The sequence below is a fragment of the Stieleria neptunia genome (assembly GCF_007754155.1).
GTDB lineage: Bacteria > Planctomycetota > Planctomycetia > Pirellulales > Pirellulaceae > Stieleria > Stieleria neptunia.
In genome coordinates this window covers 5,208,565-5,266,235 of sequence record NZ_CP037423.1, presented here as the reverse complement: position 1 = coordinate 5,266,235, position 57,671 = coordinate 5,208,565, and the positions used below count along the sequence as shown (strand labels likewise).

The window sequence follows — 57,671 nt, the reverse complement described above, 5'->3', positions numbered from 1 at the left end:
GGATGTACAAGAACCGTCGGTCGCGAATCGCGCGGACGTTGTCACAGCGTTCGTCCATCCGGGTCCGAAAACTGACGTGGTAATCGCGCGACTCCTTGTTCGGCCCCAAGAACACCTTGCCTTGCAAGTAGTCGGGTTTCGCCGCACCGCACAGGTCCAGCCAGGTCTTGGTCATGTCGACGAAACTGACCAGATCGTCGACCTTGGCGCCCGGTTCGGCGGGACGCAGGTGTTTGAATTTTTCGGGGATGCGAATGATCAGCGGACAGTGCGTGCCGCTGTTGAACAGGAAACGTTTGCTGCGGGCAATCACTCCGCCATGGTCCGAGTTGTGGATCACGATGGTGTTCTCTGCCAACCCGGCCTGTTCCAATTGCCGTAGTGCATGACCGATGTCGGCGTCCATCTTTTTCATCTGGTCATGGTAATGGGCGTAATTTTTGCGAATGTCGGGAATGTCTGGATGGTACTTCGCCAGCCGAACGTCATCGGGATCGTGTTCGGTTTGGTTGACATCGCCGAACGCCTTGGACTCATGAGACTTGGTGCTGTTGATGACCATGAAAAACGGTTGCTGCTGCTTGAGCTGGTCCCAATCCGCTTTGTTGGTGTCCCAGGCACTCTTGTCGTCGCGTCCGCCGATGTTGTAGTCCGTCTTCTTTTCGTTGCCGACGAAATAGCCCGCATCCTTCAGCAGGTCGGGGTAGTACCGGATCCGGTCGTGTGGAATCGGATAACGACTCCGCATCGGATGCGTCCCCATGGAAATCGCGTGGACACCGGTGATCCAGGTGCTGCGTGAGGGGGCGCAAACGGGGGCATTGGCATAGCAATGCATGTACTGAAACCCCTCGGCCGCCAGGGCATCGATGTTGGGAGTGTCAGCGTGTGGGTTGCCGTAACACCCGACCCAGTTGACGTTATTGTCTTCACAAGTCAGCCAAAGGATGTTGGGACGCTCGGCTGCCGGCGCGGTTCCGCCGACGAACAGGCCGACGAACAGTCCGACGAAGGTGGCGACGACCAAACCTAGATTCAAGAGAACGCGATGAAGCATGGATGGACCGCTGGAGGGGATGGGGCGGGGGGAAACAATCGGGCCGTTCTTTCGGCGGCCTCCAGTGAATGAACGCATGATTCTAATCCGTCCGCTTCGCCTCGGGGTGCTGCGACACGGCGAGATGGAACCGATTGAAACCGAAAGTTGCGGGACAGCGCACTCCGGATGCAGGTGCGTCAGCAGTACGGCGGGCTCGCGTCGGTCTCGATTCTGTTTCTTTGGGCACGAATTCGACGAAACAACGCCCGTCTTTGACCCGTGTGAACGCCTTTGCCTGCCTCTTGCTTCGTCGGCCGTTTGCCCAAAGGTCTTCGTCGCGTAGCGGCCCAAAATGCTATAGGATACTCGACTTCCTGGCACCGCGGCGCCTGCTCGGAACGCCGCCGGTGGGAACACCCTGCGCAGCCCCACCCATGCAGGTAACGCTGTGAAGCATTTTTCCCAGGTGTTTCTTGAGGTTTTAGCGGAAGGGCGCGAGCCCTCCGGTTCTTCCTCTCTGCCAAAACACCGGAGGGATCGCGCCCTGCCGCTAAAAAATGCTTCACAGCGTAGCCATGCAGGAACGAACCGCTTCGGCAAAAAAAACTGTAAACTGATTCCTGCGACGTTCGCGCGAGTCGGCGCGAGTCAGGCGGTACGTCAGGATCGGAACACGACCGGATCACGAAACGACGGGAGACGGGAGATGCCCAGAGTCGATGAGACTCGCGCTGAACTGCTGGCACAACTCGCGGAGATACAGGCGAAACTCGAGGCTTTGGGCGACCTCGAACCGCCCGAGTGCGAGCAGGATCCGCCGCGGGGGAACACGGATTCCGCGGAATCTTATTTCATCGCGTCGCGCCATTGGCAACATGCCGGCGTCCACCAGGGTGCCGACTGGCGCCGGCATGCCGATGTGGCCTTGATCGAATGGGACGCAGACATTGCCATCCGCCGGTGGACCCCGCAGGCGGAACAGATCTTCGGTTGGAAAGCCGACGAGGTTCTGGGCAAGCGCTGGGACGAATTCCCATTGGTGCATGAACAAGATATCGCCCTGGTTCAACAGGTCGGTCGAGAATTGCTGGCAGGAAACGTCGACTTCAACAGTTGCTTCCACCGAAATTACCGAAAGGACGGAACCGTTCTCAACTGCGAGTGGTTCAACGCCGTCCGTCGCGACGATGAGGGGCGGATCACCGCTGTGATTTCGCTGCCCCACGACGTGACCGAGCGGGTGCGTGTCGAAAGTCACATGCTGCACATTCAAAACGCAATGCGGATGATCACGGTCGGCACCGCGCGTTCGACCGGTCTGGCATTTTTTGAATCGCTCGTCCGATACATCTCCGAATCCCTTGGCTTTCGCTACGTGTTCGTCGCACGCATTGACAAAGACTCGCCACTACGGGCGCGGACCATCGCCTTTTGGGCCGACGGACAACTCGAAGACGATTTCGAATTCGACCTCGCCGGAACGCCGGCAGCGAACGTGGTCAACCATTCCATGGAATTCTGTGCCGAACACCTTCAACAACGCTATCCAAATGACATCACGTTGGCGCGGTTTCAAGCGGAAAGCTACCTCGGCACACCGCTGGTCAGTTCCACGGGAGAGGTCCTGGGCATTCTGGCGGTCTTGGACGACAAGCCGATGGAGGACCGCGCGGACATTCGTGAGATGATCGCATTGTTTGGCGATCGAACGGCGATCGAGATCGAACGTTCCATCGCCGAAGCGGCACAGCACGCCAGCAGAATGCGGTTGCGTATCCTGACCGAACAGATGCCGACGGTCTTATGGACCACCGATCTCCAGCTTCGCTTCACGCACTCCACCGGCGCGGGGCTGAAGAGCATGAACCAGAAGCCCAATCAAGTTGTCGGCCACACACTGTTCGAATATTTCCAGACCGACGATGAGAGCTTTGGGCCCATCGCGATCCATTTTGAGGCACTCCAAGGCGTCTCCGGCTCTTCTGAAATCGAGTGGTCCGGCCGCGTGTTTCAGGTTTACGTGGAACCGTTGCGTGATCCCTGTGGCACCATCATCGGCACGATCGGGCTGGCACAGGACATCAGTGAAATCAAACGCGTCGAACGATCGCTGGTCCAGAGCGAAGAACGATTTCGCCGGATGATTCAACACGCGCCCGAAGCCGTCGTGTTACTGGATACCCAAACCGGACGCTTTGTGATGGTGAATCAGGCGGCGGAAAAACTCTACAAGTACTCCGCCGAGCAGCTTCTCCAAATGGGACCGCTTGATATCAGCCCCGAAATCCAGCCCGATGGTCAGCCCTCTGCGGACAAGAGCCGCGAAGTGATCTCCAGAGCTTGCGCCGGTGAAACGCCGATTTTCGAATGGACACACCGCGATGCCGAAGGATTGGAGGTCCCGTGCGAAATCCGTCTCCTGTCACTCGAAGAAAACGGGCGGACGATCATTCGTGGCAGCGTCACCGATGTGACGGATAAGAAACGGGCCGAAGAATCACTCAAGAGGCTGGAGTCCGATTTAGCACACGTCGCACGCGTTTCGACCATGGGCGAAATGGTTGGCGGTCTGGCACACGAGTTGAATCAACCGCTGTACGCGATTCAAAACTTCGGCAAAGCCTGCGGCAATCTCCTCGCCGCCGAGGGAGACGTCGATCGCGATCGGCTGCATCAATGGCTCGACCGAATCACCTCCACCGCACAATACGCCGGTGAAATCTTGTTGCGATTGCGAAGGTTCGTGTCGCGTGAACCGATCCACAAGACGACGTGTGATCTGGATGAAATCATCAAGACGGCGCTGATGCTGACCAAACACGATGCGCAAGTCGCCGGCATCCGCGTCGAGTACACACCGGCCCCGCAACTGCCGGCGGTCAAAGCCGATTCGGTCCAAATTCAACAAATCCTCGTCAACCTGGTTCGAAATGCCATTGACGCAGTCTTGGAACAATCGCACGGTGACCCGATGGTTCGAGTTTCCGCTGAATCACAAGCGGACAGGGTGGCCGTGACCGTGGCCGATAACGGCCCCGGCCTGCCGGACGGTATCCCGTTTTTCGAAGCATTTTGTTCCACTAAAACCAATGCCCTCGGCTTAGGGCTGGCCATCGGCACCACCATCGCCAAGGCACACGGGGGGATCCTTCAAGCGAAGAACGGGCCCGAGCACGGCGCCGTCTTTTCTTTCACGCTCGACACCGCCGAGCAGCAGAGCGAGTAGAATCTGCGACTCCCATCTGGCACCGGTACAAGGGTTGGTGTGCAAACCGTCCAGCTTTAGGCGACCGCTTTTCGAGTACGACGACCCTTCCGGGCCGTCGTCCGTAGGACTTTCGCCGACGACCTCGAAAGGACCTCGTACAACGATCCGCGGACCGCATGACACTCCATCGACCAGATCGTTGGTCGTTGTCGCGTTCCGCGTCTCACTTAAGCTAGGCACGGAAATTAAGTGGGATAGGCTTCTAGCCTGTCGACGCCGGAATGACAGGCTGGAAGCCTATCCCACTCGCAGGATCCGACACTTATTTTCCGTTCGATCCTAAGCTGCGCGGTCCCGAAAGGCGAAACACTGACGGTTGCTGGAAATGCGGAACAGAAATCAGGTACGATTGGCACCTTAGGTTTAACGTTGACAAAGCAGCAAAGGAGAATCGCATGAGACTATCGGCCGTGTTGAAAATGATCGGTTTAGCGTTGATCGGAGTGTTGTCGTGCTCACCGTTGAGGGCCGACGTGCGCTTGCCGGGCTTCATCGGCGACCACATGGTGCTTCAGCAACAAACGCCGATCCGCCTGTGGGGCTGGGCCGACGTCGGAGAATCCGTGACAGTCACCTTGGCCGGACAGCAAGCCACCGCGACGGCAGACGAAGACGGACGGTGGCGGGTGGAATTGCCCGCCATGAACGCGAACGACCAACCCCAGACGCTTTCTGTCAAGGGAAACAACACGGTCGAGGTGAAGGATCTTCTGATCGGCGAAGTGTGGCTGTGCTCGGGACAATCCAACATGGAATGGTCGGTGGCGGCAAGCGCCAATGCCAAAGCCGAAATCGCGGCGGCGACGTATCCGATGATTCGCCACATCAAGATCCCCCGCAAACCATCGACCACGCCGCTGGATGATGTCAGCGCCCCGTGGCAAGTTTGTTCGCCGGAGACCGTCGGAGCCTTCACCGCCTGTGGGTACTTCATGGCGCGTCGGCTGCACCAAGACCTAGGGGTGCCGATCGGATTGGTCAATTCGTCTTGGGGCGGCACGCGTGTCGAACCCTGGACGCCGCCGGTCGGGTTTCGTCAAGTCGACGCGTTGAGCGACATCTACCAGTCGGTTGTCCAAAAAACGCCGGGATCAGAATCATACCGCGCGACGCTGGAGAACCATGTCAAGGCGACCGAAGCATGGACCACCGCAGCCGCCGAAGCCCTGAATGCGGGAACCGCCGTCCAGCCAAGTCCCGCGTTCCCGGCCGGACTGGTGCCGTTCCAAAGTCACCAAGACCCGACGATGCTCTACAACGGTATGATCCACGCGTTGGTCGGTTTCCCGATCCGCGGTGCGATCTGGTATCAGGGTGAATCCAACCACGCCGAAGGCATGCTGTATTTCGAAAAGAAAAAGGCGTTGATCGGCGGCTGGCGAACGTTGTGGGGTCAAGGTGATTTCCCGTTCTACTATGTCCAAATCGCTCCCTTTCAATACGGCAATGAAGACCCCACGATTCTGCCGCGATTCTGGGAGGCGCAAGCGGCCGTCGAGCAACTTCCCAACACCGGCATGGTCGTCATCAATGACATCGCCACGCTCGGCAACATTCACCCGCCGAACAAACAAGACGTCGGCGACCGATTGGCGCTGCTGGCCTTGAAAAACGATTACGGAAAAGAGGACCTTGTCGCCAGCAGTCCCGAAATGGATTCACTGGAAATCCTGGGCGACCGACTGAAGATCACGTTCCGCCATACCGGCGGCGGGTTGAAAACGCGTGATGGGCAACCACCAAGCCATTTCGAGGTGATCGGCGTCGGTTCCGGCGGTTACCAGCCGGCCGTCGCGACCCTCGACGGAGACGCCGTGATCCTTTCGTCTGACGACGTCGAAAAACCGGTCGCGTTCCGATTCGCCTGGGACAAATTGGCCGAACCCAATCTGACCGGGGGCACCGGATTGCCGGTCGGTGCGTTCCGCGGCGGGGAAGAACCCGATTTCGTCAGCACGCTGGCGATCGATCGCGAGTATCAGCTCGTTTATGACCTCGATTTGAACAAGCTGAAGGAACGGATTGAATACGACGTGGACGACAGCGACAACGTCTCCGGTTTCGATCGAATCGGCTACCTGCTGGAACTCGGCTCGGGGGCCGGTAGTGATCAGGCCGTGTTCGTCACGATGAAGGCGTTTACCGACGATGCAAAGAAGATTGGTATCCCGACGGCTTCTTCGGGGGCCCAGTTTCAACAACCCGTCGAAGCGATGGACGTGTTTTCGTCGGTCGAATCCGTGACCGAAGGCCGTTCGATCGCCACCGGCAATCTGGAATTTTGGCCCAGCAACTACGGCCCGGCCAACAAAGCCGGCGTTAAAAACGCATCGAACACCCAGTATGACTTCGGCGACGAACCGTCGTCCCCGACGGCGGGTTACGGATCGATGCAGGTGCACAACTTTGGTGAACGGCAAACCGTGTTTGCCATCAACCACTGGAGTGCCGCCGCGGGCGCCGATCTGGGCATCGGCAACAGCCCCGGCCAGCATCGCGATTGGACCTTCACCGCCAACGCCTACACCACCAAGCGCCTGCGAGTCTACGTCCGACCGACAAAATAGCTCACCAAGTGGCGTAAGCTTCCAGCTTGCGATCCAAAAGTGGCGTAAGCTTCCAGCTTGCGATTCCAGCCAAGGTTCTGGCTTGCGCCAGGGGGGAAACGCAAGCTGGAAGCTTACGCCACTGGTTCTGGATCCACGTCTCGGTAGGCCTGGATCACCGCGGCTTCGCCTTCGACGCCCTTGCCGGCGTTCTTGTGTTCCATCCCCATGATGCCGGCATAGCCGCGCTCATGGAGATGCGCAAACACGTTGCGGTAATTGATCTCACCCGTGCCCGGTTCGCGTCGTCCCGGGTTATCGCCGCATTGAAAATAGGCGATCTGGTCCCAACAGCGATCGATGTTCGGAATCAAATTGCCTTCGGTGATCTGTTGGTGATAAATGTCGTACAGAATCTTACACGAATCACGGGCCACCGCTTTGCAGATCAAATAGGCTTGCGGTGATTCGTGCAACAACACGCCTGGATGGTTTGTCTTTCGATTCAGGGGTTCCAGCACCATCACCAAGCCATGTGGTTCGACCACGTCGCAGCAGCGCTTCAACAGATCGATGCAATTGGCCATCTGGTAGTCGCGCGGCAGTTTGGGGTCGACCAATCCGGGAACGACGGTCAAGTACGTTGCATTGATGCGTCTTGCCACATCGACGATCCCCCGCATCGTGGTCAAAACCTCGTCGCGGGCGGCTTGGTTGTCGCCGGCAAAATTTACCGTTTTCCAGACGCCCTTGAGGGCCGAGATGACGCCCATCTTCATCTCTAACCGTTCCATTTCTTTTGCGATCGCTGCCTGCTGCTCGACCGGACGATCCTTCATCGGATTGTCTTCCCAGGAACGGAATCCCTGGTCGGCCGCAAAGCGAAGCTGGTCCAGCAAATCATCACCGGCCGAATTGGCAAACATGCCAAAATGCGGCGCGTAGTTGAGCGTGAACGGCCGCAATCGCTCTGCGGCAGCGGCCTGTTGTCCGTGCAGGGTCGCCGCGAGCGTGGCGGCGACGGTCGCTTTCATAAATTTTCGTCGATCCATCACAGCACCTTCGTTTCACCGGGTTTCGCAATCGCATAAGAACCGTCGTCCAGCGGTTGGATCGGCGCGGGCGCGTCCCAGGATTCCGCATCGGTCGTCAACACCTTTTCACTGGCCATCGCGTCGTCCCAGCCAACGGTCTTGCCGGAATAGGTCGCCAGTCGCCCCAGGATCGCCGTCATTGTGCTGCTGGCGCTATAGTCAACTTCGTGATGCGGCGTGTCTTCGACCACCGCTTTCATCAACGCGTTCCATTCGACTTGATACGGGCTTTGGTAATCCTTGCCACGCCTCCGCGGTGATTCCCAAATCGTTTTGTCTCCGCCGCTCAACGCGCAACGGGTCGTACTCAGTTCCGCAACGCCTTTGGTGCCGACGATCTGTTCGGCAACCAACTTGCTGCAGCCCGGGATTTGGCGACAGTAGCTGTGCAGAATCGTTCCATCGGCGTATTCGTAGTTGACGGCATGGTGGTCAAAGATGTTGCCGTACTTTTTATCGGTGCGAACCTGACGCCCTCCCATCCCTTCGGCCCGAACGGGGTGATCACCGAAGGCCCAGTTACAGACGTCCAGATTATGGATGTGCTGTTCGCAAATGTGATCGCCGCTCAACCAGTCAAAGAAGTACCAGTTGCGGACCTGGTATTGCAACTCGGTCATGTCTTCACGCGGCAGCGCGGTTTTGGCGGGAAAGCCGGTGTTCCAAAAACAGCGCATCGAAACGATGCGTCCGATTTCGCCACCGTGAATCCGCTTCATCGCTTCCAGGTAGATGTCTTGATGGTGCCGCTGTAAACCGACGCCGACCTTCAGATTCGCTTGCCGAGCTTTTTCGCCCGAGGCCAGAATCCGTCGCACGCCGTGGGCGTCGCTGGCCAGGGGCTTTTCCATGAACACGTGCTTGCCCGCATTGACCGCGGCTTCGAAATGCAGGGGCCGGTATCCGGGAGGCCCGGTCAAGATGACCAGATCGACGTCGGAATCGATGATCTTTCGGTAGGCATCCAAGCCGACGTACTGACGCTCCGGCGGGACATCGATGGCGTTGCCAAAACCGCTGCCCTGTTCGACATTCGACTTGCCGGCTTTCCCACGCATCAGCGAACTGTGGCTGATCCGCAAGCGGTCGGGGAAGGCGTCCGCCATCGCCCACAGCACCGCGTCGCGACCGGTGGACAGGGAGTGCGCCGCGGCACCGGTGCCGCGGCCCCCACAACCGATCAATCCGATCTTGATGCGATCCGATCCCGCGGCATACGCCCGGGATGCGAGCGCCGAGGGAACCACACCGGCCGCCAGTGTCGACGTGATCGCCCGCCGCCGCGTCAGGCCGGTGGATGAAGACTCTCTGCTGGGTTCATCATTCATTTCCCGAACCGCCTTTCTGTGGGGAAGAATTCGTCGTGGTCGTCCCAGCGTCACTCTCGGTCTGCTGTGGATCGGCTAGTGCTTTGTCAGCTTTCAATTTTCGAGCCTGCGTTTGTCGAGCGGAAAAGGGGTCAGGTACCAAAAACCAAATGGCCCGCAGGGTGCTTCGCATTTTTGGTACCTGACCCCTTTTCCGCGGTACCCTAAGAATAAAAGTTGACGAAGCACTAGTATATCCAATGGCAGTGGCCCCCGCATGATCTCGTGCGCCTGATCTCACACGCTCCGGTCGAAACGATGGACGAACCCTACACTCCGATCAGCTGTACCTTCTACGATCAACTCGAAATCTTGGCGATGCGCAAATCGCCGACCACGATCCGCTACCGAGACGCCGAAGAACACGAGCAACAGACCACGGCGGTGGTGGTCGATGTTTATTCCAAAGACAAACAGGAATGGGTGAAGCTCGACGACGGGACGATCATTCGCCTGGATCGCCTGATCAGCGCCGACGGCCATCCGTTGTCCGGTGAATGTCAGTCCTAGTGCTTTGTCGAGCATGAAAGTGGGATAGGCTTCCAGCCTGTCATCTCGTTTCACTCGTGAAACGCAAGCTGGAAGCTTACGCCACTCACGACGACACACACCGATTTCGTTGGCGTCAGCAGAACTCCAGAACCGCCTTCACGCATCCGTCTTTTCCGCCGGCAAACGTCTGATAGGCTTCTTCGGCATCTTCCACGCCGAACCGATGGGTAAAACACCACGACAGATCCATCGGCTCGTTCAACAGCAATTCCGGCAAGACATCCATGTAGCTCCGTGCGGGACAGCGTCCGGTGCGATAGGTCAGGTTTTTGTCATACGCTTGGGCGGGGCTGAAGGCGAACCCCGGCGTGCAATGACAACCGATCACCGACATGCGACCTCCGGGGCGAATCAACTGGTACGCCAACGCTTGGGCCTTGGGCAAACCGACAAACTCCATCACCCCATCGGCGCCGCGTCCATCGGTCGCCGAGTGGACCGCCGACACGACATCCTCGGCACTTTCAAACACGGTGGCGCCGAGTTGTTCGGCAATTCGCAAACGTGCGGCATTGGGATCGACCGCGAACAGGTTGCGCGCGCCCATCCGGCGTGCGGACTCGATCGCCAGCAACCCGACCGTTCCACATCCGACGATCGCAAAAACATCTTCCTGGACAGACTGCGGATCAATGGCCATCGAGGCACCGAAATACCCGGTACTCAAGTTGTCACCGAGCAACAACGCCGCCTCGCCATGCAACCCCTCGGGGACTTTCATCAGCGTGCCATCGGCCAGCGGCACGCGGACCCGTTCAGCCTGGCCGCCGTGCAGCCCGTCCGCGTTTTGCCGCCACCCGAACAGTTGCCCACTGGGGCATCGCGACGTCAAGCCACGCCGGCAATAGAAGCACGTTCCGCAATTCGTCGTGAACGGACTGCAAACACGGTCTCCGATCGCAATCTCCCGCACCGCTTCGCCCACTTCGACCACGCGGCCGACGAATTCGTGGCCCATCACCGTGCCGCGATCCAAGCCGACTTCGCGGCCGAAATACGGGTGCAGATCGCTGCCGCAAAGTCCCGCCAACTCAACTTCCACCACCGCATCGGTTGACGCATCGAGTTTCGCATCCGGAATGCTTTGCACGGAAACTTCTTGCACGGATTGGAAGCAGACGGCGCGCATCGAGGTGACTTTTATACTTGGGGAATCGTCAGAGAACTGTCGGCCGATTCACGCCGGGCTGTCGGTTTCGTCGATGTTTCGGAATGAACGCCATGATGATAGCCCGAACGCGTAAGCGAGGGGCGCTGCGTGGCCCCTCGCTAACGCGTGCGGGCTAAAACCGACAGCCCGCGCGCCGCCGACGTGACCGCACGACCGCCACGCAGCCTACCGCCAACAGCAGAATACCGGAAGAAGGCTCGGGGATCGCCGACGGGCGGAACGCGAGCCCTACATTAAAGGCATCAAATCCCAGGTCGCCGACGACTTCACCCACACCCGTTGACGTGTTCAGTCGAACGAGTGTGTCGTCGTTGGCGTTGATGCCGTAGAGTCGATTTTCGCCCGAGTGAAACGCCAATCCCGCGACACTGGTTAAACCGGTGCCGCCGATCGCGGTGGCAGCGCCCGTATTCCTGTCCACCGAGTAGAGCGTGTCCTGGACAACGTCGGTCATCAGAAGTTGTTGATTCTGGCTGTCAAATCCCAGCCCATGACCGCCGACCTCCACTCCGTAGCCGCCGACCAACGTGGCCGCTCCGGTGCCACGGTCAATGGTGAACAACGAATTGGTCGCGCCGCTTCCGCCGTAGAGCACTTGTGAATGGGGATCAAACGCCAATCCTGAAATTGCTTGGGAACCGGTATCGCCGACCAAGCTGGCCTGACCGGTCGATTGGTCTAGCCGAAAGAGTTGACTATTGTCACCGTTGCTGCTGGTCATCAACAGGTCGCCGCCGACCGAATCGTAGGCAAGCCCGATCAGGCTGGGCGTCAGCCCCAAGCTTCCGACGCGGGTCGCATTTCCAGTCGTCGTATTGATCGTCCACAGGCTGGACGAATTGCCATCAGCCAAAAACAGCACGGGCTCGGCATACAAGGCGATCGGTGAAAGAACACACAGAGCAACGACACAACTGATCCGACGCATAAAGTATTGATTCATCTCGATGGCTGTCCTGATCCAATAGCGGGCGCGTCCAGTAGCAGGAACGGCAAAGCTTCCCCCCCAAAACGATCTGATCAATCGATGAGGATGATGGTGTGCCTGGGTGCAGATTCCCCGCACCCCTTCGATCTCAGCTTTGCCACTCTAATCCCGATTCGTGCCGGTATCAACAATGTGACGGCACCCAAACGGGTACAATGCAGTACGCCCGACGATCACCAGGGATGACGGAAACCCAGCATGACTCATTCCAATCCAGTCACCTATCACCTCGGCGACGACCCACAGATGCTCCGTGCGTCGAAGGCCGCACGGGAATCGTTTCGTCATTTTTTCAATTGTGTCAGCCAGGACTTCAACCGCATCGTCCCGGCATGCGAACTCTCGTGCGTGAAGGTACCGTTCTGCGATGACTTTTCGGATCCCGACTCGGACCTGGAGCACATGTGGGTGGAGCAGGTTGATTTTGATGGCATCAACGTCACCGGCGTGCTGCTCAACGCTCCGAACAAACTGCGTTCGGTCAGCGAGGGTGACGATGTCGAATTTCCGCTGCCCCAACTGGATGATTGGCTGTGCGTGATCGACGGCGTCGTCTACGGCGGTTTCACCGTGCAAGTGATCCGTTCGCGGATGGACGCCGTTGAGCGTCCGCGTCATGACGAGGCCTGGGAATTGGATTTTCCGCCGCCGGAAACCGTCAACATCCCCGAAACCTGCGATGCTTTCGAAAACATGATCGCTTCGGTGCTCGCCCAACAGATCGCAGCCGACCCCGCCACCGTCGACGAAGTGTTTGACGGCGGCCGAACGCTGCTGCACATGGTATCACTGTTCGGTCGAGGCCCGTCGGTAAAAGTACTGCTGGAAAACAACGCCAACGTCCATGCAACCTGCGATCGCGGTTGGACGGCGCTGGATTACGCCCGATCGCTCGACTGGACAGAAGTGATGCAGCTATTACAACAAGCCGCCAGATGAACCCTGTCGCGATGTGTTCAGCGAACGAGTGCTGGTTCCCCGCGTCACCCTCCCGGCGGGGAGCGGGGCGAGCGAAACGAGGCCGAGCGGGTCGAGCAGGTTGACACCTCAATCGCCGAATCCACCACGAAATCCACGATGACCCGAAGGATCGCAGGACATTGATGTCGAAGGCAAATTGGTGCAAACACTCCGGGCATGCATGCCGCTTGGCCGCGATCCTGGCCGTCGTCGCCATCGGGTTGATCGGGTGCGCGACTCCGGCACCGACTGGGTCGACGCTCCGAGTGCTTCGCTTCGGCGTGCTGCCCGATGAGAGTCGCAGCATGCTGGAAGAGCGGTACTTGCCGTTGGTGGCCTACCTGGAACACAGCACCGGTCTGTCGTGCCAGTTGGTGCTGCATGGATCCTACGAAGAATTGCAGGCCGCCTTCGAACAGGGAGAGGTGGAAGTGGCATGGCTGGGCGGTTACACCTTTGTCAAACTGAACCGTTCGCATCACGCCGTCCCCTTGGTTTCGCGCGACTGTGACTTGCGTTTTACCAGCTACTACCTGACCGGGACGGAGGAAACGGCGACGGAGTTGGAGGAGTTTCGCGGCCGACGATTTGCTTTCGGCTCGCGTCTGTCCACCTCGGGGCATCTGATGCCCCGATATTTCATGCGGGAATCGGGCATCGATCCGGAAACGTTTTTTGAATCGGTCGTCTATACCGGAGCCCATGACGCAACGGCCAACGCGGTTCGAGACGGCGACGTCGATCTGGGGGTGGCGAACGGGCCCATCATTGAATCCATGTTCGCTTCCAACCGGATCGGCCGAGACGAAATCCGCGTCATGCAAGAAACGCCGCCCTATGTGGATTACGTCTGGGCGTGTCAATCCAGGCTTCCGGCGGCGCTGCGAACGCAGCTCCGCGACGCCTTCCTGGACTTGTCCGAGGCCGATCCCGAACACGCCGACATCTTGAATCACCTGCTGGCCAAGTACTTCGTCCCCGTCCACTCCGACGATTTTGATGCGTTGCGGAGCATTGTTGACGAGATCGACCGGTCCGGAGAATCCCGATGAAACTGGTTCACGCTTCACCCCGAGCGTCATCGCGGTCGATTTTTTCCTACATCGTCCTGCTGGTCGTGATCACGATTCTCGTCAGCTGGGCGATCGCCGGTGCCTTGATCCAACGGCGGATTGAGGTCAATCGTCTGAGCCGAAAATCCAACAGCTATCACTCGACCACGCGGATGTCGCTGTCGAGAATTCAGTCGGAATTGAGCCTGATTCGGCAGCATCGCTACCGCGCCTTGCTCGATCCTTCCGACGCCACGCTGGCCGACGAAGCGCGACGGGAAACGGGGCGGTCGGCGTACATGATCAACCAACGTCTGCGTCGGGTCCAGCGTATCCAACGCCAGTTCGACGAGCCGGAATTCGAAGCCAGCACCCGACGTCTCGCCGATGCCGTTGCCGCGCTGAACCAAGCCGTCCAGCGGGCTCCGACGTCACCGCTTTCGCAAACGGACGCCTTGGACAGGATCGGAGTTCGCTGGATTCAACTCGATCGACTCCACGCCCACGCCTTTCGCGACGACGCTCGCGTGATGCAGAGCCTGGAGGATTCGCGGATGTTCCTGGCATCGGTGTTCAGCCTTTCCGGGCTCGGACTTGCGGCGATCGTCGCCGTGCTGGTGGTCGCCAAACGCGCCGTCACCCGTCGCGATGAAATGGAACGAAAACTGGCCCAGCGGGCGATGCAAGCCGAATTGCTCTATCGGGCCGTGATGATGTCCGAGGACACCCAGTCGTACCCCGACGCCTTAGAGAAATGCGTCAAAATTGTTTGCCAAATGACCGATTGGAGCGTCGGACATGCGTATTGGCCGTCCCCGTCTGAGCCGTCACGACTGGTGTCGGCGGACATTTGGCACTTCCCCGATCCGGAACGCTTGGAAAGTTTTCGTCAGGCAGTCGAAAACACGTTCTTTGTCACAGGAGATTGCCTGCCCGGTCGGATCTGGGAAACCGGCCAACCGGCTTGGATCGAAAATATCCAACAGGATCCGAACTTCATCCGAAAAACATTGTGTGAATCCCATGGGCTCCGCAGTGCCCTCGGTTTTCCGCTGGTGATCGACGGCCAGGTCGTGGCGGTTCTGGAATTTTTTAGTGAACGTACGATCCAAGCCGACGAAGTGATGCTGTTGATGGCCCGCAGTGTCGGCGAACAAGTCGGACGCGTTTTAGAACGTATCCAAGTCAAAGAACTGCAGCGCCGCCATCACGAACGTGTCGAAGCGGAACTCAATGAAGCCAAAAAAGAATTGGTCGTCAAAACCCGGTTGGCAGCGATCGGTCAAGTTTCCGCGCAGGTCGCACACGAAATTCGAAACCCCTTGGGAGCCATCAGCAATGCCATCTATTACCTCAAACGCAGCCCCCGAATTGACCAACAGAAAAAAACGCAGTATCTGGATCTGATGAATCACGAGATCGCGACTTGCAACGAATTCATCAACGAATTGCTGGATATCACCCGTCGCAGAAAGCTCGATCGCCAACCGACCCGACTTGCCGACCTGATGGAGAGGGTACTTTCCAGATCGCAGATGCCACAGAATATTGATCTTCAGCTACATTGTATTCCGGACACCTTCGAGTGTTTCGTCGACGAAGACCAATTCGTTCAGGTGCTCCAAAACCTGCTCAATAATTCGCTGGATTCATTGCAGGAGACAGGCGGACAGATTCGGATCACTGCACGGCGGGGCGACGGTCGCGACGTCATCATCGTTCGCGATTCCGGTCCCGGCATTCCGATGCCAGACCGTGGCTCGGTGTTCGACGTGTTGTTCACCACAAAATCCACCGGAACCGGATTAGGGCTTGCCATTTGCAAACAAATCGTCGAACAACACGGCGGCACGATCCGCGTCGCCGACGGCGAATCGGAGGGGACGGAGTTCCAAATCTGCCTCCCCTGCGTGCCGACAACTTCAAACTCAATCCCCTCCCCGACGCACTGAACCAAAGATGCTCCCGTGCCCCAAACAGCCCGTCATGATTACCGATGACGTCCCCGCACGACGCGATGTTTTTGGAAGTGTGTTAACGTGGCAAAGATCCCGCCGTCCAATTGTGATGGAGTCTAGGAAAAGATCGTGAGCAAAGTGGTTACCGCACAATCGAATTTGCTGATCGTCGACGACGAACCCAACCAGCTGTTGACGCTGCGCGACATCTTCGAAAGCGAAGGGTTTCAAGTGATCACGTGCAGCTCCTGCGAAGAAGCACGCCAGCAATGTGACAATCACGCCTTCGCCGTCGCAATCCTTGATTTGCAACTGCACGGACAAGACGGGATCGACCTGTTTCGTCAGATGCAGCAGCTTCAACCCGCGATGCGCGTCATCATCCACACCGGATACGGGTCGTTCCACTCCGCCAAGGACGCCGTCAATTTGGGGGCCTTTGCCTACGTCGAAAAATCGTTTGACCCCGCCGAACTGATTCTCTGGGTGCACCGCGCGGTCAAGGATCTGCTCTCCGAGACGCTCTCGCGCACCGAACAAAAGTTTCGCGAGCTTCTCGATGACGTCAAAGCGATCGTCTGGGAATGTCGCCTGCCCCATCATCGCTTTACCTTCGTCAGCCAACAGGCCGAAACGATCTTGGGATACCCCGTCCGACGCTGGATCGAAGAACCGACGTTTTGGGACGAGCGGATTGTTGCCGAAGACCGAGCACGCTATGAAACGTTTTGCGGCGCCTGCGCCTCAGGGGCCGAGGCCGCCCGCGACGGTGAACTGGAACTGCGAGTCGTCGCGTCCGACGGCAGCATCGTCTGGCTGCACATCGTCACACATCTGGTCCTGGACGCCGGCGGCAATCCCCTGATGCTCCGCGGGGCGATGTTTGATGTGACCCACCAGAAAGTTTCCGAGCAGCAAATTCGGGACATGGAAATCCAGCTCGAACACGTCTCTCGACTGACCACCCTGGGGGAAATGGTCGCCGGCATCGCCCACGAAATCAATCAGCCGCTCGCCGCGATCGCCAATTTTGCCGTGGCGGCCAAAGTCGCGATCGCCAACGACAACTGCGAACACTCCGTGCCCGTCGAATCGTGGCTGGAAACCATCTGTGACCAAACCGAAAACTGCGGACAGATCATTCGCGGACTCCGCAGTTTTGCCAAGCGTGGCCATGCCGACCAACAATGGATCGACCTGAATCAAATCGTTCGCGATTCGGTCAACCTGATCGAGTGCAACCCGCACAACCAATTCGCCGAGTTCATTTGCACCCACCCCGACGCCCCACCGATGGTCTTCGGTAACCCCGTCCAGTTGCGACAAGTTGTGGTCAACCTGCTGCAGAATGCTTGCGATGCGACCCGCCAGCGCGATCAGCCCACGATCGACATCAATGTCGCCGTCGGTGGCGAACACGCCCGTTTGTCGATCCGTGACAACGGCACCGGGATCTCGCCCGAACAACAGGCAAAAGTTTTTGACGCCTTCTACACCACCAAGCAGGAAGGCATCGGAATGGGGTTGGCGATCAGCAAATCGATCGTCGAAGCCCACGGAGGAAATTTGTCGTACGATTCCTCAGCCGCCGGATCCACGTTCTACATCACCCTGCCGCTGTCCACCGACAGCCCCCAAGCCGACGTCCCACAAGAACACTCGTTCTCATGAAACGGTCGCCGACAATCGCAACCGTTGACTCTATACTATCCAGACTCCGCCGGCCCAAGTCGGCCGGCGGAATCGGCGACACGTTGCGTCCCTATGGCGAAACCTGTCAACGAGTCGCGACATGACAGTCATCAATCGACCAACCTCTACCTTGACCGACACGACACGATGAAAACTCTCCCAATCTATCGATTTGCCCTCGCCATCGCTTGCCTCTGCGTGGTGTCCAGCGTGCACGGCGACGAACCGGCGACGGGCCAGGATGGCAAGTCCGAATGGATTCAACTGTTCAACGGCAAAAACCTTGACGGCTGGACCCCCAAGATTCGCCACCACGCCGTCGGCGAAAACTATGGCAACACCTTTCGCGTGGAAGACGGGCTGCTGAAGGTTCGATATGACGAATCGGCCTACCCCACCTTCGACGAACGCTTCGGCCATCTGTTTTACAACAAGCCGTTTTCGCACTACCGGTTGCGCGTCGTCTATCGTTTTGTCGGCGACCAGGTCAAGGGCGGTCCCGGCTGGGCGACCCGCAACAGCGGCCTGATGCTTCACGGCGAAGACCCCAAGATGATGACGATCGATCAAGACTTTCCGACTTCCATCGAAGTCCAACTGCTGGGAGGCAACGGCAAAGACGAACGGACGACCTTGAATCTCTGCACCCCCGGCACCAACGTGGTCATGAACGGAAAACTGTTCCTGCCCCACTGCACCTCGTCAAGCTCCAAAACCTATCACGGCGAACAATGGGTGACCGCCGAAGTCGAAGTCCGCGGCTCCAAGCTGGTCCGGCACCTCATCGATGGCGAGACGGTGCTCGAATACACCCAACCACAACTGGATGATCGAGACGCCCACGCAGCGATGCTGGCCGACAAACAAGGCGGCAACCTGCTCGACCAAGGCACGATTTCATTGCAAAGCGAAAGTCACCCCTGCGACTTCCGCTCGGTCGAACTGATGATCCTGGACGAATGACCCAGGCACCCCGTGGGAACTCGCCGATTTAGATTCTCTCCCTCTGGGAGAGACGGCGTTTGCGCAGCAAGCAAACGCCAGAGAGGGCCGGCGCTGCGAAAGACGTCGCAACGCACCGAAAACAAGTGGGAGAGGCTTCCAGCCTGTCGACTCCGGAATGACAGGCTGGAAGCCTATCCCACTTAAAAAGTCCGCCACTTCTTTTCCGTTCGGTTCTCATCCGCCGCCGAGCGATGCCTTCGGCGACGCGGAACGATTCGCAAACGATCAAACTCTCAGATCCGCACCGATTCGAAGAACGTCGCCTTCTCTCCCTCAAACGCTTCCCTCTTCGCCGTCTCCTCTTCGCTCGGTTCAGGCGGTCGGCCTTCCTCCAAATCCTCTTCGGTCCACTCCACCCGCGGCATGCCGCAACCGATCAAGATGACTTGATCACCGACCAGGTAATACTCGACCGTCATGTCGGTCAGCGTCATCCCACCGCTGCTGCTGCCCTTGGCCCCGGTGTGTCCATCGCGCTCCACGCTCGCGCCCCCATACACATCCGACATGATCATCCGGCCGGCACGCAACGACAATTGCATCTGACTGGGGTTCAAAAATTCGTAGGTATCAATCCCGACAAAAAACGTCGCGCCGGTGGCCGAACTCTCGAAAACCTGGGCCTCGATCGATGTCGGAGGCCTTTCGACGGACTTGCCTTCCGGGACCACGAAGGAGACACCGCTGACCGAGCCGGCTTGGAAACCCGCGGGAACCTGGACCGCTCCCGACGAACTCGCCCCGCTCGACCTGGCCTGCTTCGATCCCTTTGACTGGACCGCCATCACGACCAGGCCGATCACCAGTCCCAAGACGACGACCGCCCCCGAACCGATCCCGATCCACAACAGCTTTTTGTTGATCGGCCGTTTGGGGCCAGCCCCCGACGAACCGGCCGATGGTTTCGTGGCCGACGGAGCGGCCGCAGGCGCCGCAGCAGCGAGTGGCCCAGCGAGTGGTCCCGTGGCTGCCGGAAACGCGTTCCCACCGGCTGCGGGAACACCGGCTGCGGGAAACCCGCCGGCCGCCGGTGCAGCCGCGGGCAGATCCAGGTTGCCGAAATCAAATCCGCCCGACGATGATCCACCCGCCGCCGGGGCTTCGGCGAACGGGTCGGCTGCAAACGGGTCCGCCCCCGCTGTCGCGGCGTCGGCCGTGTCAAAGCCTCCGCTGGGCAGGTTTTCAAAAGGATTGTCGTCGGCAAACGGAGACTCAGCCGGAGCCGGAGTGGTGACCTTTTTCGCGGCCGGCTTCCGCTTCGCCGCCGCTTGGGCGGCAGGTTGCTGGCGGGCAGATTTCTGGCGTGCCGGCTGCTGGCGTGCAGGTTGCTCACGTGCCGGCTGCTTGCGAGCCGGCTGTTTGGCAGTGGGCGTTGCCGCTTGTTCGGACGGCTTCGGCGCCGGTTCTTTCCCGGGCACCTTCAGCACCGTCTGGCACTTGGGGCATTTGACTTTCACGGCGACCGCCTGCTGTTCCAGCTTCATCAGCGTCGCGCACTTGGGGCACTTAATCGTGAGCATGTTGTTTCTCGAGTCGGTCCAGTTGCTCCTGGGCGTATTTCTGCGCCTCTTCCAGCTTTTTCGGGTCGATCAGGTTCTGGACCTTCACTTCGCAAAACCATTCCGACCCGTTGTTCTTGACCTTGACGGTGATGTCGTAGGGCGCGTCGGGGCAGTAGGCCGCCGCGATGTGCGTGTCGTCGTTGGCCAGCGCGTGGCGAAACCCGCGCAGGATCGCGTCGTCGGCGACGTTGTGCCAAGGGTTGGAGGACTCATCGGCGAGTGCCGTTTCCAGGGCCATGCACAAGTCCACTTCGTCGAACGTTTCCGTCGGCGGCTTGATTTGCAGCTGAGCGCTCTTCTTCAGATAGTTCGCCAACCGCCATTCGGCCTTGAACGGTTTGCCGTCCCAGGTGTGGTCGATGTTGTAGATCGCACCGTGGTTGGCGTGCTCTTCGAACAGCAACTCGTTGGCCTCGCGAAACGAGAGCATGCCGTCCAGCGGCGGCGCTTCCGGCAGGCAGCCGCCGGAGCCGGCCAGGACAGTCATCGCGGTCGCCGCCGCCAGCGACCGCTTCACCGCACCCGGTCTCCTACTGCCAAAGCGTCTCGTGCCAGGCCCCGATCTCTGCCGGTGGTGGAATTGCATTGCGTCACCCGATTCCGAATCATTCACAAAAAAAGTGAAGCCGCCATCGAGAGATGATACCCCAACCGGATGCCGCCGTGTTCAAAATGCCATCACCCCGCCTCCTACCCAGCGATTCCTCCCGTGCACCTCCCTGCACGTTATGGTGAAGCCTCCCACCCCCGATCGGCGAACGGGCCCCCGGCGCCGGAGACCGTCCAGCTTAAGGCGATCGCATTTCTGATGTACGATGGCCCTTCCGGGCCATCGCCCGTGGGGCTCTGCGCGACGACCTAAAAAGGACGTCGTACACCCCTCCGCCGACCACCTCTGACCCATTCGGACAGATCATTCAGATTTGTCGCGTTTCGTGCTAGTCTTAAGCTGGACGGTCTCGCCGGCCCAGACCCCGCGTGTCTGCGAGCGGACCGGGGCAAAATCGAAGCCCCAAAAAATCGGGCTGGAGAACCGGAGCTGAACGTCCGAAAAGAAGCATCTGGCCGGGCGCCACGCCCTCCGGGCGCAAGATTCCGAAGCCGCCCGATGAACCTGCCGCGGGCCAAGAAAGTCTAGACAGAGTCGGCCTTGCAAAACATTTTTGGTTCGTTAAACTTCCCCCTCTCAAGCCACCGCACCCCTAGCTCAACTGGATAGAGCATCGGTCTACGGAACCGAAGGTTAGAGGTTCGAATCCTCTGGGGTGTACTCGACTTACGACGATTACAATCTCTCGTGGTACAGAATTCGGTACAGAATTCTGTCGGTTGAATCAGGCTTCATGCGGTCGCACCCGCCTGAAGCTGCTGTCGCCTTTCGGCTCGCTCTTGGGTTTTTCACAACTTTTGAGCTGGAGGGTTTTCTCATGGCACGTCGCCCCAAACCGTGGTACTGGAAGTCACGAAAGGCCTGGTACGTCACCATCGACGGCACCAGACACAAAATTGGCTCGACCAAGACCGAAGCGGACAAGAATTTCAAGCTGCTGATGCAGCAGCCCAAAAAGAAGCGAGTCGCGATCCACAGGCCGCTGGCCGAGATTATCGACTCCTTTCTCGAGTGGAATTCCAAACACCGATCTGAAGCCACCTACGAGTGGTACCGATACCGGCTTCAGCGGTTCATTGATTGCTACCCCGATCTCTCCCTTGAAGAGCTTCGTCCGTACCACGTGCAGCAGTGGGTAGATAGCTACCCTGACTTTAAATGCACAACGCAACGGAACTACGTTCGTTCCATAAAGCGGTGCACAAAGTGGGCGATGAAACAGGGCTACACCGATTCAGACCCGCTGGTGCACTTAGATGTCCCTGGCAGCGACCGAAAAGAGCTCGTCCTGACAGACGAGCAGTATCAGATGCTACTGGACAACTGTACGACGGAGTCGTTTCGCGATTTGCTTGTTGTCACTCGTGAAACCGGTTGTCGTCCGCAAGAGTCGCTTCGATTGGAAGCCCGCCACGTTGATCTAGAGTATTCACGATGGGTGTTCCCCAAAGAGGAGTCAAAGGGGAAGAAGACGCAACGTGTGGTCTACCTCACCGAAAAAGCTCTGGAGATCACCAAGCGGCTGATCTTGACTTATCCGGAGGGCAAGCTGTTTCGCAATTCACGAGGCGACGCCTGGACATCAGACTCTGCCAATTGCGCGATCGACCGCATCCGCGTTCGGCACGGGAAAGCAGAGATGAAACGAGAGGGAATTTCGATTCCAGAAAAGGAGATCAAATTGTTTATCCCATCGCTCAAACCCACCAAGACGGTAAAGGGTTTGGTCAGGGAGAAGACGAACGCCGAACTTCGCTGCGAAGCCAAGCAGAAGCTTACCCTGCGTTACATCAGCAAGAACTACCCGAGATTCTCGCTGTACTGCTTGCGGCACACATTCGCTACTGCGGCGTTAAAGAAAATCGATTCGATGACGGTTTCGATCCTTCTTGGCCACAAAGACCCGAGCATGCTCGGACGTGTCTACCAGCACCTTGGCCAGAACCCTGCTCACCTCGCTGAGCAGCTGAGGCGTGCAGTAGGGTAGGTCATCATGCAATTTACGCCCTGGAGGTTACGTTGACCTCCAGGGCGTCCTGCCTTGCCTGCTTAGCTTAGAATAGCACGCCCTGCCGCAGGCGATTGGCTGCGGCCTCGCAGTAGCGTTCGTCGAGTTCAATCCCAATAGCCCGACAACCGACGTCTTTTGCCGCACGCAACGTAGTACCACTCCCCATAAATGGGTCCAAGATCAAATCGCCAGGTTGCGTGAATTCGGCAGCAAGCTGTTTGATCAATCGAAGAGGCTTCTGGGTTCGGTGGACCACGTTCGACTCCCGAAGTGAGCTCCAAACGGCCCGGTGGCCTCCGCCATTCCACACCATCCTCCCGCCTTGCCGGTGGAGGATTGCAATTGCTTCCCAACCCATCGCTGGGCGGTCGCCGCTGATCTGAGGAGTTCCGTTCGGCTTGTCCCAGATTCCAAATCGAACAAATCGAAGACCAGACGGCGGCGTTGACTCCAAAAGCAGCATATGCCGCCAGTCGACGAAAGAAATTAGCCAGCTTCTAAGTCTCACCGCACAAAGCTCGAACACCGATGCTACCTCTGCTCCGGTCATCGATGCGAACTTGATAAATGGTCGCTGCCGATCACCTTCGCGATTCGTTCTTGCTCCATCGTGTGTCCGCCCTGAATACGGCGGGTCAGTTAGAACTAGGTCAAACTGCTCGACATCGAGACGAGGAATCACATCTCGGCAATCGCCGTGATAGATCCGGATCCCATCCTCACTGTAGTACGGTTCCATCACTCACAGCCCTCCGTTCGCTTTCCGGAAGTTTCCGTCGTCGACCAACCACGGTGCGTCAGCCAGGGCGGGACCAGCTTTTCGCGTGATTCAGCCACCCTTGAACATCGAGGGCAATTGGCACTTTGCTGAATCGAAAAGAACTTCGCTTCGCAACAATCACAGACGAAGTACCAACGAAAATTTTCGTCTACTAATTCGATGTTGTTCATCTCAGTCATTCCAACCTGAATCCTCAATCGCTCCGCCCACAAACGATCACAATTGAAAAGAAACCCTGGAGGTCGCACCCTCCAGGGCTTCTGGCAAACCGAATTCGGCTCGCTCTTGGGTGTTGATGACATCAAACCTTGATGTGCTTCAGCGGCTTCCTGTTCCTTCGAGAAGCTCCGGGAAACACCGCGCGAACTTCAACCTGGGCCGCGCCTTCAAGAAAGGAGCTCAGTTGCTCACCGGAGATTCGAATCACACCGCGACCGCTTCCGACGCGATGACAGCCGAGTTTTCCTGAACTGACTAGCGTATAAACAGTCGCTACCGAGACTTGCAGATAGCTCGCGGCCTGCTTCACCGTATATAGATCAGACTTGCGGTCCTGTTCGTTGCTGTTCATCAGATTGACTCCGTGCTACTGGAAGTCGAATCTGTTCTTTGTCGAGTTTGAAATGCCTGCAAGACGCCACGAAACCGCAATGCTACTCCACTGAGGGAATAGCCCTGTTCGACGAGCTGCTTTTCGACCGCTTGGCGCAACTCTTGTTCGGCTTCAATTGTCATGCCACCCGCCACAAGGTCATTCACGATGCTCTTGACTTGTTCCTTGGTGGCACTTGGCTTTCCATTGCTTCTTCTCTTCTTTCCTTTTCCCGTCGGCGTTCCTTCCAATGCAGCCAAGGCAGCGTTGACCCGTTTCAGTCCATTTTCCTTTTCGCGTGCTGTCGTTTGCACCGCTTCGAGCTCTGAGCTAAGTCTTTGCTTTTCTTGCTTGAGACTTTTGACAACCTCAATCAATGAACCTTCGACAACTTCGGTTTGCGGCATCGTTCAACTCCTCGCGCTTCTCGACTTGGCCTATCTTCGATTTGCAAACAGGTATCAGCTACCTGAATGTTTCAATTGAAACATCCAAGTTGCTGAATAGAAGGCTCTTTTCACCGTCTACGTCGGTATACGGTGTCTACTTCGTATACAGAGCGGCGACGGCAAAAAAGAGTTTGGTTGGCAACGACGATTGTGTGAAACTGCGTGGATGGACCCAATTGACATCCATGCACAGAAAAAAAGGTTGACACTTGAACTTGACCAGGGAATCTATGACTACCTGAACCAGGCGATCGTTCTTTCTCGTCTGAGCGGAACGAGGTCACTCCCCCAACATCTGCCATTTATCATCGAGTCGCAGCTTCATGATGGATCACTTGAGAGTGTCAAACTTGGAATTCAACGTGTTCGCCGTCACGTTCAGTGGCGTCACGAGATTGTTGCAGAACTAATGCAAATCTTGCTCGTTGCACTTACGAATGACGTCGACGCCGAAATCATGGAAATGATCGACACGCACCTTCCCGGTTGCGAATCTCGCATTCCTAGCAGTGCTGAGGTCTTGCCATGTTTTTCACTTGAGCCACGAGGACGCGCTCCGCGTCCAAACGCTTTAGTTCCGGTCCAGGACACAGCGTTTCACGAGGTAACCATCGAAATCGACGGAATCACCTTTGGCCTTCTTTCGATTGAGGCCAGGAAGATGAATTTCTCGGCTGAAGAGCTTGCGTTGCATTTACTCCACAACTTTCGAGACGAGAGTGCGATCCGTGAGCAATGCAAAGAGCTAAGTCGGGTAGAATCTGACCTGCGCAGGCTTCACATGGGCATCAGAAACCTTGTTTTCGCGGTCGTGCTGAAACAGGCTCCGGCGTCCGAGCATCAGGAGTTAGAACAACGTTTTCGCGAACTCATCCGGGAATGGGGACAAAAACGTTGCAAATAGCTACAATACATGAGCCGCGACAATCGCACGCGTGCTCAATAGCTAGTGGCGTTTGACGCCACACGATGCCCTTCGATCTTCAACCCAGGCGATTCCTTGTCTCCTCAAAAAGACCTCTTCGCTTTCGAGGATGAACCAACTGTCATCCACGAGTTCGCAATCGGCGACAACGCGAAGTTTAAACTGCTTGAGAACACACATGTCGACTACGACGATGGATCTGCAACCATCTCCTACAAGATCGAATCGTACCTGCGCGAAAACGCAAAGCTAGATTTTGCGGATACCCCAATTCGCGATACGACGCTCCATGTCGATTTTAAAGAGGTCGCAATCGCAGAAAAGGCCCGAGAGCTCTTCTCGGAAAGAAACGAGGTTACGATTGACGTCGATCAACTGGAAGAGCACCGAGAGATGAAGCGAGATTTTCCAAAAGAGTTCAAGGACGACCTCACTGCCGCGAAGGCTTGGGTTCTCAACAATCGATTTCCTGTTGAAAAACGAATGAGAGAGCTGGAGCAGAAGCTGGAAAAGGAAACTCTCGCCGAACGCCAGCAAGAAAGCGAGGGCATCCGCATCCGGAAGCCAAAGCTGTAATACTGAGAGACTCGCATACTCGACATTTCACGGAACCATGAGCAATCGACTCGTCCATTCGCGAATCACAGCGGATCTTGAAAAACAGTTCTCTGCGCAATGCAGGGCCGAGGGAACCAACAAGAGCCAGAAGATACAGCAGTTGATCAAAGCATCACTTGATGGTGTTCCGGAATCTGGCTCCCCCGAGCCCGCACCGCTCGAAGAAGGGATGTCCCAAGTTCTTGATTCGCTTGATGAGCTCAAACGAGGAATGAGAAACCTCTACAACGAGCAGCTAAAGCTCGAGGAGACTCAGAACTCAATGAGGAGCGACTTTCAGCGCGAAGTGTGGGCGATCTTCAGCTTGCTTTTCCAGAACCATCAGTCGCTTCTTCCAGACCAATCAAAAGATATTGACGTGAGCGAAGTCGCGAAGCTTTTTTGGGAAGCGTTCGAGCAGGCAAAAGGCAAGATGCCTAATGCCGCGCAGTAGGGAATGAGCCACGGAGCGGCGAACTTGAGAGTTGAAAGGGCGTGCCGCAAAATTGTCCCCGGTTGGCACCGGGGGCGGGCTGGCTGCTGCCTATCGTCATGCCTGGTCACCGTGATTTCTGCTGCCTGCATCTTGCCGGTCGCATATCAGCGCGAAGAAGGGCGTCTCCAATGCTGAATACGGAAAACGTTCTTTCTTCCATCTTCTCTTACGATTCGGTTGATAACTTCGAGAACGATATCGACTTCTCCGGACACCCAGACGCATCTTCTTTCCAACTTGAATGGAACAGTTGCTTTCCTCTTCTTCTTTCACTTCTCCAATGCGGTCTCCCCCTGACTTTACGCCCTTCTGTCTGATTTCCTGCACGTGATTTTGGCTCACTCGAGAGCAGGTAAAGGATTTGCCGCTTCGCGTTCCTCCTTGACCGGCTCTCTTTTCCGCTCGCTTTTTCACGCTCCGTAAACAAGACAAGGGCTTCCAAAGTAGGAAGCCCGCTTAACACTGGAGAAATGAAAATGACAAACGAAAAGAAAGCACCCGTCCACACCGTCCGAGTTGGAAATGTCGAAGCGGCGATCTGGGTGAACGACTCAAAGAACGGTTCGTTCTACTCAACCACCTTCAGCAGGAAGTACCGAACAGACGACGGAGTCAAGAACTCAGACTCCTACTCTGGAGACGCCCTTCTTCGCCTCGCCAAAGCCGCTGACCTGGCCCATACCTGGACAGCCGAAAACCCACTTGTCCAAAAACAAGAAGCTGCCTAACAGCCACCTATCCGCCCCCGGTGCCAACCGGGGGCTTTCCTATTTTTTCCGCGTAGCTCGCTGAGCAACGCTCTATTCAACGCGAGAAGCGAGCTTCACGCTCGCGGTGACTACGCGGAAATTCGATCACACCCGACGAAATTTCCGCTTCGTGCCTAAATGTTCCAAAGCCAGCGTGTCTTCGACCTGTGGATAACTCGCGCCTTCCATGACGCCATCCGGCGTCATGGTGCGTACCGGACAGGGGAGTGCGTGCTCGCGGCACGGGTTCTATGCGAACCCTTTCCACCGCTCCCTCGCACTCTTCTGCCGGTACTTGCGAAAACAAGCTTAACGGCCTGATACGGCCTACTTGTTTGTGCTCCGCTTCTTTCTGGGGAAAGAAGCTCCGGAAAACGAAAGAATCCCTACTCGGCCCTCATGGCCTCCCTACGGGATTCTTGATGCCAAAAGCCGTAAGCGGCTTTTGGTTCTCGCTCGTCGCTCGAACTTCGGCTCACCGCCGAAGCCAATAAAGTGTTCCATGGAAATGAAATCAGCCGAACAAGTTCGTCTGTTCCATTTCCACTCCACAACACACCAAATGCACCTGAGGCGTATCCCCGAAAACGTTCTCGTACCGGAAAATACTGGGTTTCCGACGTATACCGGTCTGTATACGGCGTGAGTCCAGTCCCGCTAAGTGCCTTGCCTGGAACTGTTTACAACGATTACGAAGTATACCCCGAAAAGTCCTTGGGTATACGTTCGACACTCCGGAACATGAAAGCGAACCCGGCCCAATTTCTCACATAGAGGCTCGCTCTCCAATGCAATCCCGTCGAAGAACCGAATGCGGAAACTCGCAAGTCGAGGACACGAAAGCGACCAATGAACTCGACTCTCTCACGAAAGAAGAGAGAGCCCAGCTTTCTGATGAATCTATCCAGAAAGCACACCTAGAAGCGTACATGGAACAGATGCGGCGGCGGAACTGCCCAGGTTGCGGCGAAACCGAAACCTTCTAGGAGAACCAAGAATGCTTTCAGCTACGACGATCTACAACGCCAACTATTGGCTGGACCTTGCAAAGACCCAGTACTACACACAAGGCGGCGAGCCACCAGGGTACTACCTTGGTCGCGGTGCAGATGCCCTCGGATACGAAGGGAACGTCGGTAAGGACGAACTCCGAAATCTAATGAAAGGTTTCGGCAAGAACGGCGAGAAGCTTGTCCAGAACGCCGGTAAGACGCGACACCAAGGATACGACTTCTGCTTTTCCGCGCCGAAAAGCGTCTCCGTTTTCTATGCTGCAAGTGATCGCGGAATCCAAAACGTCATTCGCGATTGTCAGAAAGAAGCGGTGAACGCAGCCATTGCCTACGTTGAGGATGCTGCTCTCTTCACTCGAAGAGGAAAGGGTGGACAGGAAATCGAGCGAGCGACTGCGATTGGTGCCGCCTTTGAACACATCACTTCGAGAGCCGGAGACCCGCAGCTCCACACCCATGTCTTACTCGCGAATGCCTGTGTCCGAGAAGACGGAACGACAGGGACCTTCTATGGTCGCGTCAAGAAGGACCAGAATGGAAAGGTGGTACTCGCCGAAAACCCACTCTTTGACCACATCAAGGCGGCTGGCGCGATCTACCGCCTTGAACTGGCGACCAAACTTCAAGAGTCGCTTCGTGTAGAAGTGGTTCGAGACCGCTTTTCCTTTGAACTGAACGCTGTACCGGAATCAGTTATTGAAACCTACTCAAAGCGGAGCCAAGAAATCGACGATTTCATGCAAGAGCACAAGCTTGCTGGTTCCCACAGTTCTCAACTTGCAAACCTGCAAACCAGGACGAAGAAGCAGGAAGTAAACCGGCAAGAATTAGATTCGACTTGGAAACAGGAACTGAACGAATGCGGGCTCAACCCGCTGTGGGCCAAGCTGCAAACAGAACAATACCTTCCGTTTGAGCGAACCAAACCATTACACGCATCAGAAGCAATCCAGGAAGCCTCAACAGCTCTCACCCAAGAGCATGGAGCATTTAGGGAATCCCAGCTCGTTGAGCGCTTGGCGAATGAGTCGATAGGTACGTTGAGAACCTACCAAGAACTCAAGTCCTCGGTCGACACAGCGATTCTCGGTACCGAAATTGAAGGCATTGACGATCCGAGTGAACTGGTCTCACTTGGAATCGAAAAATTCGAACGATTGCTTACCGACAAAACCCACTTTGAGTTGGAGCACCGGATGTGCGGCTTGCTCGAAGAGCACGCCAAAGACCGTTCCCACAAAATTGGTCCCGATCTACGGGAGCAAGCGATTAGGAACACGGAAGACAGGACCGGAGTCAGGTACAACAGGGATTACCTGAGTGCTCTTCTCTACCTCACAATAGGTAACGTACCGGGCCGTGATGTCGGGGCAACTCGGGTACTCATCGGAGACGCTGGAAGCGGGAAGACCACGCTTCTTGCAACCGCCAGAGATGCTTTTGAAAGAGCAGGCTACCGAGTGGTGGGTGCTGCTATTGCGGGGAAGGCTGCTGACGAACTAACCAGCAAAGCAGGAATCCAGAGCACCACCGTCTCGAAGTGGTTTCATGAACTTGCAAAGTCGGACGGAAAGCGAGCGTTGGATGCAGTGCAGCATCTTGGAAGGATGGCTGCTAGAACCGTCAATGGAAAAGACTGGTGGCACTTGGACAACCCGTGTTTTCTTGACGAGAACACAGTCCTTGTAATCGATGAAGCAGGGATGACTGACACTCCCCAGCTTTCCAAGCTTTACGAAAAAGCCGTTGAAGCCGGTTCCCTTGTTATCTGGTCGGGTGATGACAAACAGTGCCAAGCGATTGGGCACGGGGGATTCTTCTCGCTGGCTGCACAAGCGACGGACGCAGCACGTCTGACGGGAAACTATCGGCAGGTCAGCGAGGAGGATAAAGAGCTCGTAAAACTTGCCGCAGCCGGTGACGCGAGGGGCGTCATTGAGAACCTCCATGAACGCGACCGTCTAAGACTCTCAAAAGAGAAGGAAGACTCCCGAACGAAGCTCGTAGAAGAGTGGAAAATGAAAGGGATCCGAAGCCCTAAGGAGCACCAGATTCTTGTTTCGACGAACGAAGACAGGCTCGCCGTTAACGAAGCATGCCAAAAAGAACGCCAAAACATCGTGAAGCGAAAAATCGGTGTCGGCTTTAGGAACCACGAAAACCAAACCATTTTTCGAGGTGACCGGGTGGTCATCCGAGAGAACCTGATCCTTAGCGGGCAGTTTCAATCGGGGTTCAACTACCTCTTTGAAAAAGCAAAGCATTTCGTCACCCAGGAGCGAGAAGCCGTACAGCGAGTTCGAAACGGGCAGACCGGAACCGTTGTCGCGGTGAACCCCTTCACCAAGGAATACTCCCTCAAGATGGATGACGGCCGCTTCATCACGCTCCCAAGCGAAATACGAGACCAAAACCGAAAGAACATCTTCGGAGCCTACCACACGGACATCTTCGGAAGAGACCGAACGAGGAAGGTCAATGTGTCGCTCGGTTACGCTCTCACGACCCACCTTTCGCAGGGTTCGGAGTACAAGCACAGCTACGTCCTGACGGGCGGTAGGATGCAAGATCGAGAACTTTCCTACGTCCAGCTTTCTCGCGGCACCCATTCGACAAAGGTCTATGCCACGGAAAGAGAGGCTGGAATGGAGATTTGCCTTCGAGAAAAACGCAAGGAGGCAATTCGCCAACACGATACGCCGAAAATCGAAGAGCTTGAAAAGCTGATTGAAGCAGCCAGCGAACATCGCGAGACCAAAGTGGAAAACTCGCTTCTGGCAAAACGCCTCGCTGCCTCCCACAAGAAGGAATTCGCTTCGTCAAAATGTCCCGAGAACCAGCCGCCGTTGGACGACAAAGAGGAGCTACGAATAAAAGAGGAACAACGTAGCGCCGTGTTGCGAGAAGGGCTTCGCATATGAAGAAAAAATTCGTGAAGAACGAGGCGATTTCCTTTAAAATCGAGCCCGACCTCAAAGCTGCGTTCCTGGAACGCGTCCCCGATGGTGGCAAACGGAGCGACAAATTGCGACAATTTGTTACCGGAATCGTCAACGGAACCTCACCTGAAATCAACAGCCAATCGCAACAAATGGATGGCAGTGAATTCAACGACCGACTTGATCGCATTGAGCGAGCGATACAAGGTCTCGCGACTGCTCTTGAGAGCATAGCGGAGGATCAGGAAAAGCTAAGCCAACAGCAAGAGAGATTCGCTCGCCAACTAGCCAGCCAACAGGAACACTTTCAGTACCACATTTTTGCCTTTTTCAATGTAATTCTTCAGAATCACCATGTGCTCTTTCCAGACAAAAGCACGTCCCCAAGCGTCAATGACATCGGCCAGATCCTTTTCGCCGCCTTCGAGCGAGCACAAAAAGACATTGAGAGGAGAGCCTCATGAGTCGGGAGAAACCTCTTCACCCTGCCCACACCACTCTCTTGATGCCGCACGAAGCAGACCGAAAGCGATATTTCCCGCTTGAGGGTCCGAAAGGACTTCGGCTTTCCTGGGGTCTGAGTCGAAAGGGCATGCCGTACGACGAACACGTCAACGACACCAAAGTGCACTTTCTGATCGTGGGGACTGCCGGAAGTGGAAAGACTACAGCACTTCACCTCTTAAGCAAGTCCATTCTCGTTCCGAGGAATTCCGTCGGGCACATTGGCGTTGTTCACCCTGACCCAACACCTTATCAAAGCAAGTTTCCGCTCCGCTTCAGGGCGTTAATAACAGACCCCAAAAACGAAAACCTCCCCAAGATGCACGGATGGGGAATCCCGAAAGATGCGATCATCATCACCAACCCTTTTGATGCACGCTGCTCAGGTTGGGACATCTCAGGAGACCTCGACACCCACGTCAAAAGAGACCAGTTCGTAAAGGAAATCATCAATATGGATCCAGTCAATCTGAGCGGAGCGGTCCGCGATGCTGGATCCCGAGTGTGGGATAGGATCGCGAACGCTTGCTTAACACCGGTAATGGACGCTCTCGCGGAGGGTGCATTCCCATTTAGTTGACGCAAAAATCACGTTAATCGTCGGCCGAAAGGAGTTGTTGGTCAGTGGCTTCAACTTTGCAGCTCATTGGACGAGGCTCCCAGTGCCAACTGTCGCTTGCCTGGGTGCGACGGAATTCGGCCAGCTCGCCGATTGATTCATCCCAACGATTAGGAATCAGATGAGCGCGAACTTGAAGCATCTGCTCCGCGTTTTCGCTTTTCCAAAACATTGCATTGCTCTTTAGACGCAAATTGATCACGCGGCGAATGCTGCTTTCGATCGCCCCGCTACCACAAGGGATTCCGCTGCGACGATAGGCAGGGTAACTCAACCGACCCGCTTCACCATGTCGGCAAAGGTAATGGATTTCTGTTTCCAGTTCTGTGGCCGATTTTCCGACGCGTTCTAGGCCGGCGAGCTCATCAACCACTCGCCGCCATTGACCGTTTCGCAGCAGCGTTCGGTACTGACGATAAAGCCCCTGGCGGACGTCTGCGTCGAGCCCAAGCGAAGCAAGCGCTTTGGAAACGTGATGCACCGCATGGCAGCAGTCCAAGACCTGATGCGTGACGACGCTCGTGAGTCCCGCATATTGAATGATGCGATCAATACGATCCCAAATCCAGGGGGCGCCATCGGCGACGAACGTCACGCTATGTGCCTCCGCGGCTCCGAGCCGATGCAGATGCATCGCAACCAATTCGGCGATCGCGTCGGGCCCAGTCAGGGTGCCATCGATCGTCGCTTCATGCTCCTTCACCATCCGCCCCTGCTCGTCGTGAACAAAAATCGTCATCAGTTTAGGCTCCCGCCAGTCCGCTTCAAACGAGCGTGCAGGTTTCTTTGCCGAGCGTCCGGGCGAGTCAGCTTGCCCCTGAGCGACATCATCGCTTGACGCATTGGAAGTCGATGCAGGTAGCATTTTGCCGCGTATTTTCATTCTTCCGCCATCAATTTGCACCGACACTCGTTTCCCGGCCAATTCACCGGTGCTCGCCAACTTGCCCTGCCGAAACAGTTTGAGCCGATGCCGTCGTAGGCGCAATAAGCCGTCGCCAGATTGATAGGCGATCCGTTTGACCGCCTTGATATCAAGTGTGATACCATCGCGAACCAGTTCTCGGTGAGCCACTTCGATCGAAGGACACAATGCCACTTGGCGTGCCACGCGACTCTCCAGCGCGGGCGAGACGCCTTTGCCGAACCCGAATTGAGCAAGCGAAACATGCAAGCCGACGCGGGGCGAATCGTCTCGACCAAGCAACTTTTTCTTAGGGGCACAGTAGAGCGCTGTGGCCCAGAACAGCATGCCGCCGAGCAATCGAACGGCGACCCTAGTCTCGCGCCCTTTCTGAAGCGGTCTTGAGAAGTTGACCCGACTCGATTGGCATGCTTTTTCAAAACCTTTTTCGATCATGGTCGCGGAGATCAGCCCGGCGACGACCATGTCCGCACCGCGGGCAAAGGCATCATGGATGGTTCTTTCCAGCGTTGCGAGTTGCTCGGGATGATCTGAGATCCGTTGTTTCCAGAGCGTAACTTTGGGAACCAACTGAGCGTAAAAGAGCGCGAGCATTTCTTCAGCCGACTCAATCCGCTCACCATTCTCTTGCCCCATGTCTAGTCCTTGCATTGTCGTCGGCATCCTTGCTAGGCGAGTGGAAAATCATCCTTGAATCGCCCAAGATACCGTCAACACCGGATCCAGAAACAGCAGCCAAGCCCCCGACGGGTTGCTAGCAAAAACGTCAACTAAATGGGAATGCACCCCTCGCGGAAGGCGGAAGAACTTGGGACCTCCGAGACCTAATTGAGTGTGTGTCAGACATGCACATTCTCAAGCAGGCCCTCAGTCGGACGCGCGCGGGCAAGAACGCGATGGAGAAGTATATCAACAACCAGTCGACCGATATCAAAGGGAGTGTCGACGTTACACTAGCAGCAACTCTCGACCCTCTTCGAATCGTCGCAAATCTTTGGTACCACGCGAAAACAAAATTCAGCATCAAGGAATGGAGAAAGTCCGGTGGAGTCCTGGTACTCGGCTACGACTCACAGGCAGAGAGCCAATCCAGAATCATTAACTACTTTACTTTTCTTTACGCTATCCAGTCCGTCATCAATGCAGGCCCCACGAAGACGGATCTTTCATGGTTCCTCCTCGATGAAATCAAATTCATGGGGAAGATGGACAATCTTCCAAACCTCCTCGAAGTTGGGAGGAGTGCCGGAGCAAGGGTAGTCGTCACTGCTCTCGGGTATGACTCCCTTGAACAAGCGTTCGACAAGCCTGCCAACGCAAGTTTGGTGCTCGGGCAGTGTCCTCACCAGATGTACTTGCCGCAAGGAAATGCGGCCAACATCAAGAAGGCCGTCGAGCAACTCGGTAAATCATGGGTCGAACAACAGTCCAACACGCAAACCTATGGATCAAATTCCGACAGCAGGGGATGCACGACGCACATGCAAGAAGACGATACCGTTCCCTACTTTCTGTTCAACCAGCTGAACTATCCAAACAAAGACGGACTAGACGCATACTTTACGAGCCCTCATGTATTCCGTCCGAAGCCTGGCCAGAAAATGTGTCACGAGGAGATCACCAACCGGCTTCGACCCCGTTGCGACACGATCAAACCTTACGTGCCGGCACCGGAATGTCACCAACACGAAGTGCCGTGGGGAGCGGAAGACTACGAGCACTTTGGATTCGACCCACCACCAGATAACGAAGGGGTGAAAATAGATCCAGAACCAGATCCGGAACCAGATATCGTGTCTGGTCCTTTAAAATACACTCACATCTCGAAACCAAACAAAAAGCAATGATCCGTCCCTTCAACTTTGCGCAACACGCTAAAGAAGCATCGCTCAGCTTTCGGTTTGAACGCTGCGAAGATGAATTTGTCAACGATTTCCTTGTCCTTCATCCGCAGGGAACGGTTCACGCAAAAAAGAATGGCAATTGGCTAGATCTTTCCGTTGGTGACGACACAATTATCCGATTCCCAAACGATGAAGTTGTCACCATCGACTTAAAACCTCCGTCTGAGCATCCAGAAATCGACACGCGATTTGACAGTCAACTCGACGTCATCCGAACCGCTGACGAGGCCCCCGCAGTCGAAAACTATCTTTACCAATCGCAGGAGAAGGCTTGGTTTAAGGTTGTATTTGAAGAGATAAGCGGTTCGGGAAACTCCGACATTCAAAAAAACAAATCCGGGGATTCGCCCTTTGACTTTGCAGCTTATGCCCAAGAGAGCGGAAACACTTTCGACCATGAGAGGGTCACTCAACAACCGTGCGATGAAATCGAGCTTCGCTCTAGCGGACAGGTCGAAGTGCTTGTTGTGGGTATGAGCGGACTTCCCGAACGAGAGCCGCTCAAAGAAGGTGTCAAAATCAAAACGGGAGACTTCACAGCACTTCTCAACAGCCGGTCTGACGGTTCGCAACTGGACCTCTGGGCGAACGACACAAATGAGCCAACTCCTGATGCGACTTTCGTGTTCAACGAAGAAGATGTTGCGTGGTACAGGGTCGTTATCAAACCAATTCTAAAGCCAGTCGATTACAGAAAGTACGCGAAAGAAAGAGGCATCCTCTTCGAACGAAAAGCTGCTACCAAGTTTCCACGTGGCCTCTCTTTCCGTTCCGATGGTTCAATAGCTTCCGACCACGAAGAAAACAACACAACGGACGGGACAACGGTTCTCCAGCACGAACAGCAGCTATCAATCACCGATGACGATGGACTCAAATTCGTTTTCCGGTTCTTCGAGCACTCCTCGGGTACAACCCTTGAAATGTGGCGAGTGGAGGATGGCGTCCCTATCCCCTCTGCTTTTTACGAGTTCAACAACGAAGACTCCGATTGGGTGTTTATTTCACTGCACAAAGCTTTTCCAAACCTCGTAAATCGGACGCAAAACTCCCAGCAAGTAAGCAATGAACCAGGTCTCATTCCATTTTCGACAGCTGAAGGTCATCGGAATCAATCGAAGGAAGCGAAAAACACCCACAGGATTGACCGTACTCCCAACCGAAGCCCGTGGGACGTCAATAAATATGCGAGAGAACACAATTACACACTTGATTTCGTAGAACTCAAAACCGAAGAAAGCCGACAGCTCCAAATTTTCACGTTACTGGAAGATGGACGGGTCGCAATAAGACTTCAGCAAAAAACTGAAAACCTTCCAGCTGAAGAATTCTGGACGATTGTGACCAACAGAGATTCAGAAGAGCTTTGCTCTTTCATGCTCAGTCACAACGGTGGAATCGCTCAGTTTGAATTCTGGCACCGGACGGTCCTGAAGAAGGAATTCCGCCCCGCTGATGTCTTCGTCTACAAAGATGGTGCTTGGTACGTGATAGGGTTTCAAGCCAGCATCACGGGAACAAAAACTTTCGAAGATGAAGAGTATGAGGACAAACCGCAAGCGGTCCGATGGAGCCCAAGACCAGTTACCTTTTGCACCACCGGACCGAGCAAATTTATCGTACACCCCGCCACGCTACTTCGATTGACACCGGAGCCCGGTTCTGACGCAATTTGGGCTGAAGTTCAGTATCGATATAACGGGCACGTGTCGACATTCGAAACTCGGCATCCACTCCCAGATTACATAGTAGATGCCGAGGGCCAGCGGCTTGACGCGATTAACATCTGTTGCGTCGGTGATGCCAACTCTGACACTTTCTACCCTGTCGTTTACACAACTGACGCACGAGACTCATCCGAAGACAATAGAATTACCGGAGCTACAATTTGTCCCGAGTTCGTTAGATGGCTCCTAGGAGACGATACGCGGACAAACTACGAACGCTCTGGGATGTGCCCATGGAGAGATAGTCATAAAGAGCGATTTTATGCACTGTACTACAATGCTTTGTACGCTTGTTCGCGTCTTTCCGACCCTCCCTTCGACCATGCCGGTGCGGTATACAATGCCGAGTGGTGGGCTGATTGGATGTATGGAAAGTTCTTGCCATGGCACCACAGGAAGTTTTCCAAAAAACCCAAAGACAGTTGGAAAATAGTTCGCGTTTGAGCATCAGCTATCGCGACGAAGCGGCCGACTCTCTACACCCTCAACACCAATATTCCGTCGTGCCTTTGGATACAGATTGAAAGCCCTTCGAAATGCGGCAATTGCGCGGCGGAAAATTCCAGGATTCCCGAACCCCGCATCAATGTCGCATCGCCTTTTTTGCTGTCGGGCACCAATGACAGCTGCTTCAAAACGCTCTGCGTCTTCAGCATGCTGAGTGTCGCTAGCTTGCTGCTCGCGTACGCTTTCATTGTTGTCGACCGCTGGTTGAACCAAAGGTCGCCCAGTAAGCGAACTTAAACCTTCGACGTTTTCACGAGTTAAGCTAAAATCGCCTGCGAAATCATCCCGAGTGCTGCCAGACGCAACCGACCCAGCCCTATTTACCGGTTTGATTTCCTTTAATTGTTCTGCCCTATTCATCGACAGCCGCATGCACTCAAGCTCACTACGAGAAATGTACTCTTCTAAGTGCTTGGCTTTCTCCCACCAGTCTTCTTTGCTTATGAAATCTGACTTCCTGTTTTCGAGCGGTTGGCCATCCTGCCCAATAAATGACCAGTTCTCTAGATTGGCTTGGCCGTTGACGTCAGTATGCGAGAGGTGACTGTCTTCTGGCTGCTCCTGTCCATCGCCCTTTCGTCCCGGTCGCCTATCTTCATACTCACCCATGTGCCCCCTTTGGACCCTACGTTATGGGCAAGTGATAGCACGGCCGTGCAAGGCACTCAAAGTTTCCGAGCGATTGTTCTAGGAAGAGAGAAAGGAGCGGGGTAACCCCGCGAGATTCCTTGTTGTTGAGCTCGCAAAGCGATTCACCAACGAAAGAACGGGGCGGGCAAGCCGCCGGGCCACGGCCTAACCTTTCTCTGTCGCAATCGTCCGTCACCATTCGCTCCGCTACGCTTCGCCCCCAAGGGTGAGCGACGGACGATGGCTCCGACGAAAGAACGGCCGTAGAAGAGGGGCTACCTGAACCCAAAACCGTGGCAAAGAAATAGGAGATCTAGGGCATGGCGCGCGAATCGCCAGCAAGCTGCGTCGGACGAGGAAGCCGGTGCACCTTCGCGACAATCATATCGGCGCGTCGGTGCCCCCGATTTCGCGACACCGAAGCGAATTCAGCCGAGAGTTTCAGCGCGGAAGTCGATGCAACCGCGGCGCCCTCAGTTGTCAGTCTTTGTTGCTCGACTAGACAACGAACGATGGGCAAGACGATGGGGGCAAAACGATCACAGCCTAAAATTGTTTTGCCCCCATTGTTTTGCCTTTGCTCCGAGGATGGGGTACCAATCGTGCAATGGGACCAATAGGACACATAGGACTTATAGGTCGCATCTGTCCTATTGGTCCTATCGATCGCGGGACCCTTCGCCGCCTCGGTTGGACCAACCGACGCAGGTTCTCCAACAGGCTTCGGCGCGTCGGTGGCGGACACCTCCGCAGCTGCAGCGTCAGATTGACGACATTTCGAATCCTGTCAGCGAGGCCCAGGTCTTCCAATCGATCGGGACCAAAGTGGGCGTGACCTGTGCATGCACGCGGGACGCCCTAACCTGCGTCGGAGTGAAACTACGACGCAGCGAATGGTAACCGTATCAAGGAGCGGGGTAACCCCGCACGATTCCTCGTCGTTGAGCCCACAAAACAATTCACCAACGAAAGAACGGGGCGGGCAAGCCGCCGGGCCACGGCCTAACCTTTCTCTGTCGCAATCGTCCGTCACCATTCGCTCCGCTGACGCTTCGCCCAACGGTGGGCGACGGACGATGGCTCCGACGAAAGAACGGCCTTAGAAGAGGGTCTACCCAAACCCCAAAACCGTGGCAACGAAATAGGAGATCAAGGGCATGGCGAGCGAATCGCAATCGCCAGCAAGCTGCGCCGGACGAAGGATCCGACGCAGTTTGGGACGGATGTCCAAATACGCCATGACGGCTCGTCTCGTCCTTGGCCACGAACGCTGCTCGATTCAGACTGCAATCTCAGCCCGAATTTGCACCGGCGTCGGCCACCGGAGCACCCAAACTTTGTTCAAAACACGAACGGTGAGCAGACGTCACCCTTCAAGAAAAAAACGAGTCCGCGTACCTTTCCGTCGCCCGAAAGCCATCCGTGGATTATCGGTGCGAAGCAAATTCAGCCGACGGAATAGTTCAGCTGATTGCCAGGAACTATCTTCGCCACGACTACTTTTGGTACGTGACGGTGAAAATCACGGTCGGGAAAGATCCGCTCAAGACTAACAAGAAACCGATCCGAAAATACGGAATCGATGTTTCCCCATGGGAGCCAACCAGGCGGCGAAAGGCTGGGCTCGCCAATGTCCAGCATGCGCGGATTGAAGACTGATTCACTTGCTGGAGACAAAAGGTCACCACCGGATCCGAACAGCATGAGGATCGGTGACGGGAGAAGAACCAACTCCGGGATTGTCGCCGCATGCCGATCAAGATTGCCGGCTACTCGATTTCTTACCGGCGATCGGGAGTGACGGAAAAGGGGGGCAGTGAGATGGCATGCCCATGTGCGGATCGATCGCCCCACGTACAAGCAACTGAAGTCCCACTTCGGTGGTATTGCTTGTCATCGCTCTCCGGAGAATCTGGGGGAAGGATTTGGAAAGCTCCCCTTTGCAAGGTACGCCCCAGTTCGCCGACTACTTCCGAATCTGCTTCGATCCGCAAACAAGAAGCGACAGTCTCAGGGGGTTCAGCCGGTTCCAATCACAGCACTCCGCCTGAGGCGTGGGCAGATGAAGATCTATCAACCTCGAAGCGACGAGTAATGCTTAGAGTTCCGGACAATAGTGGTCGATCAGAAGCCGAGTGAGCTGCTCGCCACGCTGCGATAGTAGCTCGATGTCAGTGTTGCTCATGGCAAAAAAATCGGTCGGGTAATGCGTCACTTGATCACGTGTAACAAGCTCAGGCGGACGGATTGGGAGTCTTGCGTCCTGTTGTCCGAGGTAGGAATAGACAAACCCCTTTAGTTCTCGATTCTCGCGACACATGTGGATTTGCTTCTGAAGTCCATGCTGCACTTGACGGAATGTCGTTTCAATGGACCGCATCATCCGTGTTCCCCAGCCGTAGGGCATCACTGTATCGCTGAACTGTCCAGGCCCTGCGTCGCAGCAAACAATGTAATCGGGGGAAAAAACATTCGTTGAAAATGCTTTGTCTCGCCCAGGGATCATGCAGGAGATTCCAAGGTTTTCGTACACACCGCCATCGGTAAGAATCGTGCGTTTCGATTCACCATCACTCGAACCGTGCGAATACTGAAGCACGGTATCGATTGCCGGAAGCAACGCAGGATAAGCGGCTGAAGCGGCGACAGCTCTTGCAACACTGACATCGTTGTTTTCAATCGTACCGAACCGCCAACATCCAGACTCTCTGTTACCAAATCGAAAAGCAGTGCCAGTTCTTAGTTCTGTTGCATTGATAACAACATCAAGCCCATCTCTGGCTACTTGCGCGACTTTGGTCTCACCGAAGAGTAAGTCAGCAAAAGTCTGTTCTAGTGCGTTGGTTCGATTTACCCAGCGACGAAACGGTGGTTGAAGTGACTGCGCAACAGTTCCCCCGGCACGAGAATCCTTTGGCACTAACGAGTTGGCACGGCCGAGAATGAAACGTGTTGCGAATGTCATATTCGCGGGAACACCAGAAAAAATCCACGTACCAAGAATCTGAAACAGGCGAAGCGACAGCAGCGTTCTGCGTACGAGGCCTTTTGCGAATCCTCGGCGCAGCGCTGCGCGGACATCTAGCTCGAATTCTTCGAACGGTGTGTTGGAAAAAGCAAACATTGCTCCAATGACCGATCCTCCAGAAACCGTGGATAGTACTTGAACACGATCCAAGACTCCGCGGTCATTTAAAGCGCGAAGACAGCCCAAGTGGAATGCCATTGCCCGCGATCCACCTCCAGAAAGCGACAACCCGATGCTTGGGAGCAGGTCAGGTCTGAGAGAAGGAGACTCTGAAATCGCAATCTGACGCGAAAGCTGGCCTGAACGCCGCAATGATTCGAACTCCTTTCGTTGGAAGATAAATGCGCCCGTCTCCATTGATGTGCTCGCATGGCCAATGATCAATAAAAGCTGTCTTTCAGACGGCACAGGACTCTGCACGAGCAACCGGTCCATTGCGGCAAGGTCTTTTCCACTTGGGATCGCAGGCGAAACTGGATGGGTATGCCAAGAGCCAACAAACTGAACGGATCGTCTACTTTGATCCGTGATTGAATCATTTAATTGAGTCGTACCGTTGATCCCACATACGAATTCTTCAGCGGAATGGATGCTATCAGATGGTGCCCCACTAACTTCTGTCACCCAAACGACCTTTAGCAGCTCGTCCAATTCGCCAAATAACAAACCGCCTGTCTCAACGTCTGCTCCACGCCGCCTTGCAGAATCGGCTTTCCAGGATTTTATTGATCGCCACGCTGATGCAGCAATGCGGGTTTCAAATCCACTTTCCGGGTCTTGCACGCAATGATCTGGAGAAAATTCGAACTTAACGAATGGCGGAGCGATCGTTTCCGCGCATGCATCCGACATGTAAGCACCGAAGCCAGTTGATTCGCAGAGATCCTCGCTTAGTGCGCGTCCAATGAAATTGACAGCCAATGATGACAAAGACGCAGCATCTGCCGCCGACCCGATAAAAGTCGCATCTGAACAACCGGGTTCAGGCTGAAATGGAACGGGGGGATTCTCAGGGAAAAAGGCATCGAGGTATCGCTTGAGGGTGCCGTCCTTGCACGCCTTCAGCTTCATCTTCCTCAAGATATCGAGCGGACCACCCGAATGCTCGGGTTTTGCTATGCCAACGAGGAGTCGCTCAGCTTCTCTGTCGATCGCTACGGATGCAATTCTTTTTCGAATTCCAGCCGAACTTCGCCAAACGCTTTCTAGTTTGCTGAGAACGATATTGGAGGCTGTTGCATCAATGATGAGATCACAGTCAGTACATTCGCCGGGATTGCCGAGCGGACATTCAATGACATCTTTCGTCGATGTTTCAATCTGACAGCTTGGAGAGATTTTTCGAAGTCGAGCCGCCAATGCTTCAGCTTTGAAGGTCCCAATATCCTCGTCGTGAAAGGGTTGGCGCACTAGCAGTCCAGGGGTAACGACACCCTCATCCCGCAAAATGATCTTTGCCGCGCCGGCCCTTACCAGCCATTCAGCGATGTATCCACCAAGTGCTCCGCAACCCCATAATTCCAAATTCCTTCCTGAGAACCATGATACCGGCTTGCCGTTGTCTCGGCGAGTAACGATCTCCGGTCGATCCTCGCGTACACGGCACCACGTAATGTCTGCTTCCTTCGACCAATCGGCAAATAGTTCCATCAGGCGCCCCCTGTGTTCGTCAATAGAAGCTGACCAATCTGAAAGATCGTTTGCATTTGCAACCCGTCTGTCTTGCAAAAGATCGCCATCCAGCGATGCTATTTTGTTCAAGAGTGTGTCGACACGCCATCCAGTTAAGTGCTGTTTGAGCTCCTTCCCCTTTGTTCCGCGCATTGGAGTGCCAACCACAACGAACAGTGGAGTATCGGAGGAATTTGATTCGGCAGCTTTTCTTAGTAGCTCAAAAACCGACTCAACGGACACGCCACGATCTGCGATGCATTCAATCAACTCATTGAGTTTTGAAGGGAATTCTAGTGGCATAGGGGCGTCCAGGAGGATCGCGACACCAGCTGTCTCTGCCAACTCCTCGTCACGCGCCCAGCCGACTAGATCGATCCGATCGGGTGAAATCTGCTTGAGATTTGCGAATCCCAGCCACGGTTCGCCGTCGACGTTGGGGGTATCACTCCGGGGTATTAGTAGCGGCCCCTTTGACGAATAGGTCACCGGTGGATGAATCGGCCCTCCAGTCTCGTCTAGTTCACCCAATGCTGCACGTCTAAGCCAAAGCTCTAGTCTCTCAAGAAATCCAAACATCCCGTTTCGGGGCGACCACTCAGTCTGCGGAGCAAGATAGAGGCACAGCCAACGCTTCCAATTCACATGGGGATATCCAGCGAAGCGGGTGTGTGACGAAGCCACGGATGGTGGGGCGTAAGGGTAATCAGGGCCAATTAGCACCCGCACCCTTTCCCTTTCCTTGATTGGAAACCCACCATCTGCCCCGACCAAGTCCCCGCAATACAGAGAAAGATCGACGATGACAAACGAATCAGATTTTTCGGAACTGATGACGTTGATGACCTCGAGAGCGTCGCTCTGCTTTGCCACTCGCTGGATCTGGTCTATCGCTAGCTTTTGCTCAGAATTCATCATTTGCTTCCAAACCCTACCCGTTCCGTTGGAGGAGTTGGGCGACCGCGCCCAGCAATTACAGCCTTGCTCAAGGCTGACTGATCTGATTTTTTGGATTTTTTGCTCTCCTCCTTTTTGGGTTCGCTGTAGGCAAAGCCCGAATCGGTTAACTCGAAGACGATGGGTTCTGGGTTATCCTTATCGACGTGTTCCCCCGTGCAGAGAAACCCACTTGGTGCAATCTCTTCATAGCGGCGTTTCGCTTTGGCATGCGGCGGGTTGTCGCCACTCTTGTTGGATGACGGAATTTCACTACTGCTCGCAATAATGTATCCCACCGATTCTCCGGCCTTCTCGATATCGTCGAGGATGTCCTGTTTTAGCTTGGCCTCTTCCTCTCCCTCGTCTTTCCAGTACATCACAGATTTTGAGCAGTGGTGGGGACAGAGAAATACGTCCCAGTGCAGGCGATTGCTGTTTTTGTGCCGGTCACTTTCGTCAAAGACCCGGCGAACACTGGGATAGCTCAAATCGCCGAGCAAGAGCGCCTGGCCAGTGTGTGATCCCGAAACTAACTCGGCCTGAAACGCAATGCTTGTCTCGTTCCGTTCGCGTGAGTTACTGTCGTCTTTGAAAGGTGCGTGGATAAAGGCAGAGAACTTGTCTTTGCGACACTTCCCGTCAACCTCGGTAACAACATCACCCGGGCGATTGAGCTTTTCATCTGGAAAGCTCTTGTAGTCGTCCTCTTCCAGTAGATCGCTGTAACCGATGATTCGAACGCGATCGCCGACTGATACGGATCCCGTGCTGTCGATCACTTTCTTTACACGGCGTTTCGCCTCTTTGCGAAATTCTGTCGCATCATCACACAGGTCGGAATTGTTCTCACGAAAGACCCGCGGCGAGAACCAGACTTCGCCGATGGTCACTTTCTTCATTAGATCTTTGAAACCAAGACAGTGGTCCTTATCTGGATGGGTAAGGACAAAAAGTGCGAGGTATGGCTTGCCATTCTTTTTCGGTAGCAAGTCAACCAGGCGATCCACGATCGGTGTTCTCGGATCGTCGTCGTCATTCGCGATCTCCAGATTGTGAATATCCACTTGGATGACCGTGTCTTTGTCGATGCAAATTGTGGTGCTGTCACCGGTACCGATCGGCCAAAAGACAAATCCGTGTTCTGGCAGCTTGAAACTCATGTGTCCCTCAGTGCTGTTGAGATGAACAAACCTCTCCGCTCCAGAGGAACGAAAAGTTCAACTGCAACGAACATATCGCATCTCAGCCTGGGATTCAACCCCAGCGAACAAGCGTATTGCCGAAGCGAACGCAGAAGTGTACGCTTATTGCATGGCCAAGAAACGAGAACGACCGAAAAACACGGGGAGAACGCCCGGTGGAACGCTGGCAAATCGCATTCGCGACGCCCGTAAGCAGGCTGGATTGACCCTCGATCAGTTGGCTGATGAATCCAAGCTCTCGAAGACTTATCTGTGGGAGTTAGAGAACGACGAGAAAGGCGAGAAGAGGCCGTCGGCGGACACGCTCATGAAATTGGTTGGGCCACTGCGGGTCACTATCGCTGACCTTCTCGGCCTTCCATCAGTGCAGGTCGACAATCGTGCAATCGAAATCAGCAAGTCTCTGAAAGAATTCTGTGATTGGATGAAAAAGACCGATCGCGAACTCTCCGAGGACGAGGTGCATGACCTTGCGACGATGCGGTTTCGAGGCGGCCAGCCGAAGACGGCCGAGGATTGGGAAGACCTCTATCGCACCCTAAAAAGAACGACCGGTAGGTAACGATGCCAAGAAGGCACCGAAGATCAGATCTGCACCAGCATATTCTCGCCATCATGGATGAGACTGGTGTCGAAGACCCGCATGAAGCCGTACGAACAAAAGCACGAGACGTTATCTCCCAATTTCACCAGCTCTTCGGTGGGGAACCGCCTTTCGATGTCAAAGCAATAGCCAGCCTGCGAGGTCTGCACTGGTCTGATGATGACCCAAGGTTCAGCCCAGACTCGGAAATTGCTCCCGAATCAGATGGGCGAGTTGTGCTCCGGGTGGATAAGACCCGGCCACTCACTCGGCAAAGATTCAGCATCTGCCACGAGGTCGGGCACACACTTTTTCCAGAGTACCAGTTGGAAGTGAGGTGTCGAAAAGGTGATCGCCGCTCGTTTGCCGACCCCGAGGATTTGCTCGAAACGCTCTGCGATGTTGCGGCGTCTGAGCTGATGTTTCCAACTCCCTGGTTCGACGATTGCTTGAAACTGCTCAGCATCTCGGCCGAAAACTTGGCCAAGCTTGCCGACGATTTCGAGGCTTCACGGGATGCCACTGCTCGGCGAGTTGTTGAAGTGCATCCGAGCGCCATGGCGGCAGTTTTTTTCAGCTGGAAACTGAAACCGGTGGAAGAGCGGGAGCTGAAAGCAAGCCGAATGACACCATCTCTGTTCCCGGCCCTCGATCTTCCAGAGCCGGAACCCAAACTGCGCGTCGATTATCGGATTGCGAACCGTGCTTTTGACGAGAGGGTGAATGAGTTTATCCCCCAGTCAAAATCGATCCCATGTGAAGGCCCGATTTTCGAGGCTTCTATGTCGCAGATCCCTGTCGACGGCAAGCAAACTCTCGATTTTGGCAGGAAATCCCGGCATTTTTCGGTGTCCGCGCTACCTATTTACACGAACGAGACTGCAATTGGACCGAATGGTGGGTGTTCCGTTGTTGCAATCTTGCAGCCGTTGGATTGAGCCATAACAGACGAGCGTAGAAGTCGACGTCAAAATCCTGTATTGTGTCGCTGATATGGCTCCCATACCTCGTCGTTCCAAAGACGATGCAAAGAACTACGCGACTATGTTTGGCAGAGAAGCTCTATCCGTGAAATTGCTGCTGCCTACGCCGCATAGTGTTGTTCATGCCAGAGAAGAAAAGGTACGCGGACTTTGTTCGGTTGGTAAGCATGCCAAGCTTGCGCGCTCCGGCGGCCGACGCCGGTGTACCTCCGAATCTTGCAAATTGGGCACCGGCAGCGGCCCTCAGCCGTCCGCGTAGCCTGCGTGGAAGTTCACGTCCTCCGCGAGTTAGCGAAGAACCAGAAACGCGTCGGACGATGAATCCGACGCAGTTTCAGGATTTGCGTAAAATGCATCGGTCTGTCGCAGGTCTGCGGATTGGCAGCCATTCGATCTGCGGGCGGACGATGCAACCGCTTGCTCTAAACAATCTTCGGAACTCGCATCGGTGTTGAGACTCAAGACCCACATAGCTGACGCTTAGCCATGTTGATAGTGAAACTCGCAGAAACCAATGAATCCACTCGCACCAAGATCAACAAACTCGCGCCGGTCATCTGCGGCGCGGCTGGACGTTGACGGTAGTTTCGCGTCTACTTAACTGGTGGCCACGCTACCATATGGCCGAGAATAGGCGACCGCGTACGACTTCTACAAGCAGCCAAACGGAGTATTACAACGCAAATGGCTCATGGCGGAACAATGCGCTTTGCGGACGTGGACGGCATCAAGTGCCTGCCGGAACCCGGCGTATGGGGTAAGTGCCTCACATGCGGCAGCACGGTCGTATCTCACTGCGGAACGCAGGTCATCCACCATTGGAAGCACAAAGCCCGCGGCGAATGCGATAAATGGTCGGAGAACGTCGGGCCGTGGCACATCGCTTGGCAAGACTTGGTTCGTCTGGACTCCAAGGAAGTGACGATAGGCGAACATCGAGCCGACATCATCGGCAACAACAAGACTGTCATTGAACTCCAGCATTCAAATATCCCTGTGCCCGAAATCGCAGAGCGAGAGAAGTTCTACGGCGACATGGTATGGGTATTCGATGCGACCGAGCGGTTCAAGGTTATTTCGACTGGTCAACGTGCATTTTTCTCACTCGGGCAAAACAAGCACATCTCGACATGCGAGAAGCCTGTGTTCCTTGACTTTGGGAGCATGATTGTTGAAGTCGAGATATTCACCGAAACGCTCGCCAAGCTCTCCGGGTTCGGCCGGGTACGTACACAGCAGTGGTTCGCAGAACAATATTTATCCGGTGTTCTCGAAGATCGGGCGAGACCATCGGCGGGTCACAGATCGCCAACCATCCGATGGTCCGGGAGCCATCGATTCGATAAGACTAAGCATGCGAGCCGCTGGATGATCAATTGGAAACCTGTAACTATCGCGAAGAATACACCGTGCATTGCGCTCAACTGGTATACCAAGCCAGTCGGTGAACCACGTATCTACGAGCGGGATCAGATCGTCAACCATCATCCTGTGCTGGCCAATGGGTGGAGTGCGGTTGAATTAGTGCGAATGGAGAGGTTCACTAACGGGCGGGCCATCATCCTGGATGGACTCGTCCGTGTCATGCCTGCTCCACTGGAACAAATCACTGTTGAGATGTCAGTGTCGGCGGCCAGGGAGCACATTGCTCACGTCGAGGAACACATTCAAGCAGGTAGAATGCCGGTGTTGAAGGACGCGACAAAAGCAGAACTCATCTCGCGCGCCGAGCAATACGAGGTCAAACAATACGGAACGCCACGTCCACGACCCCAGAAATCGAAGGATGTTCAGGCGCGATTATTTTGACCCTGCCTCGGTCGATCACACCGACACGGCCGGCGGTAGGTTAGCCGAGCGTTCGGCCGATGCAACCTGTTGCGCGGAAGGATCGACGAAATCCGCATCGGTGTCCTTGAATGCCATACCTCTGCGGGAGTATGTTGCATGAGTGGCGTAAACGCAATATTACTCTGCCAGCGGGCTGAACAACTAAATTGTTACGCGGCAGAACTTCAGTGAGACGTACTTCCCATGGATGAAGACCGAGCAAGGCTGCAGCGATTCATAAAGTCGGCCACGGAAGTTTACGAATCTCGCTACGCACAAGAGCTGCAGCAACCTATCAGCGTATCCGTGCACTTCAACTTGAAAGAGGGTTTCGCCGAGTCAAGCCGCACTGGCCCCGACGAAGAATCGGTGAAGGCTGCAATTCTGACGCTTCGTTTCTTCTGTCAAGATAATGAAGACATCTCGATGCGAAATATGGCCGCGTTTACTAAAGGGCTGTCGGTCAACCAATCGCTCAAAGATGAATTCGAAACGATTCGTGATGAGTTCAATGCCTACCTCGATCGCGATCATGGTCCGCCCATATTCAAGATTGGCGGCCATACGATCAGGAACCGAGAGATATTCGAGGCTTTCATGTACGGCAAATACGCCCATCTAACAAAACATGAAATTGTTGCTGGATGGGAAACTCTCATTCAGTATGATGGGATGCGTGCTGGGTTCGATCGAGTCTTGCGTCAATTTGTTCAGACACTGGTCTGGCTCCGCACGGTTTGTGAAAAAATGGACGCCGAACTCGCCGCGCAAAATGCTGCCCAACAGAGGATTCGGCGACGACCACCTAACTTGTGATCCACGACGCGGCGAATAGCGTTTCTCGCCACGAAACCCGAGGCACCGATGCAGACAACACGACGCCCGATTGATGATCAAGATGGGGATTCGATTCCCGGTACACGTGCTCTGATTTGGGGCAATAACGCCGCTTGGGTTTGCGTGACATGTGGCGAGTTGGTTGGCAATCGAACCGGGGATACTGAGTTTGAAGTGTCGTGCACTTGTGGTGCGGATTACCAGATTCAGCGTGGTGAGAACGCGAATGGCAGTCTCAATTTGGGTCCTGCTCTCGGTGTACGTCGGGTCTGAATCGAAACTACACGCGAGCGGCGAACCATGCTGGCCAGCTGAGCATGGCATGGAGCGGTTACAAATGGAAACCACAATGGCCGTGCGATGGCCATCGTTCTAGCACCGATGCATCTTAGTGAAGTCCTGAATTGAAAGCGGCTGGACAATCCGTTGGCTCGTAGCGGAATCTCGCTCGCGCATCGGTGGCAGCACCTCCGCTTCTTTCGTGAAGATGCTGCCCTGAATTGAACCAGGCTTGATCTACGCCTGCAAGAATTTCCGGCGACAACAGGGACATTCGCCGTCGAATCCCTGAACTAAGGCATTGAAGGCTTCTGGTTGAGGAATGCTCAGGATCGCTTTGAACGCCAGTGGATCGCGATGGGCGTAGTGCCGGTACGTGACTCCGCCCACTGAGTGGCCGAGAATCTCGATTGACGATTCAGGCATATGTTCGTCGTAGTACGTCGCGCACGTTTTGCGCAGATCCTTCAAGACCCATGGGCGTTCCTCGCCAGTTTCCATGTCACGCTTGGGCTTGACGCCCGCCAAGTCGCACAGAATCTGAAACTGTTGATTGGGTCGAGAGGTTCCGCCATCAAAAACCGCGTCATCAAGCTGAGCCGAATCTGCCCTTATGCTCTTCAGGTGTGTATGCACGACGCGATTCATCGGACGATAGAACTGTTTTTGGGTCTTCACGCGACGATAGTAGAGCCAGCCGTGACGAGAGTCTTGGCCCTGACCGTTCGGCGGCTCTGGCTGCCACGTGATGTGTCTCCATAGGATCGGTTCATGGAAACCCGCGCACTTGAAAACAGTTCCGGTGTCGACACCGTAATTGAAGAACACGACGAGTGCCGCACGCCAGTGATGTCCAACCGTCACATTCTTCTTCCATCCGCGAGGTCGCGGTAATTGGTAAGTGGCGAAGTACAGCGCGTTGAGATCAGATTTTGTCAGGTAGTGGCGACCCGCGACATCGCGTTGTGGTTTCGGCTTTGGAAGCCGGGGCAGTTTCTCAATGAAATCCTGCTCCCACGCCCAAGAAAGAATCGCTCGCAGGTGCTCCCGCGCCTTGTTCGCCGTTCGACCGGGATTGGAACCTCCATTCTCGATTGCATTTGCGTAAACGCGATCCAGGAATTCACGGACGTGGATTCTCTCGATCTCGTCAACGTCGACACAGCTCTCCCAGGAAACCCACTTGGTGACAGTGGATCGGTACTCTTTCCGGGTTCCCCGCGACAGCTTCTTGGCTTCAAGGTACTTCACTACGACAGATTCAAGACTGATAGACATGGTGACAACTCCAGGCCGTCGACCTTGTGCTTCGCTGCAGGCTCCTCCGCCCGGCCGATAGCCGGTAAAGACGGGCATCTTGCTGGGCTTCCTGCCATTCTGGAAAAAGATGAAGCAGACGCGTGTCTGCACACTTCGTTAACAATAGCCCCGAAACTGCCGAATTCAGTGGCGAAGTGGACGAGCTAACTCACGGAAAACGATGCAACTTCGGAGAGTTCGGTTCAACTCCGACGCACGTCGGTGTCGTTTTTGAGAACTCGGCGTCGGGCTCCGGAGCATCGATTAGCCTCCGTGCCTGCGAAAATGAGTCCGCGTACCTTTTCTTCTCTACCGGCCAGACAATTGAAGGCGATTCGGAAGGAGAACGCCAGGCTGAATAGGCTTGTTGCTGAGCAGGCCCTACCCTCCGCCGAGACGCGTACCGTTCCAGGATGACCAGTTCGCCTCATTGCTCTTTCGCCAACTACCGCGGAACGAGTTCCCATTTACCCGAAACTGAAATGGCCCTCGACTATTCCCGCTCTCCCAGGTGCCTGTGACAAGCCAGCTATTTGCGTTGTCTGTCTCATAGTAGACAATGCTCTTTAGCGACCCAGAGTTGTTACCAGAAAAGCTACCCGAACGCTTGTTGAATTCGATGGTCACGTTCACCGACTGGTTTCCCACTACATAGGTCGATCCCCATCGACTACGGGCGAGGGATTCCGTCTCGTCCCGCGGCATACCTGATGCGCGACCAGCACCTGAAAGCGAAAAGTGCTTGTAATTCCGAATGTTACCGCGACCGTCTCCTTTTGCAGCAATCCCCCGTGAAATATCTACAGTCTTTCCTTGTGAAGCGTATGCACGTAGATTCGCTGTACCTCCTGAAGAAAAAACATCACCGTTTTCGCTGTCAACAAAAACGTAGTAGGGATCGCTTTCTGCAACTGACACAGAATGACTGCCTCCGCTCGCGAGCTTCACGCTCTTGAAATCCATAACGCCTGCAGCCGCAGGTTTATAGTGAAACGTGAGCGTTTCTCCAGCGCCATTTTCTATTTTTAAGCTCTGACCAAACGCGAAAGAAGAAGCAACAAAAAGGCAAGCGGTGGCCATTAAGGCTGAACGTCGAATCATCGAGAAACTCCTTGTAAACGTTTAGTGAGAGTCTTGGGTACTATTGGGAGCCGCAAGTTCGGCTCCTTCAAGTTTGGCGACAAATGTCTTGCTGGTATTACCAGCCTCAATCAGCAGCCTTGGTGATTCTATCTTGTAGAAATTCCCTCGTCCGGCGTAGGTTGCAACCCTAGAATTGATCGACACAAAAACAAGGAAATACCCGGAGTCAAATCCAAAAATCTTGAACGGTTTGTAGTCCGGGTGGCGGGCAGACATTCGAGCAACAACAGACGGATTAAAGTGCGTCCACTCCATTGCCAGCCCAATTGGAATTCCAGGGAGAACCTGTGGCTCCGGATCATAGTGATACAAAAGTACATCGACTTGTCTTTCGGTAAGATTCTCGATGGACAGAGAAATCTTCTTTCTATCAAAGCTGTTCTCAATCGCTTTCTTGTACTCCGCGTTTGAAGGAAGATCAGATACGAGCAGCGGCGTCGATGGAACTAGGTGCCTCCAAATGTCGCGGTCTTTGCGTTTTAGTTCACAACGGAGATGAGGTTCGCGCTCGCTATCCACGATGGACACACTTTGACTTGGTGAAAACGTGTAGCCTCCGCAATTCACGTGTTCAATTTCGACCGAATCGATATCTTCGGGTTCAATTCTCAGCTCAATTCGCCCCAGCCCGCCAATATCATGCATGAGAATTCGCCGAGCCCTGTAGTCGACCGAGAACTCCCGTTCGATTGGAAGCCCCGTGGCTGCATCTATGATTTCCAATGCTGGACCTTGCTCCAGCGACGGTATAAGCTTTGGAGTCCAAGCATAGCAAACAAGAAAAACAACTACGTTCGCACTGATTGTAAGCACAAGCCGTGACGATACCGTGGACCTTGAGGTATGTTTATCAGCAGTCTCGGTTTCCTTCTTGCTTTTCCTGTCAAATAATGCGGATGGCGGAAAGAAAAAACAGGAAACTGTAGCGCTTAGAAGAAGGCGAATGAGCCAAGCGCTATTCTTGTTCTGAAGTGGAGTCTCCAGCAAAAGCATGGCAGAGACGAGGCTCATTACCCAAATCAGCATGATTAGCCGGACGAATCCGTAGCTAGACAGAAAAGTCCATACAGTATTCGTGTCTGCGTGTCCGTCTGATTTTTCGTCTGATTCCAAAACCACCCCTAAAACACGGTTGGGTCTACGACTAGCGTAAGCACAAAGACCGCCAGCCCTCCGCCAGCTCGAATTGCAAGTCCACCTTTTTCCCATGCCACATGGAGAAATCCAGGAATGATCGCGCCGAGCACGCCTAGAGAGATACTCAGCATCAAACGAAGAACCGTCCAAGCATTCTCGCTGTCTTCAGGGACGAAGCCCAGAACTGCTAGCGACGCAAGAATTACAACCCAAACAGAAACCACAAGAGCGGTGACCTTCTCCCAAGGCTGGGCTTCGTAACGCTCAGCCGTCTCGGGGTACTTCAACGCAGAGAGGGATGAGTCTTGGTCATCTGCTGGCTGTGTATCGCTCATGGCGCGTCCTACCAGATTGGGTAGTATCGTAGATTTTATGTCCAAAGAAATTAGTTGAACCGATCAACGCCACCCGGTGACGCATCCGCACATAGGGAATGCGATATCTACATGGACCACGTCACGGAACGCACCGTTTTCGATGGATTCTTGGCAAGAAGCAAGAAGGCTGCAATGTAGGTGGTATGGTAGCATCCCCCCGTGAGCAAATCAAGCGGCGGTTTTCATCGTGTGTTCCCACTGATTCGGATGATCAACTTTCGCGAGCCGGGATTGCCGTTAATGAAAACTTGATAACCGGACGCGGTTTTTTACGGGCACTGTACCGAGGGGACGGGTTTGTTCCTGACCGACTGGCGGTGGCGAATGAAGCTCATACCGAAGCAGGCAACGCTTGTTTGTAGCCTACGTAAGTTGGACAAACCGACCCCAAATTCGCAGCTCACCAATTTGCAGATGTGCAACAGACCGACGCACTTTGGTGATCTGACTTCGATGCGTCGGCGTGAAGCTCCGACGCAGCGAATGGCAACCGTATCATGGGGCTGGCTACGCTTCCTGACTTGCCCGCTAATGGCCCAAAATCTCGCTTTTCTTCACCATGGCTCTACCGAATCTGAATGTGCCGAGCCGCGTCTTCCGCGTCACTCTCTTTGTTCTCGTAGTAGAGTTGCGTTGTACGAATGTCAGCATGACCCGCTAACGCTTGAACTTGCTCCATTTTCGCTCCGTGATTCAGTGCATTGGTGAGAGCCGTCTTCCTGAGACTGTGTGAACAGACCCCTCGCCCAACGCGTTCCACCTGGATGCCGGCAGACCGAGCGTATTTCTTGACGAGGTTGAGCACTTGCCGGGAGCTCAGATGGCGACCGGTTGGAGTCACCCGGTCACGCTCCAATGCCGGAAAGAGAGGAGCATTTTCAACGAGCTTTGAACGTTCGAGCCACGCATGAATCGCTTCCGCCGCTTCAAGAAGCGACTTTCGTTCTGTCTTCTCCCGCTTCTCGGTCACCACCAGGTACCAGTTCGTTTCGGTTCGCTCCAAGTCAGAGACTTTCGCGTTTGCAACGGCGGACGCTCGGCACGCCGTAATGAAGTAGGTAAACAACATCGCGTAGTCGCGAAGTCCCTGCACGGTTTCAATATTCGGAGCGTGAAGCATCGCCTTTGCTTCTTTCTCAGAAAGTGCGGGAGTCGTGTTCTTGTCCACCGAATCACTCGAGACCGATTGGATATCGCCCACGGTCTCCCAGTCGATGTATCCCCGCTTTCCAAACTGCTCAAACACACCGCGAAGCACAGACAGCTTCCGGGCAATCGTTGACTTTCTGAGGCCACCCCTTCGAAGGGCTTCTTTGTAAATCCGAATCTCATCGCCAGTCACGTGGAGCGGATGAATCCCGAGTTCTCCCATTTGAAAGACGAATTCCGCCAGGTCACGCCCATACGCCCGACGAGAATGCGGACTCTTCACGACATCACAGAACCAAGGCACCAGGACCGCCGCCGCATCGGAGTGGCCGACGGCTGGGATGAGCTCAGAGAGAAACCCAGCCACCCGAGCTGAACTCGAGAGATCACGCGGAACGTCGATCCGACCGGGCGTGAGCCCACTTTCCAGATCCTCTGGCATCACAACCAGTTCGCCTTTTGTTGTCATCTTCCGATTCTTTGCTCCAGGGAAGCCCGTTCGACCGTTGCTTTACCGAAGCACAGATCGAGCCATTCGCCGAGCCGGGAGTTCGGATGGGAGAGCCCGCCGTGGGCGAAAGCGAGCAAGCTCGCAACGAGTGATTCCATTTCTGAATGTCCATGGGCTGGCGGGCATACTTGGCTCAGCTCGTTTGCGAGCCTTTCGAGTTTCACCCACATGGCGTCTACCAGTTCGATTTTTAGCGTCTTTTCCGATGCTTTCACCATCATGTCCCCCCTCCGTTTTGGAAGTCCCGAAGACTTCTGATAAAGCATATTATCGGAAGTCACCCGACCTCGCTAGAGTCATTTATTTTTGACTACCTCCCTAGCCCTGCCAGACTCCCTTTTATGGAACCGGCACAGACTCCAAACAATCAGCCACAGCACGCCGCAGATTCCCAGCCGACATCCAAGGCGTCTCCGAACCTCACTCCGGAGCAGCAAGCACAACTCGCTGACGAGGCGACCCAGAAAGCCAACCTCGAAGCCTACCGCCAACAGATGAGGCGGCTTAATTGTCCTGGTTGCGGAGACACCGAAGTCTTCTAGTTCCGTTTACAATTCTGACAACACGCAAACAATCCCGTCCGTTTTCACTCCTTAGAGCAGCTCAACCATGTCCGAAGTGCCAGTGTCCTCTTGGCCCAAAGAGCTTCAACCCATAGCCGCCGCTCACACTGGCGAATTCGGAAGGGTAATGACGGGAATGCCTGCTCCGAGACCTGGTTCGCGATGGATAGCTTACGAGCACGGAATCGTTTTCGCCAAGCACGAATACGGCGGGTCGGACCATTGGCCCAACATCGAACACATACCCTACAGTGCAATCACGGCCATTCGTAACGGCCTCACCCGCAAGAAAGACCTCGAAATCTTCTACGGTGATAAATCTGCATCACTCGTCAATAAAAAAGAGTACACCGAGCCCATGCTGAAGATTCGCCAATTCATAACATCAGCTCTTTGTACATTGCGAGCCCATACCCTCTTGAACAACTCCGGAGTAGGACGCATCACGCAAGAAACGTTGAACAGGAAAGCCGTTCACACGGATGCTGGAGACGTAAGCTACATCGAGTACGACTCGGAAGGAATCAGATTCCCAAAGGGCCCAGACTTCCCGTGGAGTGACGTTGGCAGAACCAGGCTTGGACAAACCGACCCGTCCTACATTCAAAAGAAACTCCAGCTCGATTCCAGCTCATTGGCATTTCCCCTTCTCGGCTATGTTTCGCGGAAAGCGCGGAAATGGTATCGCCAACCCGGTGGGCTCTTCCTGCGTTCCAAAGTCAAACTTCCTTTGAAAAACAGAATACTCATCGACAAAAAAGAAAGAGTCTACGAGTACGCGGTTCTCGACGATGACTTGAACGTCGCTTTTCACGCTTACAACATACAAGAACTCTGTGAGGGTCTCACCATCGACCCTGTCCTCATTGCACACCCCTGGCTCAAGAAACATGGGGTGTGTCCTTCGCTTAAAAACTCGCCTGATGAGAATTGAAAAAGTTGGACAGATATCCGACTCAACACCAATCTGAAGAGCGAGAGGGGTAGTTTCAGACGGCCAATTGAGCACAATTGCTCCCCTTTCACGCTCCCCTTCCGCTTCGCCCGCAGAGCATTCTGTAGCACTGGCAGCACTTGTGCAGCCAAGTCACCCACCTTTCTGTCCAGTCGGCCCAACCGGGCTGCAACAGAGAGAGCTTCCGATTATCATTGGGGGCAATCCACCGTACTCCAATGGCTGAGCGAATCGACAATGCCAAACGAATTCAAAACTTTGATACGAAAGACGATGTTGGTGTTAAGTGCAAAAAAGACGAAAGTTGGGACGGAAGAGCAGTAAGAAACGCTGCATACATCGCAGTTGCTTTGGCTGAGTTTTTATTCGGAATTGCAACTCATGCCGAGGCTGCGATTACCACCGATATCGTTGTGAAGGATACGCTGGACAGTGACCCGGCTGGGAGTGAGTATGCGAATGTGTTGGGGGATATTGCGGCTGGAAGCACGGCTACTTCCATCAACTCCTTAATGGGAGTTAATTCCTATTTTGGCTACTCTAGTCCGCAAGACGGATTCCTTAAGTCAGTTTCATGGGTCGGGACATTTACTCTGGCGTCTGGTGGTCCAAACAACAATCCTCCGAACCCACCTATCCTCGGTCTTCGTTTCTCACATTTCGCCTCGAGGCAAGATTTGGAATCAGACCCACAGCGATTTACCGTGACCCACGTCGGTGGCTATGGCTCTGAATTCCTGACTCCAATTGGTCAAACCACGGACGGCTTTAGTCTCTATCGTTTTGACTATGACCTTTCTTCCGAACGACTTCCGGTTGTTGCTGGGCAGGTTCAGTACTTGGGTCTCAACCTGACTCCGGATGGAGGTGTTTTCTTAACTCAACGCTCAACTGATTCGGGAGTTGTAATCGGTGCGGAAGCTGATTTTTGGTACTTCGTCCCTGTGACGAAT

Annotated in this window: 45 protein-coding genes and 1 tRNA gene (2 of these 46 only partly in view); 25 read left to right on the top strand and 21 right to left on the bottom strand. The window is 55.0% G+C overall.

Annotated features, from left to right (window positions below):
- A protein-coding gene (locus tag Enr13x_RS18210) for a sulfatase-like hydrolase/transferase (protein ID WP_145388385.1) crosses the window boundary here: on the bottom strand, positions 1-1,057 show its 5' portion. The gene continues 812 nt to the left of window position 1, outside the view; the window shows 1,057 of its 1,869 coding nt (coding positions 1-1,057); the start codon lies at positions 1,055-1,057; its stop codon lies off the left edge, out of view.
- Positions 1,058-1,745: 688 nt separating this feature from the next.
- On the opposite strand from Enr13x_RS18210, the gene Enr13x_RS18205 reads away from it, so the two are divergent.
- Together Enr13x_RS18205 and Enr13x_RS18200 are read left to right on the top strand one after the other, a co-directional pair.
- Positions 1,746-4,265, top strand: a complete 2,520-nt coding sequence (locus tag Enr13x_RS18205) for a PAS domain S-box protein (protein ID WP_145388384.1) — start codon at positions 1,746-1,748, stop codon at positions 4,263-4,265.
- A 437-nt stretch (positions 4,266-4,702) separates the two neighbouring features.
- Positions 4,703-6,874: a sialate O-acetylesterase gene (locus Enr13x_RS18200; protein ID WP_145388383.1), complete on the top strand. Its 2,172-nt coding sequence runs from the start codon at positions 4,703-4,705 to the stop codon at positions 6,872-6,874.
- A gap of 113 nt (positions 6,875-6,987) precedes the next feature.
- Here the strand turns inward: Enr13x_RS18200 and Enr13x_RS18195 are convergent, their stop codons facing one another.
- Entirely contained in the window at positions 6,988-7,905 is a 918-nt protein-coding gene (locus tag Enr13x_RS18195) for a hydroxypyruvate isomerase family protein (RefSeq protein ID WP_145388382.1), read from the bottom strand.
- Positions 7,905-9,275, bottom strand: coding sequence for a Gfo/Idh/MocA family protein (locus Enr13x_RS18190; RefSeq protein ID WP_145388381.1), 1,371 nt, complete (start codon positions 9,273-9,275; stop codon positions 7,905-7,907). The genes Enr13x_RS18195 and Enr13x_RS18190 overlap by 1 nt, the downstream gene beginning before the upstream one ends.
- Positions 9,276-9,572: 297 nt before the next feature.
- On the opposite strand from Enr13x_RS18190, the gene Enr13x_RS18185 reads away from it, so the two are divergent.
- Positions 9,573-9,824 carry a Rho-binding antiterminator gene (locus Enr13x_RS18185; RefSeq protein ID WP_145388380.1) on the top strand — a complete coding sequence of 84 codons (252 nt, stop codon included), beginning with the start codon at positions 9,573-9,575 and terminating at the stop codon, positions 9,822-9,824.
- A 115-nt stretch (positions 9,825-9,939) separates the two neighbouring features.
- Here Enr13x_RS18185 and Enr13x_RS18180 read toward each other — a convergent pair whose 3' ends face one another.
- Positions 9,940-10,956 (bottom strand): alcohol dehydrogenase catalytic domain-containing protein, encoded by a 1,017-nt coding sequence (locus tag Enr13x_RS18180; protein ID WP_197456127.1) that lies wholly within the window; start codon positions 10,954-10,956, stop codon positions 9,940-9,942.
- A 193-nt stretch (positions 10,957-11,149) separates the two neighbouring features.
- Positions 11,150-11,980 (bottom strand): DUF6923 family protein, encoded by an 831-nt coding sequence (locus Enr13x_RS18175; RefSeq protein ID WP_145388378.1) that lies wholly within the window; start codon positions 11,978-11,980, stop codon positions 11,150-11,152.
- Positions 11,981-12,223: 243 nt separating this feature from the next.
- Between Enr13x_RS18175 and Enr13x_RS18170 the strand changes: the two genes are divergently transcribed.
- From Enr13x_RS18170 to Enr13x_RS18150, 5 genes are all read left to right on the top strand, one after another.
- The gene (locus tag Enr13x_RS18170) at positions 12,224-12,964 is read left to right on the top strand and encodes a DUF2314 domain-containing protein (protein WP_145388377.1); all 741 of its coding nucleotides are present in this window, start codon (positions 12,224-12,226) and stop codon (positions 12,962-12,964) included.
- 164 nt (positions 12,965-13,128) lie between these two features.
- Positions 13,129-14,037: a phosphate/phosphite/phosphonate ABC transporter substrate-binding protein gene (gene phnD / locus Enr13x_RS18165; RefSeq protein ID WP_145388376.1), complete on the top strand. Its 909-nt coding sequence runs from the start codon at positions 13,129-13,131 to the stop codon at positions 14,035-14,037.
- Positions 14,034-15,989, top strand: coding sequence for an ATP-binding protein (locus tag Enr13x_RS18160; protein ID WP_145388375.1), 1,956 nt, complete (start codon positions 14,034-14,036; stop codon positions 15,987-15,989). The genes phnD and Enr13x_RS18160 overlap by 4 nt, the downstream gene beginning before the upstream one ends.
- A 135-nt stretch (positions 15,990-16,124) precedes the next feature.
- Positions 16,125-17,666 (top strand): hybrid sensor histidine kinase/response regulator, encoded by a 1,542-nt coding sequence (locus tag Enr13x_RS18155; protein WP_145388374.1) that lies wholly within the window; start codon positions 16,125-16,127, stop codon positions 17,664-17,666.
- Positions 17,667-17,834: 168 nt separating this feature from the next.
- The gene (locus Enr13x_RS18150) at positions 17,835-18,650 is read left to right on the top strand and encodes a 3-keto-disaccharide hydrolase (protein ID WP_145388373.1); all 816 of its coding nucleotides are present in this window, start codon (positions 17,835-17,837) and stop codon (positions 18,648-18,650) included.
- A gap of 275 nt (positions 18,651-18,925) precedes the next feature.
- On the opposite strand, the gene Enr13x_RS18145 is transcribed toward Enr13x_RS18150, so the two are convergent.
- Positions 18,926-20,212, bottom strand: coding sequence for a zinc ribbon domain-containing protein (locus tag Enr13x_RS18145; RefSeq protein ID WP_145388372.1), 1,287 nt, complete (start codon positions 20,210-20,212; stop codon positions 18,926-18,928).
- Entirely contained in the window at positions 20,199-20,771 is a 573-nt protein-coding gene (locus Enr13x_RS18140; RefSeq protein ID WP_145388371.1) for a hypothetical protein, read from the bottom strand. The genes Enr13x_RS18145 and Enr13x_RS18140 overlap by 14 nt, the downstream gene beginning before the upstream one ends.
- 679 nt (positions 20,772-21,450) lie before the next feature.
- Between Enr13x_RS18140 and Enr13x_RS18135 the strand changes: the two genes are divergently transcribed.
- Both Enr13x_RS18135 and Enr13x_RS18130 read left to right on the top strand, forming a co-directional pair.
- Positions 21,451-21,524, top strand: a tRNA-Arg gene (locus tag Enr13x_RS18135).
- 157 nt (positions 21,525-21,681) lie between these two features.
- Positions 21,682-22,851 carry a tyrosine-type recombinase/integrase gene (locus tag Enr13x_RS18130; RefSeq protein ID WP_197456126.1) on the top strand — a complete coding sequence of 390 codons (1,170 nt, stop codon included), beginning with the start codon at positions 21,682-21,684 and terminating at the stop codon, positions 22,849-22,851.
- 67 nt (positions 22,852-22,918) lie between these two features.
- Here Enr13x_RS18130 and Enr13x_RS18125 read toward each other — a convergent pair whose 3' ends face one another.
- The 3 genes from Enr13x_RS18125 to Enr13x_RS18115 all read right to left on the bottom strand — a co-directional run bounded on the left by Enr13x_RS18125 (position 22,919) and on the right by Enr13x_RS18115 (position 24,655).
- A complete protein-coding gene (locus tag Enr13x_RS18125; protein ID WP_145388369.1) occupies positions 22,919-23,614 on the bottom strand; it encodes a DNA-methyltransferase in 696 nt (231 codons plus the stop codon).
- 343 nt (positions 23,615-23,957) lie between these two features.
- A complete protein-coding gene (locus Enr13x_RS18120) occupies positions 23,958-24,227 on the bottom strand; it encodes a helix-turn-helix domain-containing protein (protein WP_145388368.1) in 270 nt (89 codons plus the stop codon).
- Complete coding sequence (locus Enr13x_RS18115; protein WP_145388367.1) at positions 24,227-24,655, bottom strand: hypothetical protein; 429 nt, start codon at positions 24,653-24,655, stop codon at positions 24,227-24,229. Before Enr13x_RS18115 ends, Enr13x_RS18120 begins: the two co-directional genes overlap by 1 nt.
- Positions 24,656-24,863: 208 nt before the next feature.
- Here Enr13x_RS18115 and Enr13x_RS18110 point away from each other — a divergent pair, with 208 nt between their 5' ends.
- The 7 genes from Enr13x_RS18110 (at position 24,864) to Enr13x_RS18080 (ending at position 32,500) form a co-directional block, all read left to right on the top strand.
- The gene (locus Enr13x_RS18110; RefSeq protein WP_145388366.1) at positions 24,864-25,601 is read left to right on the top strand and encodes a hypothetical protein; all 738 of its coding nucleotides are present in this window, start codon (positions 24,864-24,866) and stop codon (positions 25,599-25,601) included.
- A gap of 96 nt (positions 25,602-25,697) precedes the next feature.
- Positions 25,698-26,198: a hypothetical protein gene (locus tag Enr13x_RS18105; protein WP_145388146.1), complete on the top strand. Its 501-nt coding sequence runs from the start codon at positions 25,698-25,700 to the stop codon at positions 26,196-26,198.
- 37 nt (positions 26,199-26,235) lie between these two features.
- Positions 26,236-26,673, top strand: a complete 438-nt coding sequence (locus Enr13x_RS18100) for a hypothetical protein (protein ID WP_145388365.1) — start codon at positions 26,236-26,238, stop codon at positions 26,671-26,673.
- A gap of 518 nt (positions 26,674-27,191) precedes the next feature.
- Positions 27,192-27,443, top strand: coding sequence for a hypothetical protein (locus Enr13x_RS38975; protein ID WP_145388364.1), 252 nt, complete (start codon positions 27,192-27,194; stop codon positions 27,441-27,443).
- A gap of 1,018 nt (positions 27,444-28,461) precedes the next feature.
- Complete coding sequence (mobF, locus tag Enr13x_RS18090) at positions 28,462-31,398, top strand: MobF family relaxase (RefSeq protein WP_145388363.1); 2,937 nt, start codon at positions 28,462-28,464, stop codon at positions 31,396-31,398.
- Positions 31,395-31,880, top strand: coding sequence for a hypothetical protein (locus Enr13x_RS18085; RefSeq protein ID WP_145388362.1), 486 nt, complete (start codon positions 31,395-31,397; stop codon positions 31,878-31,880). The genes mobF and Enr13x_RS18085 overlap by 4 nt, the downstream gene beginning before the upstream one ends.
- Positions 31,881-32,008: 128 nt before the next feature.
- Entirely contained in the window at positions 32,009-32,500 is a 492-nt protein-coding gene (locus tag Enr13x_RS18080) for a type IV secretion system DNA-binding domain-containing protein (RefSeq protein WP_197456125.1), read from the top strand.
- Positions 32,501-32,513: 13 nt separating this feature from the next.
- Here Enr13x_RS18080 and Enr13x_RS18075 read toward each other — a convergent pair whose 3' ends face one another.
- Positions 32,514-34,100, bottom strand: coding sequence for a hypothetical protein (locus tag Enr13x_RS18075; protein WP_145385934.1), 1,587 nt, complete (start codon positions 34,098-34,100; stop codon positions 32,514-32,516).
- A gap of 209 nt (positions 34,101-34,309) precedes the next feature.
- Between Enr13x_RS18075 and Enr13x_RS18070 the strand changes: the two genes are divergently transcribed.
- A complete protein-coding gene (locus Enr13x_RS18070; RefSeq protein WP_145388360.1) occupies positions 34,310-35,311 on the top strand; it encodes a type IV secretion system DNA-binding domain-containing protein in 1,002 nt (333 codons plus the stop codon).
- Entirely contained in the window at positions 35,308-37,539 is a 2,232-nt protein-coding gene (locus tag Enr13x_RS18065; RefSeq protein WP_145388359.1) for a hypothetical protein, read from the top strand. Before Enr13x_RS18070 ends, Enr13x_RS18065 begins: the two co-directional genes overlap by 4 nt.
- 3 nt (positions 37,540-37,542) lie before the next feature.
- Here the strand turns inward: Enr13x_RS18065 and Enr13x_RS18060 are convergent, their stop codons facing one another.
- From Enr13x_RS18060 to Enr13x_RS18050, 4 genes are all read right to left on the bottom strand, one after another.
- The gene (locus Enr13x_RS18060; protein ID WP_145388358.1) at positions 37,543-38,211 is read right to left on the bottom strand and encodes a hypothetical protein; all 669 of its coding nucleotides are present in this window, start codon (positions 38,209-38,211) and stop codon (positions 37,543-37,545) included.
- A 1,467-nt stretch (positions 38,212-39,678) separates the two neighbouring features.
- A complete protein-coding gene (locus Enr13x_RS38055) occupies positions 39,679-39,936 on the bottom strand; it encodes a hypothetical protein (RefSeq protein WP_197456124.1) in 258 nt (85 codons plus the stop codon).
- A 394-nt stretch (positions 39,937-40,330) separates the two neighbouring features.
- Entirely contained in the window at positions 40,331-43,849 is a 3,519-nt protein-coding gene (locus Enr13x_RS18055) for a patatin-like phospholipase family protein (protein WP_145388357.1), read from the bottom strand.
- Positions 43,846-45,030 (bottom strand): ComEC/Rec2 family competence protein, encoded by a 1,185-nt coding sequence (locus Enr13x_RS18050; RefSeq protein ID WP_145388356.1) that lies wholly within the window; start codon positions 45,028-45,030, stop codon positions 43,846-43,848. The genes Enr13x_RS18055 and Enr13x_RS18050 overlap by 4 nt, the downstream gene beginning before the upstream one ends.
- Before the next feature lie 151 nt (positions 45,031-45,181).
- Between Enr13x_RS18050 and Enr13x_RS18045 the strand changes: the two genes are divergently transcribed.
- From Enr13x_RS18045 to Enr13x_RS18030, 4 genes are all read left to right on the top strand, one after another.
- The gene (locus Enr13x_RS18045; protein ID WP_145388355.1) at positions 45,182-45,634 is read left to right on the top strand and encodes a helix-turn-helix domain-containing protein; all 453 of its coding nucleotides are present in this window, start codon (positions 45,182-45,184) and stop codon (positions 45,632-45,634) included.
- Between the two features lie 53 nt (positions 45,635-45,687).
- A complete protein-coding gene (locus tag Enr13x_RS18040) occupies positions 45,688-46,593 on the top strand; it encodes an ImmA/IrrE family metallo-endopeptidase (protein ID WP_197456123.1) in 906 nt (301 codons plus the stop codon).
- A gap of 762 nt (positions 46,594-47,355) precedes the next feature.
- On the top strand, positions 47,356-48,447 hold the full coding sequence (locus Enr13x_RS18035) for a competence protein CoiA family protein (protein ID WP_145388353.1): 1,092 nt from the start codon (positions 47,356-47,358) through the stop codon (positions 48,445-48,447).
- A 225-nt stretch (positions 48,448-48,672) separates the two neighbouring features.
- On the top strand, positions 48,673-49,284 hold the full coding sequence (locus Enr13x_RS18030) for a hypothetical protein (protein ID WP_145388352.1): 612 nt from the start codon (positions 48,673-48,675) through the stop codon (positions 49,282-49,284).
- Between the two features lie 537 nt (positions 49,285-49,821).
- On the opposite strand, the gene Enr13x_RS18025 is transcribed toward Enr13x_RS18030, so the two are convergent.
- The 6 genes from Enr13x_RS18025 to Enr13x_RS18000 all read right to left on the bottom strand — a co-directional run bounded on the left by Enr13x_RS18025 (position 49,822) and on the right by Enr13x_RS18000 (position 55,421).
- Positions 49,822-50,940, bottom strand: a complete 1,119-nt coding sequence (locus Enr13x_RS18025; protein ID WP_145388351.1) for a tyrosine-type recombinase/integrase — start codon at positions 50,938-50,940, stop codon at positions 49,822-49,824.
- Between the two features lie 324 nt (positions 50,941-51,264).
- Positions 51,265-51,984 (bottom strand): hypothetical protein, encoded by a 720-nt coding sequence (locus Enr13x_RS18020; RefSeq protein ID WP_145388350.1) that lies wholly within the window; start codon positions 51,982-51,984, stop codon positions 51,265-51,267.
- A gap of 21 nt (positions 51,985-52,005) precedes the next feature.
- Positions 52,006-53,052, bottom strand: coding sequence for a hypothetical protein (locus Enr13x_RS18015; protein WP_145388348.1), 1,047 nt, complete (start codon positions 53,050-53,052; stop codon positions 52,006-52,008).
- A 95-nt stretch (positions 53,053-53,147) separates the two neighbouring features.
- The gene (locus Enr13x_RS18010; RefSeq protein WP_145388346.1) at positions 53,148-53,498 is read right to left on the bottom strand and encodes a hypothetical protein; all 351 of its coding nucleotides are present in this window, start codon (positions 53,496-53,498) and stop codon (positions 53,148-53,150) included.
- A 607-nt stretch (positions 53,499-54,105) separates the two neighbouring features.
- Entirely contained in the window at positions 54,106-55,158 is a 1,053-nt protein-coding gene (locus Enr13x_RS18005) for a tyrosine-type recombinase/integrase (RefSeq protein WP_145388344.1), read from the bottom strand.
- A complete protein-coding gene (locus Enr13x_RS18000) occupies positions 55,155-55,421 on the bottom strand; it encodes a hypothetical protein (protein ID WP_145388342.1) in 267 nt (88 codons plus the stop codon). The genes Enr13x_RS18005 and Enr13x_RS18000 overlap by 4 nt, the downstream gene beginning before the upstream one ends.
- A gap of 388 nt (positions 55,422-55,809) precedes the next feature.
- On the opposite strand from Enr13x_RS18000, the gene Enr13x_RS17995 reads away from it, so the two are divergent.
- Together Enr13x_RS17995 and Enr13x_RS17990 are read left to right on the top strand one after the other, a co-directional pair.
- Positions 55,810-56,697 carry a hypothetical protein gene (locus Enr13x_RS17995; protein WP_145388341.1) on the top strand — a complete coding sequence of 296 codons (888 nt, stop codon included), beginning with the start codon at positions 55,810-55,812 and terminating at the stop codon, positions 56,695-56,697.
- A 239-nt stretch (positions 56,698-56,936) separates the two neighbouring features.
- Positions 56,937-57,671: the 5' portion of a PEP-CTERM sorting domain-containing protein gene (locus Enr13x_RS17990; protein WP_145388339.1), read on the top strand. The gene runs 162 nt beyond the window's last position; the window shows 735 of its 897 coding nt (coding positions 1-735); the start codon lies at positions 56,937-56,939; the stop codon falls past the right edge of the window.

Coding starts and splice junctions, on each gene's coding strand:
- Enr13x_RS18205 (WP_145388384.1), top strand. CDS start 1,746: ATGCCCAGAGTCGATGAGACTCGCGCTGAACTGCTGGCACAACTCGCG.
- Enr13x_RS18200 (WP_145388383.1), top strand. CDS start 4,703: ATGAGACTATCGGCCGTGTTGAAAATGATCGGTTTAGCGTTGATCGGA.
- Enr13x_RS18195 (WP_145388382.1), bottom strand. CDS start 7,905: ATGGATCGACGAAAATTTATGAAAGCGACCGTCGCCGCCACGCTCGCG.
- Enr13x_RS18190 (WP_145388381.1), bottom strand. CDS start 9,275: ATGAATGATGAACCCAGCAGAGAGTCTTCATCCACCGGCCTGACGCGG.
- Enr13x_RS18185 (WP_145388380.1), top strand. CDS start 9,573: ATGGACGAACCCTACACTCCGATCAGCTGTACCTTCTACGATCAACTC.
- Enr13x_RS18175 (WP_145388378.1), bottom strand. CDS start 11,980: ATGAATCAATACTTTATGCGTCGGATCAGTTGTGTCGTTGCTCTGTGT.
- Enr13x_RS18170 (WP_145388377.1), top strand. CDS start 12,224: ATGACTCATTCCAATCCAGTCACCTATCACCTCGGCGACGACCCACAG.
- phnD (WP_145388376.1), top strand. CDS start 13,129: ATGTCGAAGGCAAATTGGTGCAAACACTCCGGGCATGCATGCCGCTTG.
- Enr13x_RS18160 (WP_145388375.1), top strand. CDS start 14,034: ATGAAACTGGTTCACGCTTCACCCCGAGCGTCATCGCGGTCGATTTTT.
- Enr13x_RS18150 (WP_145388373.1), top strand. CDS start 17,835: ATGAAAACTCTCCCAATCTATCGATTTGCCCTCGCCATCGCTTGCCTC.
- Enr13x_RS18145 (WP_145388372.1), bottom strand. CDS start 20,212: ATGCTCACGATTAAGTGCCCCAAGTGCGCGACGCTGATGAAGCTGGAA.
- Enr13x_RS18130 (WP_197456126.1), top strand. CDS start 21,682: ATGGCACGTCGCCCCAAACCGTGGTACTGGAAGTCACGAAAGGCCTGG.
- Enr13x_RS18125 (WP_145388369.1), bottom strand. CDS start 23,614: ATGGAACCGTACTACAGTGAGGATGGGATCCGGATCTATCACGGCGAT.
- Enr13x_RS18120 (WP_145388368.1), bottom strand. CDS start 24,227: ATGAACAGCAACGAACAGGACCGCAAGTCTGATCTATATACGGTGAAG.
- Enr13x_RS18115 (WP_145388367.1), bottom strand. CDS start 24,655: ATGCCGCAAACCGAAGTTGTCGAAGGTTCATTGATTGAGGTTGTCAAA.
- Enr13x_RS18110 (WP_145388366.1), top strand. CDS start 24,864: ATGGACCCAATTGACATCCATGCACAGAAAAAAAGGTTGACACTTGAA.
- Enr13x_RS18100 (WP_145388365.1), top strand. CDS start 26,236: ATGAGCAATCGACTCGTCCATTCGCGAATCACAGCGGATCTTGAAAAA.
- Enr13x_RS38975 (WP_145388364.1), top strand. CDS start 27,192: ATGACAAACGAAAAGAAAGCACCCGTCCACACCGTCCGAGTTGGAAAT.
- mobF (WP_145388363.1), top strand. CDS start 28,462: ATGCTTTCAGCTACGACGATCTACAACGCCAACTATTGGCTGGACCTT.
- Enr13x_RS18085 (WP_145388362.1), top strand. CDS start 31,395: ATGAAGAAAAAATTCGTGAAGAACGAGGCGATTTCCTTTAAAATCGAG.
- Enr13x_RS18080 (WP_197456125.1), top strand. CDS start 32,009: ATGCCGTACGACGAACACGTCAACGACACCAAAGTGCACTTTCTGATC.
- Enr13x_RS18075 (WP_145385934.1), bottom strand. CDS start 34,100: ATGGGGCAAGAGAATGGTGAGCGGATTGAGTCGGCTGAAGAAATGCTC.
- Enr13x_RS18070 (WP_145388360.1), top strand. CDS start 34,310: ATGCACATTCTCAAGCAGGCCCTCAGTCGGACGCGCGCGGGCAAGAAC.
- Enr13x_RS18065 (WP_145388359.1), top strand. CDS start 35,308: ATGATCCGTCCCTTCAACTTTGCGCAACACGCTAAAGAAGCATCGCTC.
- Enr13x_RS18060 (WP_145388358.1), bottom strand. CDS start 38,211: ATGGGTGAGTATGAAGATAGGCGACCGGGACGAAAGGGCGATGGACAG.
- Enr13x_RS38055 (WP_197456124.1), bottom strand. CDS start 39,936: ATGCTGTTCGGATCCGGTGGTGACCTTTTGTCTCCAGCAAGTGAATCA.
- Enr13x_RS18055 (WP_145388357.1), bottom strand. CDS start 43,849: ATGATGAATTCTGAGCAAAAGCTAGCGATAGACCAGATCCAGCGAGTG.
- Enr13x_RS18050 (WP_145388356.1), bottom strand. CDS start 45,030: ATGAGTTTCAAGCTGCCAGAACACGGATTTGTCTTTTGGCCGATCGGT.
- Enr13x_RS18045 (WP_145388355.1), top strand. CDS start 45,182: ATGGCCAAGAAACGAGAACGACCGAAAAACACGGGGAGAACGCCCGGT.
- Enr13x_RS18040 (WP_197456123.1), top strand. CDS start 45,688: ATGGATGAGACTGGTGTCGAAGACCCGCATGAAGCCGTACGAACAAAA.
- Enr13x_RS18030 (WP_145388352.1), top strand. CDS start 48,673: ATGGATGAAGACCGAGCAAGGCTGCAGCGATTCATAAAGTCGGCCACG.
- Enr13x_RS18025 (WP_145388351.1), bottom strand. CDS start 50,940: ATGCCCGTCTTTACCGGCTATCGGCCGGGCGGAGGAGCCTGCAGCGAA.
- Enr13x_RS18020 (WP_145388350.1), bottom strand. CDS start 51,984: ATGATTCGACGTTCAGCCTTAATGGCCACCGCTTGCCTTTTTGTTGCT.
- Enr13x_RS18015 (WP_145388348.1), bottom strand. CDS start 53,052: ATGCTGATTTGGGTAATGAGCCTCGTCTCTGCCATGCTTTTGCTGGAG.
- Enr13x_RS18010 (WP_145388346.1), bottom strand. CDS start 53,498: ATGAGCGATACACAGCCAGCAGATGACCAAGACTCATCCCTCTCTGCG.
- Enr13x_RS18005 (WP_145388344.1), bottom strand. CDS start 55,158: ATGACAACAAAAGGCGAACTGGTTGTGATGCCAGAGGATCTGGAAAGT.
- Enr13x_RS18000 (WP_145388342.1), bottom strand. CDS start 55,421: ATGATGGTGAAAGCATCGGAAAAGACGCTAAAAATCGAACTGGTAGAC.
- Enr13x_RS17995 (WP_145388341.1), top strand. CDS start 55,810: ATGTCCGAAGTGCCAGTGTCCTCTTGGCCCAAAGAGCTTCAACCCATA.